We start from the raw sequence: 56330 nt of genomic DNA, 5'->3' as shown, positions 1-56330 counted from the left end.
TCGTCGCGACCCGCGCTTGACCGCATGCGTCGCACGCGCCTTCGCGGTATTGCGTCAACCAACCTGGCGGCTCGAGCGCGACGACGTGCTCGATGAATTGTTGCAACGGTTGCTGCCCCACTTGGCTGGCCGCAGGGGAAACTCCGGTCGACGTGGCCGGCCAGTTCGGTTTCGCCGACCAGAGCCATCTGGGTCGCTGGTTCCGACGCGCCTACGGGATGACGCCGGCCGACTATCGACGCCAGTGCCAACGACCGGCCTGAGCCCACATTCATGCTCCCGGAAAACGGGATTCGGCACGCTCGAGCAGCGCCGCCAGCGCGGGATTGGTATTACGCGGGTGCCAATAGATGCCTTGCTCGATCACCGGCGACTCGTCGAGTGGAAGAAAGACCGCCCCCGGCAGTCGAATCCGCCGCATCGAGCCTGGCACCAGCGCCACGCCGAGCCCCTCCGCGACCAGATTGACGATGGTCTGCTGCAGATGCGTCTGCAGCCGGATCCGAGGCTCGAAACGCGCGCGGCGACAGCAGCTCATGACAGCTTCGTACAGCGCCGGGGCTGTCGCCTCGGGAAACGTCACGAAGGCCTCTTCCGCCAGCGAGGCCACGGCGATCCTGGCATCCCGGCCCCTGGGATGGTCGCATGGCAGCACCGCGCACAGCGGTTCGCGATAAAGTGGACGGTATTGCAACGAACTGCCCACCAGCAGGGGGAAACTCACGCCGACATCGGCTTCGCCGTTCATCAGCGCCTGCTGCAGATCACGCGGTAGCGTCTCGTCCAGCATCAAGGTGTCGTCCGGATAGGCATCGCTGTAGGCCCGTACCAGCCCCGGCAGCAGGTTCCAGGCGGCGTACATGGTGAAGCCGATGCGCAGTTCGCGCCGTCGGGTGTTGGCGGCGCTGCGCGTGGCGTGGACCGCCAGTTCCAGGTCCGAAAGCAGCCGCCTGGCGTGTGCCAGAAAATGTTCCCCGGCGGGCGTCAACGTGACCGCGCGCGAGTGGCGCTCGAACAACGGCGTGCCGAGCGTCGCTTCCAATGCCGCTATCTGGCGGCTCAGTGGCGGCTGGGTGATGTGCAAACGCTCGGCGGCACGTCCGAAGTGCAGCGTCTCCGCCAGCGTCACGAAGTAGCGCAGTTGCCTGATATCCAAGATCGATACTTTTTAAGCATTGAATCCAAGATTAAACAGCATTAGACGGTATCGATAAACCCGCTTAGGCTGGCGTCTCTTTTTTTTACTCGCTCGGGAGCCGCCAATCCATGTCGTCGGTCATCAGTGTCGTATTGCCCATCTTCGGTCTGATTCTGGTGGGTTATCTATGCCGACGAACGGGGAGATTGGGCGAAACGGCCGCCTCCGAGCTCAATCGCTTCGTGGTCTGGCTCTGCCTGCCCGCGCTGCTGTTTCGTACGACGGCGACCGCCAGTTGGGTAGAGATATGGCATCCCGGTTTTATCGCCGCCATGACGATTCCCACCCTACTGATCTTCACGATCACGCTAGGTTATCGGCTGCGCGGTCAGCGCCACTTGGTCGATGCCAGTATCGACGGGCTCGGTGCCGCCTACGCCAATACCGGTTACGTGGGCATTCCATTGAGCCTGCTGGTGCTGGGCGAGGCCGGCCTGGAACCGGCCCTGATCGCCACCTTGATCGTGGTCTGCGTGCTGTTCGCCATCGCCGTGGTGTGCATCGAGATCGGCCTGCAGGCCGAGCAGTCTCATCTCCACGCTATCGCCAAGGTCGTGAAGGCGCTGGCGAAGAATCCGCTGGTGGTATCGCCGATCCTCGGTGCCTGCTGGGCCTCGAGCGGCGCCACGCTGCCTGGCCCGCTGGATGAATTCCTCGAACTGCTGGGCGATGCCACCACCCCCTGCGCGCTGGTCTCGCTGGGGCTCTTTCTGGCTCAGAAGCAGAGCGGCTCGGCCCAGGGCGCCTGGGGACTGGTCGGGATCAAGCTGCTGCTTCATCCGCTGATCACCTGGTACCTGGCGTTTCATCTCTTCGCGCTGCCGCCGCTATGGGCGAAGTCCGCGCTGCTGATGAGCGCGCTGCCGACCGGCACCGGCCCATTCATGCTGGCGGAGTTCTATCGCCGGGAAGCCGCGGTGGTTTCGCGCACGGTGCTGCTGTCGACGATCGGCTCGGTGTTGACGCTCTCCGCTTGCCTTTATTGGCTCTAGCGGTGGGCTGCACCACGAAATCTGAATCAGATGAGTGCTCAAACCTTCCAGACCCGGACAGTGACCAGCGCCATAGTGGTTCTCCAAGCCTTTCTCGGAGTTGCTCATGTCTTCCTGGCTGCCGTTCACTCTTTTTGCCTTCGTCGCCTCGATCACCCCTGGGTCGACCAATCTATTGATTCTGGCGCAGGGGACGCGCCATGGCTGGAAAAGCGCGCTAGCTGCGGTATTCGGCGCCAGCTCGGCAGCGGCGGCGATCGTTTTGGCGGTTGGCTGGGGGCTGACGAACACACTACTGGCTGACCCCATCATTCGCCGACTGATGGCGGCGACCGGTGTCGTCTGGCTGAGCTGGCTGGTGTGGCGGCTTTACCATAGCCCGCCACCACCGATGGAAGGCAGCACCGAACGATCAGCGAACTTCAGCGCCCGCCAGTCTGCCGGACTGCAACTGGTGAACCCCAAGACCTGGATGATGGCACTGTCGGTCGTCGGCGTATTCACCGGCGCGGAATCGAGCGCAACAGAAATAGCCGTCCTGGCACTGACATTCGGAGTCGTAGCGATACCTTGCCTCACTCTCTGGGGGCTGATGGGAAGCGGCGTCGCCCAGTGGTTCCGTACGCCGCGACAGTGGCAATGGTTCAACCGCACACTGGCACTATTGCTGTTGCTGGTGGCCTGGTGGAGCGTGCTGGCACCGTAATAAGCCGGAGCATGCCGCTTCAATCGCGCAGTTTCCATGGTAGCGGAAGCGGCATGAGTCGCTCGCTCGGCCAGGCGGGAATCTCGCCGAAACGCTCACTTCCAGCCTCCCAATCCGCTTGCGCCTCGGCGATCTCGGCCTTGCTTATCGCCCACGAAGTTCCACCACATCAGAATCTCGCCTTCCAGCGGCTCGCCGCCGATCAGAATCGCCCGCGCGCCGGCGGCCAACGAAAGCGTCAACGACTCGCGACCACGACCGCCTCTTTCACCGCCAGATCGACGTCCACCAACGGCGTGAACGCCAGCGTCGGCGCACGGCGGCCGCCGAACTCTCCAGTCAGCAGGGTCAGTTCGACATTTCCCTGACGCCAACGCGGCAAGTCCGGATAGTGATCGAAACGTGGTGTCGTGTGACGCTCGGCCTTGGGTAGCGCGATCCATAGCTGGGCGGCGTGCAGATAGTCACTGCCCTCGACGCTCTGTTCGGTGTGGCTGATGCCGTAACCGGCGGTCATCAGGTTGACCTGCCCCGGCCGGACCACCGGTTCGCTGCCGAGGCTGTCGCGGTGCAGCACTTCGCCCTCGATCATCCAGGTGAAAGTCTGCAGGCAGGTGTGTGGATGCGGGCCGACCTGCATGCCGCGCGAGTCGCCCCGGAAGATCGACGGCCCGGCATGATCGAGAAAGCACCAGGCGCCGATCAAGCGGCGCTGGCGCGACGGCAACACGCGGTGAATCGGAATGCCGCCGACCTCGGCGCCACGCGGCGAGACGTGCTGGATGGCGCGCTTGCCATCGACGATCGGGCAATCGCGCGAGGAGGAGAGTTCGCGCGGTGGCAGTTGGCTACTCATGTCTCGGCGCTCCCGGCAGCAAGGATGCTGGCTCCAAGGTGGGTACCCAACGAAGATAGCCCCCCGGCAACGGATTGTCCCGCTTGCGGGCCCGTCAGATGCCCAGCCGTTGGCAGCACTGCTCGGCTGTTGCCCGCAGATCCCGGCAACGCGCCTCGATAGCGTCGCGTTCGCGCGGGTCCGGGCAGGAGTCGAGATTGGCCTCGACGCCGATCAGTAACGCCTTCAGCGCCGCCCTGGCCATCGCCGCGCCGGATAGCGTGTCGCTCTTCAACGCCGGCGCGGTCGGGCCGATCGCTTCGAGCGCCAAGGTCAGAACGTCGTGGCAGCGCTCGGCCGCGTCCAGAGGAATCCGCACGGCAGCCGCCCTCGCCCGTGCCAGTGCGCCGGCCCGATGGCGATGCTCCGCGTCGGTCGTTTCCGGCAAGCGTCCCGCCTCGAGCCAGGCCGCAAACGCCTCGGCATCATCATCGACAGCGGCGGCCAGCGTCCGATGCAGTTCGTCGCCGCGAACGAGTAGATCGCGCTTTTCCGGGTCGTTGTCGCTGCCGGACAGTCGCACTCCCTTGAGAATCAGCGACAGGCCCAGGCAAGCGCTGAGCGCGGCAGCGGCTCCGCATCCCGGCGTCGAGCGCGTCTCGACAGCGTGTTGAAAATCGGCGAGCGAGCATCGCCACAGCGAGGATGAGGTAGACATGGGAGCTTCCTGACGTGATTACGACTCAGCATAGACGTCATCGAAACGGCGGGGAGCGGCATTCAGCAATGCCGTGAATACATGTCTTGGCGAGCGTATCGGGCGGGAAGGCACCATGGCGAAGCAGTCAGGGCGAAACGCTCCTCAGGCCGCTTGGCGATAGTGCCTCCCCTGGGGAGCACGTCCCTTGCGCGTATAGCTACCTTTACCTTTCTTGGGTTTTTGCTGCTGCTGACGAAACTGAGGCGAGCGCAACGCGGCCTTGAGCGCGTTGTCCCGAATGGGATGCGATTTCATATTGGCTCCTGAATATCTGCATGTCGAAGAATCAAACACGAAACGACCGCATGGTGCACGGTCGCGGCAGGAAAGGTATGGGTCGGGAGGCGGCGGTTCAACCCATATGAGCAAACAGGTGCTCGTAGAGCACCATGGTGCCAATGGCGATCAGTACCAGGCCACCGGCGATTTCGGCACGCTTGCCGATCAGCGAGCCGATCACGCGGCCCAGCATGATGCCGGCGGTAACCATGAGCATGGTCACCAAACCGATCGCCAACGCGGCAATCATGATATTGATGTCGGCGAACGCCAACGTCACGCCCACGGCCATGGCGTCGATACTGGTAGCCAGCGCCATGGCCGCCAGCAGCCAGACCGACTTACGCTGGGCTGGCGTCTGGTTACCGTCCGAGTGCTTGGCGACGGGCTTGAGCCCCTCCCAGATCATATGCGCCCCGAGACCGCCCAGGAGAGCGAAGGCGATCCAATGATCCCATTCGGAAACGAAACGTGTCGCGGCCAACCCGATCGTCCAGCCGATCACTGGCGTGATCGCCTCGACCGTACCGAATATGACACCGATACGTAGCGCTTCGGGAAAGCGTGTGCGTTTGAGAGCAGCGCCTTTGCCGATGGACGCGGCGAAGGCGTCGGTCGACATGGCGAAAGCCAACAACATGAGGGATGCGGGATTCATGGCACTATCCAGCCGGTTCGTAAGCCACGACACCACCGGACCGCCCGACCTTGCGTCGATGGTGTCCATGGTCTCGCCAACCGCTATCGGTGTCCGTGCCACGGCTGCTGCCGAGTGTGTTGACACGGACATCGCCATTCACAATGGCGACCGGCTACTCCCCAAGGAGAGTGAGACTATACCCCCTCATCCGAAGACCGGCAATAAATTATTGAATTTAAAGGGAAAAATTCACCAAGGTTAATTCATGTCGTCGATGTTAATCAAGTTGACGAAGGTTGAGTTTTACTATCGAGGTTGGAAAGTGGATACCCGTTCCAATAATGACTGGCTAATCAATGGCAACCAACGTTCGTGCAATCCATTCACTCAACCGTGCGGACGTTGCCGTTTCGCGATCGTAGAGCAGCCGATAGGTCATCGGGGCTATGATGCCATCGACCAGGGCATCGACCGATGGCGCCGGTTCACCACGCGCGTGGGCACGGGCACACAGCGTGGCCATGATCGACTCACTGTAACGGTAGCAACACTCGCGCCGTTCACTGTCGGCGCTCGCCATGACGTCATTGAGGCCACGCAGCCCCGGCGCAGACGTCATTTCCTCGAGATACTGCTCGCCCCATGCCTGCAGGTCGCCGGCGAGCGAGCCGGTATCCGGAGGCTCTCCGTCCGGCCGTAGTCGCTCGAGCGAAACGTCCGCCAGCAACTCGGCCAGATTGCCCCAGCGACGATAGATGGTCGACGGCGTCACACCCGCCCGCGACGCGACCTGCGGCACGGTCAGTTCCTCGCGTGTCTTGAGTTGTTCCAGTTCCTTGACCGCCTGATGCACGGCCTCCTGGACTCGGGCGCTGCGCCCGCCGGAACGAACGCCTTCTCTCATCGCCATGACCATTTCATCCCAAACGACTCATCCCAAACGACCAAACGCAAAATGTTTGCTTTATGAATCTACCCAGTTCAGACTCTGCTAACGCTAAATTTTAGCATTAACAGGTTGTCTCATGTCACCGCCCTCGACTTCCCAATCGACCAATGTCTACCCCTCTCCACGGCTTGGCTCGCTGGTCTATTACGCCGTTCTCATGGTGACCTTCCTGGCGGCGTCGAGCGCGCCAACGCCGCTATATCGTCTCTATCAGGCACACTGGCATTTTTCGACCACGTGGCTGACGCTGGTCTTCGCCAGTTATGTGTTCGCACTGCTCGTCACCCTGTTGGTTACCGGTTCGCTGTCGGATCATGTCGGACGACGTCCGGTCGTGGCTGGCGCGATCGTGGGAGAGTTGCTCTCGCTGGGACTGTTCTGGGCGGCCGATGGACTCGAATGGCTGCTGGCGGCGCGCATCCTCCAGGGCATCGCGACGGGAGTGGTGACCAGCGCCCTGGCTGCGGCAATGCTCGACAGCGATCATACGCGAGGCCCGGTGATGGCCAGTATCGCACCGCTGTCGGGCATGGGTATCGGCGCGCTCTTCGCCGGGGCGCTGGTGACCTATGCACCGGCGCCGATGCGCTTGGTTTACATCGTATTGATCGTGCTATTGGTGGTACTCGGCCTATGGCTCAAGCGCATCCCGGAAAGCGTGACGCCCCGACCGGGCGCGCTGGCGTCACTGCGGCCACGCGCGCACATTCCCCCCTCCGTGCGCGGCCCATTGTTTCGTGTCATTCCGGCCGTCGTTTCTTCCTGGGCATTGGGCGGCTTTGCGCTATCGTTGGGTCCCATTCTGGTGGAAAGCATCAGCGGAGTTCACAATCCGCTGATCGGTTGCCTGATCACCTTCCTGCTGCCGTTCATCGGGGGTATCAGCGTGTTGATCCTGCGCACCGGACCGCCGCGAAGGACCGTGCTGATCGGTACCACCTGCCTGATGGTCGGCATGCTCGGGCTATTGCTCGGCGTCTATCAGACGGCGGTCAGCGTGCTGCTGGCGGGAACCGCCATCGCCGGTGTCGGATTCGGCGCCGCCTTCATGGGTGCCATGCGAATCGTCATGCCGTTGGCACCGCCCACCGAACGCTCGGCATTGATGGCAGCCTTCTATGTCATCTGCTACTTGTCCGCCAGTACCCTGGCACTGTGTGGTGGCATCGCGACGCAGTACCTGGGATTGATACCGACCACTTATGTTTACGGCAGCCTGGTGGCCCTGCTGTCGCTGGCCGCCTTCCTGGGAACCCTGACTCAACGTCCGAGCAGGGACAAGTTCCAGGCTCGGTGTCAGAACCCTACTTGATATGCGTAACGGAACCGGACAACAACACCTTTGACAGACGTTCCTAAGCCGGCGTTTGCAGTGCCTGGCGCTCCAGCTCCCGGCGCGGGCCATCCTCCAATTCGAGGGCACTGGCCAATTGGTCGAGCCAGGCGCGTTCCATCGGATTCCGATCATCGATGATCGCTACGCTGGCCAGATAGACTTCCCGCGCGGCCTGGGGCGAATCGACGTCGTGCGCGATCGCCTCGGCATCCAGCGGCGCCGACATCTGCTGCTCGACCCAGACATGCAGTTCGTCATCGGCACCGAGCGCATCGATCTGCTCGGCCAGCGCCGCACGCTCCTCGGCGTCGATGTGGCCATCGGCACGCGCGGCAGCGATCATTGCCCATAAAATGACTCGGCTACGGGCTTCCTGATCACCGGTGTCGAGCGTTTCCAGTGGTTTTCCTTCCTCGACCTCCGATGTGGTTGCTTGGCCCTTGTGGGCCTGCCAGGCCTTCCACGCCAAGGCGCCGATCTCCGCCAGCGCGCCATACTTGATCGCCTTGCCGCCCAGGCTGCGGCCACGCTTGCTGCCGATCAGCATACCCAGGGCACCACCGCCAAGCAGGGACTTGACGTCGAATCCGCCGCCACCGGGCATCCATTTTCGATCACTGCCAGCTTGTTTCATGAGTTGCGAGAGTATCTTGTGTGCGTTCACGATGCCTGCTCCCTTCCGCTTCGATTGATCGATGCCACCCCTCTGACCGCATCCTCGAACTCTCCGTTCTGTGACCACAGAAGGTGCGGCAGGTTGCCTCACCATGCCGGATTTCGTTCAAGCCCAGCGTTTTATTGCCGATAGTCTCGACTCGGCGCCCACGCAAAGGCGTCACTTTGGCCTAGCACAGGCGCCGCCTGCGTTCCGATCCCAAGGGTAGGTGATCCAAGCATGAAACGAATCGACGACTTGACCGTAAAAACCAGCTGGTTGCTCGTACTGATCACTTTCACGGCATTGGTGCTGGGTATGGCTGGCCTGGCCACCTATGCGGTGAATGGCGGCGGACAATCCTTGTCCGGCGAGGGCGCGACGCGCGTCGACTGGCTCAACACCGGAATCCTGGCGGGGGTCGTCGTCACGCTCGTGCTCGCCGGCATCGTGCTGTGGGGCGTCACTGTCAACGTCATCCGCCCCCTGAAGCGGCTGGTGATTCACTGCGAGCGGCTGGCCGAGGGCGATCTCTCGCACGCCGTCGAGCGCCGCGGCAACAACGAGATCGGCCGCCTGTTCGCGGCATTGGGGCAGACGCAGTCGCATCTTTCCAACACTGTCGGCAACGTCCGCCGCGCCTGCAATAACGTTCACGACGGCGCCGCCGACATCGCCCGCGGCAATACTGACCTCTCTTCGCGCACCGAGCAGCAGGCCGCTTCGCTCGAACAGACGGCCGCCAGCATGGAGGAGTTGACCTCGACGGTACGCCAGAATGCCGACAACGCCACTCGGGCCAGCCATCTCGCCGACGACGCCACCGGCGTCGCTCACCGAGGCGGGGAAGTGGTGGGCAGCGTCGTGAAGACGATGCATGAGATCAGTCAGCAGTCCCGACAAGCGGTCGAATTGCTCGACGCCATCGATTCGGTGGCGTTCCAGACCAACATCCTCGCCCTCAACGCCTCGGTCGAGGCCGCTCGCGCGGGGGAGCAGGGTCGCGGTTTCGCCGTGGTCGCCAACGAGGTGCAGACATTGGCGAAGCGCTCGGCGGATGCCGCCAAGGCGATCCGCGAGCTGATTCAAAGCGCTGCCGAACACGTCGACAGCGGCGCCGAGCTGGCCGACAAGGCCGGCGCGACCATGGGCGACGTGGTCAATGCGATCACACGGGTCAACGAGATCATGCGCGAGATCGCCGCCGCCTCCGAGGAACAGAGCCACGGTATCAGTCAGGTCGATCAGGCGGTCACGCAGATGGATGAGGTCACCCAGCAGAATGCCACGCTGGTTCAGCAGGCGGCCAGCGCCTCGCGGGCTCTGGAACAGGAAGCAGAGGCACTGCAATCGGCGGTCGCGGTGTTTCGTCTGGCATCGATCGACGAACGCACCCCGGCACGAACGCCCACGCCCGCGACGAATCGGTTGCCCATGCCAGGTAAACCGACCGCCGAGACCGTGCGCGAACCGGTCGAGGAGTGGGAATCTTTCTAGGCGCCGTCGAAGGCGCGGCCCTCAGTCGATCAGCGCCGCCCGAGCGGGATCGGCATGGAAGGCGAAGGCATCGGCAATGTCCCGCGCAATGACGCGCGGCTCGGAGAGGGGCGGCAAGTCGTCGGCAGGAAAATAGGCGGCATCGTGGACCTCATGCCCCGGCTCGAGCGGAGCATCGTCCAGCCTCTCGCACAGAAAGAACAGTTTATAGAAGTCGAGCACGTCCGGCGGATAGGCGTGCCGCGCCTTGTGGCGAAGCGCGTAGAGCCGCGAAACCGCGACCTTGATCCCGGCCTCTTCCCACACTTCCTTGACCGTGTTGTCGGCTGCCGATACGCCAACTTCGGCATAACCGCCGGGCATTGTCCAACGGCCATCCATCTTCTCCTTCACCAACAGAATCCTGCCATCGTCGATGATCGCCGCGCGCACATCGATCTTGGGCGTGACGTGCCCGTCGCGTTCCCCCAATGCCGCAGCGATCCGCTCGAGCGGCACCGTTCCCAGCGCCGCCATCATCGACCGCGACAGTTCGGCTATCTCTTCATAGCGCTCGCGATCGAACTTGTCGCGGCAGTAGTGCAGGCCGGTATCGGCCAAGGCCGAGAGCCGCTTGGCCCAGGTCAGCCATTGATCTTCCATGAGGCATTCCGATCGGGGATTCGCCTAAAGACTAACAAGCCGATACCGATACGTCAGGCGTCCTGATTCAGAAAACGCGAAAACCCCGTTCCATGTCGCCTTTCCTCAAAGAGCTGCCGAGTGGGCCGATCGGCACCGATGTTATACTTCTGGCTTCTCGCAAATCCGGCACAGGAAATCCGCCCATGCAGGAGGCGTCTCCGTCACATCCTCCCCTCAGTCGTTGGTTGGTCTTGTTGATGGCGATCACGACCGGCCTCGCGGTGGCGAGTAACTATTATGCCCAACCGCTATTACATACCATTGCCGAAAGCCTCGATCTATCGTCCTTCGCGCAGGCGGGGATCATCGTCACGGTCGCGCAGATGGGGTTCGCGTTAGGCCTGCTGTTTCTGGTGCCGTTGGGCGATCTGTTCGAGCAGCGGCGGATGATCTTGATCATGATGCTGCTGACGGCGATAGGTCTGCTGATCAGCGCCAATGCTGTCGGTTTGCCGATGCTGCTGGTGGGCACGGCGATCACCGGCACGTTCTCGGTGGTGGCACAGGTGCTGGTCCCGTTCGCGGCGACGATGGCCACGCCGGAGGAGCGGGGCAAGGTCGTGGGCACGGTGATGAGCGGTCTGTTGCTGGGCATCCTGCTGGCCCGGGCAGTGGCCGGCGCGCTGTCGACGCTGGGCAACTGGCGCACGGTTTATTGGGTCGCGGCGATGCTGATGCTGGTCAATGCCATCGTCCTGTACCGAGCGTTGCCGTCCCATCGACGTTCGGCGGGCCTCTCCTATGCACGCCTGCTGATCTCCATCGCTGAACTCTTCGTACGTTATCCACTATATCGCTTGCGCACCGCGCTGGGATTCTTGTCCTTCGGCATGTTCAGCGCCTTCTGGACATCGATCGCCTTCCTGCTTTCGGCGCCACCTTTCGGCTTCTCCGATGCCACGATCGGTCTGTTCAGCCTGGCCGGGGCCGTGGGCGCGTTGGCCACGCGCCAGGCCGGCAAGCTGGCCGATCTTGGCCAGTCACGTCTGACCACGTGGCTCGGACTGACGATCCTGGTGGTGGCCTGGGGACTACTGGGGGCCGCGCCGTATCAAGTCGTCGTGCTGCTCGTCGGTATCGTGCTGCTCGATCTGGCGTCACAGGCCGTGCATGTCACCAATATGCATCTGATTTATAGCCTCGACAGCGGAGCGCGCAATCGCTTGAACGCCGGCTACATGACCAGCTACTTCCTGGGCGGAGCTCTTGGTTCCGTATCCTCGGCGGCACTGTTCGACCGTTTTGGCTGGTCGGGGGTGGTCGGGCTCGGCCTCGCCATGGCGCTGACGGCCTGTGTGCTGTGGAGTGCGTATGGGCGACGAGTGCCCCACGACGCATAGAACGGGGCCTGGGAGCTGTCTCCATGCCCGGTCGATGATACCGCGATGTGATGGTGATAAACGGCGAGCGCCCCGCAGGGCGCTCTGACTACTGAGGCCCTTGCGGAGAAGGGTCCGTCAGTCTGGCACAATTAGCCAGCTTTGGGCGACTGCAACTCGTAACGCGGACCGTGATGAGGACCACGTGGCGGCTTGGTCAGCGCTTCGTAGGCGGAGAGCTGTTCGTCGTCGAGCGCTTCGGAGAGCGCGGCATGCCGCTGTTCCAGCAGTTGCTTGAACTGCGCGCCGCGGGCATCCGGGGCCGCGACATCCGGGCGCTTGAGCTGATGCAGGCCGTCGAAGAAAGTGCGCTCGGCGTTTCTGACCTCGGCGCTCTGCTGCTCGCTCAGGTTCCAACTGGCGAACAGCGGCTCGAAACGCTGCGCCCAGCGCTCGGCCATCTGTTCAGGATCAGGACGCGGCCCATGCTCGTGGTGGCGCATCATCAACGCGCGGGGACGCTCCATCATCTGATAGGCATGTAGCTGTTCGTCGCTGAGAACGCCGCTCAACTGATCGCGCTGTTTTTCGAGTAACGACTCCAGGGCGGCACGCCGCTGATCCGGCGATGCCTTGACATCATCGCCATGCAGTTGCCGCAGCCCGGCATGGAAGTCACTGTCTGCCTGCGCGAGACTTGCCAGTTGGTCATCGCTGAGGTTCCAGCTGGCAACGACGGCCTCCTTGAGCGGATTGCCGCGATGATGCCGCGTGTCCTCGGAGACGGACGGCTGCGATTGTTCGGGGGTCGCGGCGGCCATCGCGAGCGGTGACAAAGTGGAAGCGGCAACGGCCAGCGCCAGTAGACTTTTCTTGAATACCTTCATGATTTTCACGCTCCAGGTTGCGCACCGAGACGCGGTGCACGATCACTATCGTCCTGTTTCTTGCACGCAGTGTGCAGCGAGCGTGGAAGCTCGAATCACGAAATCGGCAAAAGATGGGAAATGGAACCGCCTGCGCGGACAGTGAAAGAGCGGCTGTTCGCCAAAGCAACGAATTCACGCTGCATCAGCTTACCACTGACCGAGTCTTAACTATCCTCTTGCTCGTAAATGCGAGGGGCAAGCCCCTCGCGCTCCCCTTTTTGACGCCACAGACGGCGAAACCCTGAACGCCAATCGCCCGCGCTCGGGTCGGCGCGAAAGGGCATCCCTGCCCAACGCGCCTCTTGCGTCCTGCTGCGCTAAAACATCCTGTCCCGCTTGCAGGGCCGGGGTTGGCCATTCATGGCCAATCCGTTCGGCGATTCTGGCATCACTCAGATGCCAGAATCGCCTCACCCATGACGCAAGACCCGGCACGGACGATCGTCGTCCAGCGCCGCCTGGAAGACGTCATTAGGGTGGCAAAACCAGCCTGGTCGACCTTGCCAGCATTTCCGGTTCGGCAAGGTGTCTTAGAACGCCCAGTCTTCGTCCTCGGTACTGACGGTCTTGCCGATGACGTAGGAGGAGCCGGAGCCGGAGAAGAAGTCGTGGTTCTCGTCGGAGCCGGGCGAGAGCGCGGCAAGGATCGCCGGGCTGACGTCGGTGACGCTGGACGGGAACAGCGCTTCGAAGCCCAGATTCATCAACGCCTTGTTGGCGTTGTAGTGGAGGAACTTCTTGACGTCTTCGGTCAGGCCAACGTCGTCGTAGAGCGCTTCGGTGTACTTGACCTCATTGTCGTAGAGCTCGTGGAGCAGCTCGTAGGCGTAGATCTTGATCTCTTCCTGACGCTCCGCCGGCAGCTTGGCCAGCTGACGCTGGAACTTGTAGCCGATGTAGTAACCGTGGATCGCCTCGTCGCGAATGATCAGACGGATCAGGTCTGCGGTGTTGGTCAGCTTGGCGCGGCTCGACCAGTACATCGGCAGGTAGAAGCCGGAGTAGAACAAGAACGACTCGAGGAACACGCTGGCGACCTTGCGCATCAGCGGGTCTTCACTGCGGTAGCGTTCGAGGATCAGCTCCGCCTTGTTCTGCAAGAACGGGTTTTCCTCGCTCCAGCGATAGGCGTCGTCGACGTCACGGGTGTGGCAGAGCGTGGAGAAGATCGAGCTGTAGGAGCGGGCATGGACCGACTCCATGAAGCTGATGTTGGTGAACACCGCTTCTTCGTGCGGCGTGACGGAGTCTTCGATCAGCGTCGGCGCACCGACCGTCCCCTGAATGGTGTCGAGCAGGGTCAGGCCGGTGAAGACACGGATGGTCAACTGCTGCTCAAGCTCGGTCAGCGTATTCCAGGCCGGGATGTCGTTGGAGAGCGGAATCTTCTCCGGCAGCCAGAAGTTGCCGGTCAGACGATTCCAGACCTCCAGGTCCTTGTCGTCTTGCAGACGATTCCAGTTGATTGCATCGACCCGGCTCAGGCGGCGGGCGGCAGAGGTTGCGGGCATATCCATGAGAGTGTTCTCGTTCGGTTGGCGCCGAGCCTTACTCGGCGCGTCGCTCGATTTGTATCAAAACTACGCGGCAATCGACTATGACATCACCACTCGCCAAATCGGCGAGCGATGGTCAGGCAAGGCGAAAGTCGGCGAGAACGCGGAGTTTACGGGTGTAAATGAGCATTTCGACCGGGCTGGCGTACCAGCCGACTTTCAACACAGCATGGCCGAGCGCAGCCATTTGGCGCCATCACAACGTGCAGGAGACGCAACCTTCTACCTCGGTCCCTTCCAACGCGGCCTGACGCAGACGGATGTAGTAGATCGTCTTGATGCCCTTGCGCCAGGCATAGATCTGCGCCTTATTGACATCGCGGGTCGTCGCCGTATCGCGGAAGAACAACGTCAGCGACAGGCCCTGGTCGACGTGCTGGGTCGCCTCGGCGTAGGTATCGATGATCTTCTCCGGGCCGAGTTCGTAGGCGTCCTGATAGTACTCCTGGTTCTCGTCGGTCAGGTACGGCGCCGGGTAATAGACCCGACCCAGCTTGCCCTCCTTGCGGATCTCGACCTTCGCCGTGACCGGGTGGATGCTCGAGGTGGAGTTGTTGATGTAGGAAATCGAGCCGGTCGGCGGGATCGCCTGCAAGTTACGGTTGAACAGGCCATGTTCCATCACCGAGGCCTTCAACTCGCGCCAGTCGTCCTGCGTCGGGATCTGGATCCCGCTCTTCTCGAACAGCTCGCGTACCTTCTCGGTCTTTGGCAGCCACTCGCGCTCGGTGTACTTGTCGAAGTACTCACCGCTGGCGTAGGTGGATTTCTCGAAGCCGGCGAAGCGCTGATTGCGTTCGATCGCAATACGATTGGAGGCGCGGATGGCATGAAATGCCACGGTATAGAAGTAGATGTTGGTGAAATCCAGCCCTTCCTCACTACCGTAATGAATATGCTCACGCGCCAGATAACCATGCAGGTTCATCTGCCCCAGGCCGATGGCGTGGGACTTGGCGTTGCCTTCGGCGATCGACGGCACCGAGGTGATGTTGCTCATTTCGGAGACTGCGGTCAGGCCACGAATGGCGGTCTCGACCGTGGCGCCGAAATCCGGCGAATCCATGGTCTTGGCGATGTTGAGCGAGCCCAGGTTGCAGGAGATGTCCTCGCCGATGCGACGGTAGCCGAGATCGTCGTCGTACTCGGTCGGCGTATTGACCTGCAGGATCTCCGAGCAGAGGTTCGACATGTTGATCCGGCCGTGGATCGGGTTGGCGCGATTGACCGTGTCCTCGAACATCAGGTACGGATAGCCAGACTCGAACTGCAGCTCGGCAATGGTCTGGAACAGTTCGCGGGCGTTGATCTTCTTCTTGCGAATACGCCCGTCGGCGACCATCTCCTCGTACTTCTCGGTGACGCTGATATCACCGAACGGCACGCCGTAGATGCGCTCCACGTCGTAGGGCGAGAACAGGTACATGTCCTCGTTGCGCTTGGCCAGTTCGAAGGTGATATCCGGCATCACGATGCCCAGCGATAGCGTCTTGATGCGGATCTTCTCGTCGGCGTTCTCGCGCTTGGTGTCGAGGAAGCGCAGGATGTCCGGATGGTGGGCGTTGAGATAGACCGCCCCGGCGCCCTGTCGCGCACCCAGCTGATTGGCGTAGGAGAAGGCGTCCTCGAGCATCTTCATGATCGGAATGATGCCGGAGGACTGGTTCTCGATGCGCTTGATCGGGGCGCCGGCTTCACGCACGTTGGACAGCGAGAACGCCACCCCGCCGCCGCGCTTGGAGAGCTGCAGCGCCGAGTTGATGGAGCGGCCGATCGACTCCATGTTGTCCTCGATGCGCAGCAGGAAGCACGATACCAACTCACCGCGCTGCTTCTTGCCGCAGTTGAGGAAGGTCGGGGTCGCCGGCTGGAAACGGCCATGAATGATCTCGTCGACCAGTTGCCTGGCGAGCGTTTCGTCGCCCCGCGCCAGGCTCAGCGCGACCATGCACACGCGATCCTCGAAACGCTCAAGGTAACGCTTGCCGTCGAAGGTCTTCAGCGTGTAGCTGGTGTAGTACTTGAACGCGCCCAGAAAGCTCTGGAAGCGGAATTTCACCGCATAAGCCTGATCGAACAGCGCGGTGACGAAGGCAAAGTCGTACTGGTCGAGCACTTCCTGCTCGTAGTAGCCCTCTTCCACCAGGTAGTCGAGCTTTTCCTTCAGCGAGTGGAAGAACACGGTGTTCTGATTCACGTGCTGCAGGAAATACTGACGCGCCGCTTCGCGGTCCTTGTCGAGCTGCAGACGGCCATTGGCGTCGTACAGATTCAACATGGCATTGAGGGCGTGATAGTCGAGCGCCTTGGCGTTATGGCCGGCGCCAGCGGCGGGCCGCGCTGTCGGCTCTTTTTCTAGGCTGAGCGTTTCCAAAATTCGTTCACCCCTGCTAGGACACGATGGACATCCTCTGCGGTGCCCATCAGTTCGAAACGGTAGAGAAGCGGTACCTGACATTTCCGCGCGACGACTCGCCCGGCCAGGCCGAAGGCCGAACCGAAGTTGGTGTTGCCACCGGCGATCACGCCACGGATCAGGGACCGATTATGTTCATCATTCAGAAAACGAATGACGGGCGCCGGCACCGAAGTGCGCGGGTCACCGTCTCCATAAGTCGGTACGACGAGAATGTAGGGCTCGTCGACCCGCAGGGGCTGATCGTCACGGCTCAGCGGAATGCGCTTGGCCGGTAGACCCAGTTTCTCCACGAAGCGCCGCGTATTGCCTGATTTGGTCGAAAAATAGACCAGCCCAGCCATGACGAATCTCCTGCGCCCCCGCGCGGTTTTAGAACCTGCCTACGATCTGCTGCGCGTCGGCCAAACTTTGTTGAGCCGGAGCGCAGCGGAGACAACAGCCGAAGGCTGGCCCGTAGGGCGAGCGAAGTGAGTCAAACACTTTCGGAATGCTCATTTAACCCCATGTAAATTCCGCTTCCTTAAGTGCTTTCGCCTCGTTTGGCTCTAGCTCGCGAGATCGTAAACAGATTCTTAACAACAGCGAAATCGTATGAAGCGCCAGATCAGGCAACCAGCGTGCTGATCTTGTCCGGACGGAATCCGGCCCAATGGTCATCGCCCGCGACCACCACCGGTACCTGGCGATAACCCAAATCCTGAACGCGCTGCATCGCGTCAGCGTCTTGTGTCAAATCGACCACGGTATAGTCGATCCCTTGTTTGTCCAAGGCACGATAAGTGGCGTTGCACTGGACGCAGGCGGGTTTGCTATAGATCGTGATGCTCATGATAATCACTACCATCCGTGACATGGAAAGACGTCCATCGACAGCCGATGGCGCGGGCTCTGACGGCACGAGAAACACGGTTTTTCACCGGCCCCACCGTCCCTGAAAAAACACTATATATGGTAGGCAGCGCATTTTCCAAGCATAGATGTGGTCTTTTTCTGTGATATTCCTGTGGACAAAATAGCGTCTTCCTGTAGCCCGCATCGTTGCGGGCCTCCCGCCCTGTCAAGGAAAGAAATCCTCATCTCATCCAACGCAAAACGCCGAGCGACTTGTGTCACTCGGCGCGCTTTCACACTACATATAGTATCGGCGATCCACGACTAGTATCGGCGATCCACGACACCTTGCCGAAGGATCCCGCCGAACCGGCCGATCCGCTAGACCGGACAGCCCAATGATCTCAGCAGGTCATCGATGCGATTTTCGTCACCGCCTCGCTCGGCGTTGACCTGCCGGATTCGATCCTCGTTGGCGGCATGAGCCTTGACCAGCGGCAACAACGACTCGAGCTGATCTCTTCCGACGCTCACGACACCATCGGCGTCCCCGATGACGAGATCCCCTGGCGCCACGACCATACCCGCACACACCACCGGTACATTGATCTCTCCCGGGCCATTTTTCGTGGGTCCACGATGCGTGTGGCCCAGGGCGTAGATCGGCATGCCGCCTTCGGCCCACTCCGCGACGTCTCTCACCGCACCGTTGATGACGAGGCCTCCCAACTTTCTGGCGATCGCGGACGTGCGCATCAGCCCGCCGACGACGGCCTGTGTCAGGTCACCCGCGCCGTCGACGACAATCACATCGCCGGGCTCGGCCATCAACAGCGCCTTGTGGATCATCAGGTTGTCACCGGGGCGCACGCGCACGGTGAACGCCGTACCGCACATCGTTGCACCGATGTCGCCGTGATAGGCGTGCAGCCCAATACCGCCGATGAGCCTACCCAGGCAATCACTCACGTGTGCCGCAGGCACGGTTCTGAAGGCATCGATCAGCGCCCGATCGATGGACGTCTGACGTGGATGGATGGCAAACCCCTTGGGCCATTGCGGATCTATCATGGGCGGTGGTCCTGTGTGGATAAGACTGTATTGATTAGACGGTGTTGGTAAGACAACCTTGGCCGGGCAAGCCAATTCGCTACCGACACGCGGATGCAAAGCGGTGTCCCCGATTGATCTCAGACAAAAGCTATCCGGCAAAGCGACGCATGACGTCGTTGATACATAGCGACGCCAGCCGCTCGATATTCATGGGCTCGCCATTGTCAGCGCGGTCATCTGCCTTGAGCCCTGCCCGCCAGTCCAGATAAGCCAGTGCGCACTCGACGGCGCCGCTCGCCATGTTCGCGAGTGCTTGAGGCGTCGACCCGGCCACGTGGGGCGTCAGGATCACGTTGTCCAGCCCCATCAATGGGCTGTCGACGGGCAAGGGCTCGCGCACAAAGGTGTCCAGCGCGGCGCCACCCAGCCGCCCTTCGGCCAACGCCACGGCCAGCGCCGGTTCATCGATCAGCTCGCCACGTGCGGTGTTCACGACCAGCGCCCCCTCAGGCAGTAGTGCCAGCGCCGCGGCGTCGAGCATGGGTGGTGCACCCAGGCGCGCCGGACAGTGCAGGCTCAGAATCTGACTCTGAGCCAGCAGTGATTCCAGCGACGGCATGGGAACAAAGCCCTGCCCTTGGATCACGCTGGCCTCTACCATGGGGTCGTAGACCATGACCTCCATGCCCAGGGCCGTGGCCAGCGTTGCCACGCCCCGACCGATCTGACCGAACCCGACGATCCCGACCCTTCGCCCTTCGAGCTGCAGCCCATCCCCAGCACGAGACCACTGTCCCCCTCGCACCGAACGGTCGAAACGCGGCAGGCGCCTCGCACTGGCGAACATCAGCCCCACCGTGAACTCGATCACCGCGCGGGTATTGGCGCCGGGCGTGGAAAAAACCGCAATACCGCGCTTCGTCGCCGCCTCCACATCGATGTTGCTCACGCCGACACCATGCTTGGCGATCACGCCCAGGGTCGGGCAGGCGTCCATCATCTCGGCCGTCAGCATCATGGTGCGAGAGATCACGGCGTCAATGGGATGCTCCTGCAACAGGCACCGGACACTCTCGCTATTGCCGATGTCATCCACGAAATGGACCTGGCACTGCCGATCCAGCAGCCGCTTGAGACCCGCGTCCGCGAGAGAGGGAGCCGTAACCAGTACGTGATAGTTCATGAGTCACCTGAGGGATTGCCGAGGCGCCGACGCCGATTTCCGCCCATTATTGAACGGCAAAAACATATCTTCTATTCTCTTTTATTACCCATCTGATAACTTTTAGTTTTCATGAACGAACGAGATCTTCGCTACTTTTCCGCCATCGTCCAACTCGGCAGTTTGCGTCGCGCGTCGGAACGCCTGCATATTTCCCAGCCCGCTCTGACCAAGTGCATAGACCGTCTGGAGTCGCAGCTGGAGACCCAGCTCTTCGAGCGCAGAGGGCGGCAGGTCATCGTGACGCCGGCCGGCCAGATTCTGGCCAGGCGCGCCAGGCACATCATGCAGTCCATCGACGAAACCCAACGCGAGATCACCGACTACGCCAAGGGCCTCGTCGGCCATATGCGCCTGGGCGCGGCCGCCACCATCACCGAGTTCCTGTTGCCGGAAGCGCTGAGCCGGTTGATCGAGTCGACCCCCGGCGTCAGCCTGTCGCTGAGCATCGGCATGAGTGATGTGCTGCTGGAAGGATTACGCCGAGACGACCTGGATATGGTCATTGGGCCCGCGACGGAGAGTGCCGATCTGGACTGCGTCCCCATCGTCGAAGATCAGGTCGTGGTGGTTGCCAGCCGACACCATGCGCTCGCCAATCAGGTCACGAAAATCGATCAGCTTCGTCATTTCCAGTGGGCGCTTCCCGCTAAAAGCGTCGCGACCCGGAAATGGCTCGAGCACACTTTCGAGGAGCTGGGCCTCCCCGCCCCCGCCATTCAGATCGAGACCAACTCCTTGGCTCTGCTGCCGCGTCTGCTTGCTCGCACCCAGCTTCTGAGCTTCGTCTCTCGCCGCAATCTATCGGCGTACAAGGAAGCGTCGCCTCTCGTCGAAATTCCGTTCAAGGAGACGACCCTGCATCGACACTTTGGCTTACTGACACGCAAGAATGGCTACCTTCCCCCTGCCTGCGAAGAACTCATCTCGCTGCTCAAGGAGAAAGGATCCGAGATTTTCAGGGAAACCAAGAGTTATTGATTCATAAAAAAATATACCCGCCATTATCGATTAACGTCCTATAGCTGACGACTATCGCGCTCCCTACGCTGACAGGCACCCCTCGCTAGCGCCGACCATGGCATGGCCCTGGTCTAGGCGAAGCGACCATAACAAGCCTTCATAGGGAAGCGTCCATGAATCAGCCGTCTCATCCCCAGCGCCGTTCGAAAGTCGTTCCCAAGCTCTGTCTGATGGCAGCCTGCGCCTGGCTGGCCACCACCCAGGCCTCTGCCTTCGATCCCGGCCGCAACGTCGAATGCCTGGCACCCAGCACGCCCGGTGGCGGGTGGGACTTCACCTGCCGCCAGGTAGCCAACGAACTGGTGGCGCTCGACCTGGTGCCCGCCGGTGTGCAAACGGTGAACATGCCGGGCGCATCGGGCGCCGTCGCTTTCTCCCATGTGCTCAGCAAACGCAATAGCGATGACAATCTACTGGTCGCCAGTTCGACGGCGATGGCCAGTCAACTGGCCCAGGGGCGCTACCCCGCCGATCAGGATAGCGTGAAGTGGATTGGGACACTGGGCAGCGATTACGGCGTCATCGCGGTCAAGAAGGACTCTCCCATTCAAGACCTGCCAGCGCTGATGAAGGCAATTCAGGACGATCCCAAGGCGATCAAGTTCACCGGTGGCAGCGGGGCGGGAGGTTGGGATCATCTCAAGGTTCTGATGCTGGCGAAATCCGCCGGCATCAAGGACCTGTCAGCCATTCCCTGGTTGGCCAGCAACGGGGGAAGCACCTCGATCACCCAAGTCATCGGCGGTCATGTCGAGGCCTACTCGGGGGATATTTCAGAAGCCAAAGGGTTCATCGAATCGGGGGATCTGCGCGTACTGGCGGTGCTGTCGCCCGAAAGACTCGACGGTGACTATGCCGAGATCCCCACCGCCAAGGAGCAGGGCTTCGATGTCATCGGCCCCAATTGGCGCGGATTCTACATACCGAAAGGGGCATCGAAAGAGGCTCAGGCCTATTGGGAGGACGCGCTGAACACCATCTACGACAGCGACTCGTGGAAGGCGATCATGGAGGCCAACGGACTGATGCCGTTCCATCTTTCCGGTGACGAGTTCAAGACGTTCCTGGATGAGCAAATCGCCGAGATTCGCGATCTGTCGCAGCAGATTGGCCTGATGTAACGACCCTGGCGTTCGTGGTGCGAAGACGGATCGCACCACGAGCGTCAGTGGCTCATCCTTTCTTGATCGCGTGGCCCCCGAACTCGTTACGCATGGCCGAGAGCAGCTTGTCACCATACGAGTCCTTTTCGCGCGAGCGCAAGCGTTCGAGCAGCGACAGGGTAATGACCGGCGCGCTGACATCGAGTTCGATCGCCTCGGCTACGGTCCAGCGCCCCTCGCCGGAGTCGGAGACGAACGGCGCAATCCCGGCCAGCGACGGGTTCTTGTCCAGCGCGTTGGCGGTCAGATCGAGCAGCCAGGAACGCACCACGCTGCCGTGGCGCCAGATCTCGGCGACCTGATGCAGATCGAGATCGAAATCCTTGCGCTCCATGATCGCGAAGCCCTCGGCGAAGGCCTGCATCATGCCGTACTCGATACCGTTGTGAACCATCTTGGTGAAGTGACCGGCACCATTGGGCCCGACATGCCCCCAGCCCTTGTCGGCGGCCGGCGCCAGGCTCTCGAACAACGGCCTGAGCGAATCGACGATGGACGCTTCGCCGCCGACCATCATGCTGTAGCCTTCCTGTAGCCCCCACACGCCGCCGCTGGTGCCCACGTCGATGCTGTGGATGTGTCGCTCGCGCAGGTATTCGGCGCGACGCACGGTGTCCTTGTACATGGAGTTGCCGCCGTCGATGAGGATGTCATCGGTCGTCAACAGCGGTTCCAGTTCGGCAATCAACTTGTCCACCGGCGGGCCGGCCGGGACCATCAACCAAACGATTTTGGGCGACGGCAACGCCTCGACGGCGGCCGCCAGCGATGCCGCCGACTCGATGCCCTTTTCCGCCGCCTTGGCGACCGCTTCCTTGCTCGGGTCGTAACCCACCACACGGTGCCCGTCGCGCACCAACCGCTCGGCCATGTTGGCGCCCATGCGCCCCAGACCTACCATTGCGAGATCCATGTGAATTCCTCTGAAGAGAATGGCGTCGCCTTCGATTCTTGATCCTGTCGTTCTCGATACCGACCGCGATGACCGGGACGACAAAGCCTGAATGATACCGGAAAACCGGGCGCCAGGCCGACAGCGACCGATCGGAGCCCATGGTAGCGCCCACGATGCCAGGCACAAGGGCCAGCCGCGCATCGGCGGCCGCCCGCCGCCCGGCTCAACCAGCGGAGCGCATCAGGTGGCCGGCGATCAGGCGGCGCACCGGCCAGGCCGCGTCTCCTGCCCGCAGCACCGCCTTGCGTAGCCAGCGCGCCGGCTTGCGATCATCGGTATAGAGGCCGACGATTGCCAGCGTCGCGGCGAACAGCGGCCCGGTGGCAAGCCGCTGTTCCCGCTGATAGCGCGCCAGCAGCGGGCGCGAAGCGATATCACGTCCTTCGCTTCGCGCGTCGCCGATCAGCGTCGCCAGCCGCCACAATCCTTCCAGCCCCAGGTTGAAGCCATGGGCGGTCACCGGATGCATGCCGACGGCCGCATCGCCGATCAGTGCCTGCCGCCGATCCACGAAACGCTCGGCATAGACGCTCGCCAAAGGATAGCGATGCGCTTCGCCGGCCTGGTGCATCTCACCGAGGCGACCGTCGAAACGGCGGGTGATATCGGCCTCGAACGCCGCCTGCGGCATTGCCAGCTGCGCCTCCATTTCCGCCGGCGGCAGCGTCAGCACCACCGAGGAGCAGTGCGTATCGACCGGCAACAGCGCCAGTGTCTGACCGTGACCGAACCATTCCCAGGCGGTTTGATCATGAGCCTGTTCGTGCCGCATGCGACAGACCAGCATATGCTGGCCGTGCTGGTAGATATGAGCGGGAACGCCGATGGCGCGGCGGGTTGCGGAAAACCGCCCATCCGCGGCCACGAGCAGCGCGGCGTGCAGCCTCTCGCCACCGCGCAGCCGGATCTCGACTTGCGCGTCGTCGGCCTGAAAAGCCTCGATTTCGCTCTCATTCCGCCACAGCACCTCGGCCCGCCCCGGTCCGGAAGCGCTTACTGCCGCATAGGCCGCGCGCCGGATCACCTGGTTGGGCACCAGGCAGCCCAGCGGCTCGTCGCGGGAAGCGGCGGGCGCAATCTGCATGGCGAAGAGCGACTGCCCATCGAAAACCTTGGCGGCGCGCATCCGCGCCCGTTCGACGGGATCGACCCGCGGCCACACGTCGAGCTTGTCGAGAATCTGCTGCGACGCCCGGGTCAGCGCGATCTCGCGACCGTCATTGCCCGGGGTCTCGAGGCTGGAACGCGACTGCCGATCGATCAGCACCGAACTCACGCCCCGGCGCGACAGCGCGTTGGCGAAGCAGAGTCCGATCGGCCCCGCTCCAACGATGGCCACATCAATCTGAATGATGGGGACCTGAGTGATGGGATTTGGATCCTGCATGTCTGCCGTCCCTGCCAAATGGACCACAACGGTAACGGAAAAGCGCCGGTCGGCGAAATGCCAGCGACCGGCCAGACGACGACGGCGCCCCGGTTGGCGCCGCCTTCATTACCGCGCACGCATAGCGCCATGAGCCAGGAAGAGAAAAGCTTCAGTGCTTCTCGGAGTGCACCTGGATATGCCCGGTCTTGTCCTTGAAAACCTTCTCTTCGAACTCGACCTGCACGAGCTTGTCGCCGGTTTGCGAGATCCGATGATACTCGAGACCGCTGAAACTCAACTCGAGTTGGTCGTCGAATTCGTCGAGCATACGCTTGAAATCGCCTACGGTGATGATCATAACGTCTCCTTTATACGCTTACGGACCGTAATCTCCGATTCAGCCTAGACCATACTGGGCGCCAGCGGGTTCGCTGGAGACGATTCCTTGGACAACATTCGCACTTTTGATTAGGGTCTGTTGCCGTTTCAGCGCACCGTTTTGCATGCTGCATCGGAAGCTCCGCTTCCCTTCATCCAGCCAAGGAATGCCCATGAAACTTCGACTTCTCTCCGCCACCCTCGTCGCGGCCTCCATCGTCATCTCGCCCCTGGCCGTGGCGTTGAGCTTCGACAGCGTCAAGAAAAGCGCCGGCGACATGCTCTCCGGGCAATCCGCGCAAGGTACCAGCTCGGCCAGCGGCACCTCTTTGCTCAGTTCGCTAGGCTCGGGCTCGTTCGATCTCGGCAGCCTGCAGAACGTGGCCGGCGTGCTGGGCTATTGCCAGGAGCAGGGCTACACCGCCAGCGCCACCGACCAGGTCAAGGAACAGCTGATGGAAAAGCTCGGTGGCGAGAGCCAGGCCGAACAGAGTCAGGGCTATCAACAGGGTCTTAGCGGTCTGCTCCAGGGCGATGACGGCCAGACCTTCAACCTGAGCAATCTCAAGGATCAAGTGGGCGAGCGCGTCTGCGGTGCGATCGCCGATCGTGCCGCGTCCTCGTTCCTCGGCGGCTAGGTCTGCGCGGCCCGGAGATTGCGGCGCCCCACGGCCATGAACGCCGGGCCGACACCAGATCATCCCGCCAGCAACTTCGACGCCCGCTCGGCTCCCATCATCGTCGCCAGGTCTCCGGCGGTCATGCCGCGACTGTCTCTGAGCGTGGGATCGGCCCCCTGGGCCAGCAGGTATTCGACGATCTCGACGTTGTCGAACATCGCCGCGAACATCAATCCCGTCTTGCCGTCCGGCGAGGCGGCGTTGATGCCCGCGCCGTTCTCCAACAGCAGCTTGACCATTGCCAGATTGCCCTTGAAGGCGGCGCCGGCCAACGGACTCTGACCGCGATCGTTGTGGAGTTCGGGGTCGGCACCGTACTCGAGCAGCACCCGCGCGGTCTCCAGATGTTCGTGATAACTGGCCAGCATCACCAGACTGTCGCCGTTGTGATTGCGCAGGTTGGGCGTCAGCCCGTGGGCCAGCAGTTGGCGCAGGCGCTCGCTGTCGCCGTGGCGCGCGGCATTGAAGACCTCCGTGGCCAGGCGGATGGTCTCCTCGTCCGGCTCGGGGCGCTGGGGCTTGTCCGTCATGCTCGGCTCCTGTCGGATGCAGATACTATCCAGCATAGGGCGGTCGTCAGGCCATTGCCCACCACTCCCTCAGGCCGCGCCGATCGGCCGGGCGTCGTCGTACTGCCGGCAGAACTCGAGAAAGCGCTCGATCAGCGGGCTGCGATACTTGTCACGGTGCAGCACCAGGCTGAACTCGCGCGTCATCTCCCAACCCAGGCCGATCTCGACCAGGCGGCCGTCGCGCAAGGCATGGCGCGCTTCGAGCTCGGACAAGCAGGTCAACCCCAACCCCACCGCCGCGGCATTGATGATCGCCTCGGCGGAATTGATCTCCAGTCCCAGTCGCCACTGCGGCAGTCGCGGCGCGATGAAGCGCATGAACTGCTCGCGTGTGCCCGAGCCCGGCTCGCGCAGCAACCATTCGTGCTCGGCCAGTTCGTCGATCTCGACGGCCTGGCGGCCCGCCAGTGGGTGATCCGCCGAAGCGGCCACCAGCATGCGGTCGTGACGCCAGGGAATGACGTGAAACCGCTCGTCGGCGACACGCCCTTCGATCATTCCCAGGTCGAGATCGAACGATTCCAGCGCATGGCAGATAGCCGCGCTGTTGGCAATGGTGACCTGTTGCTGGCGGTGTCCGGTCTGCTCGCGAAAGGCCCGTAGCAGCCAGGGCAGTAGTTGATGACCAATGGTGTAACTGGCGCCGATATGCAGATGGCCGCCCAGTGCCGCATCGTCGAACAGTTGCGAGATGACGTCGCCCCGCGCCAGCAGTTCATCCGCCAGCGGCAACAGGCGCCGGCCGTGGTCGTTGAGATAGAGACGGTTGCGGTGGCGATCGAACAGGGCATGGCCGCACTGCTTCTCCAGCTCGCCCAGGGCGATGCTCACCGCGGGTTTGCTCAGGAACAGGCGCTGCGCCGCCGTGGTCAAGGTGCGTTCGCGGGCGACGGCGACGAAAACTTCGAGTTGGCGGAACGTCACGGATCTCGGCATCGGCTTCCGGCACCTCATCAATGAATCGTTAAATATAATAAAACTAAATGTGAAAAAAGTTAAAATATAACGATAGCGCAAAATGCCATAAGGTAAAGCCACTCCGTCAGAGGGCATATCCATGGCCACCACCTTGTTCCAGCGATTGCAGCACGCTCCGACACCCATGGCCGGGTTGGCGCTGGGCATTTCCAGCCTGGGCTGGTGTTGGGAAAGCTTCGCCCCGCTCGGCGGTCTTGCCCAGCTCACCGGAGCCGCCCTGGGTGGCGCACTGCTGCTGATTCTGTGCGCCAAGTTCCTGCTTCACCCGCGTCTGCTGTGGGCCGACCTGGCGCACCCGGTGGTCGGCAGCGTGGTGCCGACCTTCGCCATGGCCAGCATGGTGGTCTCCAAGGCAGTGGGCGAATGGCTCTCGATGAACTTCGGCATTGCGCTGTGGCTGGCGGCGGTGGCGCTGCACCTGGTCTTTCTCACCGCGTTCGTCATCCACCGCATTCGCAAGTTCGAGCTTCACCACATGGTGCCGGCATGGTTCGTGCCACCCGTGGGCATCATCGTCGCCGACGTCGCCTTCCCGGGCGTGGCTTCCCTGCATTCGCTGGCCATCGGCCTGCTCTACTTCGGCATGCTGCTCTACGCCGTGCTGCTGCCGGTGATGATCTACCGGCTGATCTTCGCACCCGAGATCCCCGATCCGGCCAAGCCGACCATCGCCATCATGGCGGCCCCGGCCAGCCTGTCGCTCGCCGGCTATCTCAGCGTGGTGGCCGAGCCGTCACCGCTGCTGGTGGCCCTGCTGGGCGGCATCGCGGTGCTGATGACGCTGATCATCTACCTGGCCTTCTTCAAGCTGCTGCGGCTGCCCTACAGTCCGGGCTACGCCGCCTTCACCTTCCCGATGGTGATCGGCGCCACGGCACTGGCGAAGACCGCCGTCTGGATGCAGACCCAAGGCTTCCGGCCGCACGACATCGCCATCGTCCACGGCCTGGCAACGTTCGAAGTGATCGTCGCCAGCGTCATCGTCGGCTACGTCGCCTTGCGCTACCTCGGCTTCTACCTTCATGCCTGGCGCGGGATGGAACCGATGCGCGCGGCCTGACGTCGAGCCCTCGGCACGGCTTGGAAGAATCCCGCGGCATGGCTCACACTGAAGCCCATGCCAATTTCCTCCAGCACTTCCCTCTCGACATTCGCCGCCGGCTCCGTCTGGCGGCGAGTCTGTGCCGGACTGCTATTGGCGATACCGCTGGTCGCGCCGGCCGCTTCGCTTCCGGATGCGACGCGCGACGAGGTCATCGAACGCGCCCGCGAACTGACCCGCAGCCACACGCTGATGGTCGCGATCGATGGCGAAACGGTGATCGACGAAGGATTTCGCGGACATTCGACGGACGCCACGGCCAACATCAAGTCGCTCTCCAAGACCCTGATTTCGGCGCTGGTTGGTGCCGCGATCGACCGCGGCATCATCGCGAGCGCCGATCAGCCGGTGGTCGAGCTACTCGGCGATCGCGTCCCCAGCGATATCGATCCCCGCGTGAACCGGATCACCGTCGGCAACCTGCTGTCGATGCAGGCCGGGCTGGAACGCACCTCCGGCGCCAACTATGGCGCCTGGGTCGCCAGCAACGACTGGGTCCGTGACGCCCTGGAGCGCCCATTCGTCGCCGAGCCGGGCGGTCGCATGCTCTACTCCACCGGCAACAGCCACCTGCTCTCGGCTGCGCTGACCGAGGCCACCGGGCGCACTACGCTGGCGCTGGCGCGCGACTGGCTGGGCGATCCACTCGGCATCGCCATTCCGCCCTGGACCCGGGACCCGCAAGGCATCTACTTCGGCGGCAACGAGATGGGACTGACGCCACGAGCGTTGCTGCGCTTCGGCGAACTCTACCGTCAGCGCGGGCGCCTCGATGGCCGGGAGATACTCTCTTCCGCGTGGATCGAGACCTCCTGGCAGCCGCGCACACGCTCGTTCTTCAATGGCAACGACTACGCTTACGGCTGGTTCGTCACGGAGCTGGCCGGCGAGCCGGTCTACTACGGCTGGGGATACGGAGGACAATTACTCTACGTGGTGCCATCCCGCGCGATGACGGTGGTGATGACCTCGGACCCGACACCACCTTCCCATGGCAGCCGCTATCTTGACGATGTCGAGGCGCTGGTCGTCGAATTGATCGAGGCCACATCGACGAACCACGCAGACAGCGGGACGCAGACCCATGACACACCCCAATCGTGATATCGAGCAATGGACCCTGACCACGCCGGCCGCCCGCTCGACGCGGGGCGTGGTCGCCGCCCAGCACCGCCTGGCCGCCCGGGCCGGCGCGGCGCAACTGGACGCTGGCGGTAATGCCATCGATGCCATCGTCGCCACCGCCTATGCGCTCAACGCCGTCGAGCCGTGGATGAGCGGACTCGGCGGCGCCGGCTTCATGGTGATCTGGCTGGCCAGGGAACGGCGTGCCGTGGCGCTCGACTTCCAGGGCGTGCTGGCCGGCGATACCCGGCTCGCGGACTATCCTGCCGATCCGAAGCTGCCCATGACGCCGATGGGCTTTCCCGGCGTCATCGACAATGCCAACACCGAAGGCTACCCCTCGATTGCCGTGCCCGGCAGCGTCGCCGGGCTGGAACACGCGTTGTCGCGCTTCGGTTCGAAACCGCGCGCCGAAGTGATGGCACCGGCGATCGCCCTGGCCGAACGCGGCCTGTTCGTCGACTGGTTCACCAGCCTGCAGATCGGTGTCTGCGCCCGCGTGCTGGCGCGCGATCCGGTCTCGAGTTCGATCTATCTGCCCGGTGGCTATCCCGCCACGCCGGAAAGCCGGCTGCGCATCCCGCAACAGGCCGCCACCCTGCGCGAGATCGCCGCAGGCGGCGCCGAGACCTTTTACCGCGGAGAACTGGCCGAGAAGATCGTCGCCGATCTCCAGGCCGGCGGTTCGCGGATTTCCCGCGGCGATCTCGCCGCCTATGAGGTGTTCGAAACCACGCCGATGGCTGCCGGACATCGTGGCTTCACGCTGTACACTCCAGGCGAGACCTCGGGCGGCCTGCGCCAGCGCGAGATGCTCGAGCACACCCGGGAGACGATGCCGATTCCCCCGCAACGACCGACGCCGGAAACCTGGCTGGCCTACGCCGAAGCGCTGGAGCACTGCTGGAAACGCCACAAGATGCGCAACGGCGTGATCCCCGGGGCGGAACAGGGCGCCTGCACCTCGTCGATGTCCGCCGTCGACGCCGAGGGCAACATGGTCGCGCTCACCCATACGCTGCTCAACCGCTTCGGCTCCGGGGTCACGCTGCCTTCCACCGGGATGCTGATGAACGACAGCGTCAGCTACTTCGACCCGCGCCCCGGCTACCCCACCACCATGGCCGGCGGCAAGCGCATCAACTCGTCCAACATGTGCCCCACCGTGGGCGTCAAGGATGGTGAGGCGCGTTTCTCGGTCGGCGCTTCCGGCGGCAACCTGATCATGCCGGCGGTGACCCAGGTAGCGGCGTTGATGATGGATTTCGGCATGAGCATCGAGGAAGCCGTGCACCATCCCCGCATCGATGCCAGTTACCGGGGCTCGGTGCGGGTCGACCCGCGACTCGGCGAGACAGTGATCGCCAAGCTGGGAGAGCGATTCGAACTCGAGATCGCCCAGCAGATGGTGTTTCCCAAACTCTACGCCTGCGTGTCGGCAGTCTCGCGAAATCCCGAAACGGGTGAGTGTGTCGGCCTCAACGACCCGACCCAGCCGATCGGCGGTGGCGCCGCGCCAGCACCGTTCCAGGCGAGCCGGCTCGGCGGCGACACAGCGATCGTTCGCCCTTGACCAGAGGCGAGAAAATGGCCTCAGGAGGGCATTCATGACCATCGTCGTTTCCATTCCCGATGCCCGCAAGACCCAGTGGTGGATCGAGCAGCTCCAACCGCTGTTGCCCGGCTGGACGATCCGCTCCATCGACGATCCCGGCGATCCGCTGGAAGTCGCCTATGCCGTGGTCTGGCGGCCGGCCACGGGCGCCTTTCTGCCGTTTCCCAACCTCAAGGCAATCGTCTCGCTCGGCGCCGGCATCGATCACGTTCTCGCCGACCGCCGGCTGCCCAGGCAAGTGCCGATCATTCGCACCGTGGGTACGGATCTGACCCAGCGCATGCGCGAGTACGTGGCGCTGCACGTGCTGCGCCACCATCGCGACATGCCGACCATCGCCGCCAACCAGCGCGAACGCATGTGGAAGCCGTTGGTGCAGCCGCCGGCGACCCAACGCCGCGTCGGCGTGATGGGGCTGGGCAATCTCGGCGGCATGGCGGCGGCGACGCTCGCCGCGCTCGGCTTCGAGACGCTCGGCTGGTCGCGCACGAAACATCGGATCGAAGGCGTTGCCACCTACGCCGGCGATGACGAACTCGACGCCTTCCTCGGCCGCTGCGAGATCCTGGTCTGTCTGTTGCCGCTGACTCCGGCCACCACGGGCATCCTCGACGCCGGGCTGTTCGCCAGGCTGCCGCGTGGCGCCAGTCTGATCAACGCCGGTCGCGGCCCGCATCTGAATGACGACGACCTGCTCGCCGCGCTGGAAAGCGGTCAATTGAGTCATGCCACGCTGGACGTGTTCCACATCGAGCCGCTGCCGGCCGAGCATCCGTTCTGGTCGCATCCACGCATCACGGTGACACCGCACATCGCCTCGCTGATCGATCCCGCCACCGGCAGCCGCATCGTCGCCGCCAACATCGAGCGCTTCGAGGCCACCGGCACGGTCGACGACCTGGCCGACACCGAGCGGGGCTACTAGCCTATCGTCCGCTGCGATGACGCCTTCAGCTCGGCGTGCCAATTAGTCGTACGTTTTCAATCGTCCCATGGCACTATGCGAGGCATCATCAGGCCAATGACCATCGACTCACCGGACACCTCATGCATGACAACAAGCCCGCCACGATCTCGGAAGTCGCGAAAATACTTGGTTTGTCACCCAGCACGCTGCGTCGTATGGAAGTGGAAGGGGGGCTCACCCGCTACGGCCTGACGGTAATCTACACACCTGGGGGACAGCGTCGATATCTGTTCAATCCCACGCGCCGCCTATATTCCCAGCAGGGCTTCTCGGCACCGCTCGCTTTTGGCCGGAGGCCAGCGCTGCTGATTCGCGACTTGACCATAGGCTTCTGCGCCGCCGAAAGCCAGCTATGCGTCCAACTCGACGATCAACTTGCCGCGACCCGCACCCTGATCGAAACCTTCGCCGCCCACGGCCATCCGGTGATATTCAGCCGCACGATCTACGACCCCGCCCACGCCTTTTCGGCACTCTGGGGCGAGAAATTTCCGGCCATGCGCATCCTTGAGGCGGAGTCACACTGGACCCGGAAGCATGACGCCCTCGCGAACTACGCCTACGACCTGGAACTCAGTACTTACTACGTCTCGGATCTGAAGGCATCCAAGCTGGAAGCATTTCTGGACCGAAATCGGATCGACACCGTGGTCCTGGCGGGAGTTACCACCAGCGGCAGCATACGCACCAATGCCATCGACCTGTTCCAGAGCGGCCGCCGGACGGTAATTCCCAGCGAGGCCGTCGCCGACCGCACACGGCCGCTGCAGGACTTCACCTTGCTTGACCTCAATTCTCGTTACGCCGAAGTCACCACGCTCTCTCGCACGCTGGCCGAATTAGCGTAAAGCGGTTGACAGCCGCCTGAGGAAAGGCGTAATGATAATAACGCTTGGTAAGTTTGGTAGGTTTTACCAGACGCGCATCGAACCGCGACAATCTCACGATCGCTCCCACAGGACGGTCACATAAGATCGCGGCCATGAGCCTACGCCAGCCAGAACTCCGACAAGACGAACAAACACAAACCGTCAGGAGCCATGGCAATGACCCTCTCCACGCCACTGCGCGAAACCGCGGCGATACCCAGCGTCGGCGCTGACGTCGCGATCGCCCTGGATCATGTCGAAAAGCACTTCGAGGACAAGCAGGGCAATCCGATCCCGGTGATCCGTGACATTACCCTGGATATTCGGGAGCACGAGTTCATCAGCATCGTCGGGCCCAGCGGCTGCGGCAAGAGCACGATGTTCAACATCATCGCCAACCTGCTCGAACCCAGCGCCGGCAGCATCACCCTGCGCGGCAGCCACCCGATCCGTGGCGCCCACATCGGCTACATGCTGCAGCGCGATCTGCTGTTCCCCTGGAGGACCATACTGGAGAACGTCGCTCTCGGACTCGAGGTGGCCGGTGTTCCCCGCGCCAGACGTCTGGCGATGTCCCGCGAGCATCTGGAGCGCTACAACCTGGCGGATTTCGCCGACGCCTACCCACATACGCTGTCCGGCGGCATGCGCCAACGGGTGGCGCTGATTCGCACCCTGATCACCGATCCCGATGTGATCCTGCTCGACGAACCGTTCTCGGCGCTCGACTACCAGACCCGACTGGTGCTGGAAGAGGAGATCCTGTCAATCCTCAAGTCGTTCGACAAGACGGTGGTGCTGATCACCCACGACATTGGCGAGGCAATCGCAATGTCGGATCGCGTCGCGGTCATGACCCAGCGTCCGACCTCAGTCAAGCGACTCTACGAGGTCGGCCTGTCGCGCCGACTGGGCTCCTGTCTCAAGGCCCGCAGCGATCCCCGATACCAGACTCTGTTCGACCAGATCTGGGCCGATCTCGACATTCAGATGGGAGGGCCGGCATCGTGAGCACGGCATCGCTCTATACCAGGCGTATCGAAGTTTCGGCCGACGAGACCAAACCCAGGAAGCACCAGGATCATCATCTATGGAAGGAGAACCTATGGCGGCTGGCCATCGTCGCGGTACTGATCGTCGCCTGGCAGTTCGCGGTCGACTTCGGCTGGGTCAACGCCTTCCTGATGGGCTCGCCCGGAGGCATTGCCATCGAAGCTTGGCGCCAGTTGCAAAGCGGGCAATTACTCAGCGACACCTGGACCACGCTCTACGCCACCATCGTCGGTTTCCTGCTGGGTAGTATCGGCGGCTCGATGGCCGGCCTGCTGCTGTGGTATTCGCGCCATGTCGCCCGCATCATCGATCCCTTCGTGGTCGCCCTCAACGGGCTGCCCAAGATCTCGCTGGCACCGATGATCATTATCTGGTTCGGCTCGGGCATGCTGTCCAAGGTGGCACTGGCGTTCATCGCCACCTTCATCGTCGCGTTGCTGAGCGCCTACCAAGGTACTCACCAGATCGATGCCAACCTGGTCAACCTGATGCGCTCATTGGGCGCCACCAAGCGTCAGATCTTCCTCAAGGTAGTTGTCCCCGCGACCCTGCCGTGGATCATCTCCGCCTTCCGCCTCAACATCGGCTTTGCCCTGATCGCCGAGATCGGCGGCGAGTTCATCGCCTCGGACAAGGGGCTCGGCCGCTCGATATTCGTTGCCGGCAACCTGTTCAACCTGAACGCGGTATGGGTTGGCGTGCTGACCCTGATGCTCGTCGCCATTGCACTCTATCTCGTGGTATCCAGGATCGAAAGACACCTGCTGCCTTGGGAGAGTCGCTGATCCGTTATCGACTTCACCGTGTATCCCGCGCCGAACAATCTCCTCCACAAGTCCAACAAAGGAAGTGAACTATGAAAGCGTCTCGTCTCCTCGCCCTACCCCTGCTGCTCTGCAGCTTGAGCTGGCTGCCTGCCACCCAAGCCGCTGATGGCGATCCGGATACCATCCTGGTCACCGAGGCCTTCCACAGTCTGCTCTACTTGCCGGTCTATGTGGCCCGTCACGAAGGTATTTTCGCCGCCCACGGCATCGATGTACCAGTAGTGCGCTCGGCGGGATCGGGTCCCACCGCACTGGCCTCGGTGTTGGCCGGCGAGGCGCAGTTCTCGGTTCATGGCCCAGAGCATGTCGGCTTCGCTCAGGAAAAAGGCGGTCATGCCAAGGCCGTCAGCGCCGTCGCCAACAGCGCTCCGGTGTGGGCGCTGGCCAAGCCCGAATTCGAGTACGACGGCCCAGCCGATCTGAAAGGCAAGACGGTGGCCGTCGGTCTGGCCCCGGGGACCTCCAACACGCTGCTGAAGCGCCTGCTGGCCGACAACGACCTGACCTATCAAGGTGATGTACATGTCTCCGAAGTGCAGAACGGTTCGGAGCTCGGGCCGGTGCTGGCGGGGCGTGCCGATGTCGCCGTGGTCTATCAGCCACAGGCCGAGCAGGGCATCTCCCAGGGCCTGAAGATCATTCATGACTACACCCAGGATTATCCCGAGTATGCCTTCTCGACCATCAACACCTCGCAGTCGCTGATCGATGATGATCCTGGTCTGGTCCAACGCTTTGTCAGTTCGATCAACGAATCCCTGCACTTGATCCACGACGATCCGGAAACAGCCATGGCGGTCGCCCGAGAAGAGTTCGCCAGTCTGGACGGGGATACTGTCGATGACGCCGTGCAACGCATGATCGATCGCAATGTCTACCCCCCCAACGTCACGATCACTCAGCAAGCCTTCGATAATGCCATCGACATGCAGAAGTTCGTCGGCAATATCACCGGCGACATGGTCTATGACGACATCGTCGATCCCAGTTTCGCCGAGACCGCTCTTGAGGAGAACGCCCAGTGACCCTTGCAGAGGCCATTGCCCAAGTCCGGGCCGCGTCCATCGACGCGGCCACCGTACCGCTGTTCGGTCCCAAGGGAGCCTGCCCCACCGACCAGGAAGCCCAACATCATGAATGATCATGTGCCTGAACCACGTTCCATCGTCGAGGCCCACCGCCTGCTGTGTCGGCGCGAGATCAGTCCCAGCGAACTGCTCGAGGAGTCTCTCACCCGACTGACACGTCTGGAGCCTCATGTTCACGCCTGGGTAACTTACGATATCGAGAGCGCCCGCCGCCAGGCGCTGGCGCTGGACGCACGCCTGTCGCGTACACAGGAATTGCCGCCCCTGTTCGCGATTCCTTATGGAGCCAAGGACATTTTCCATACCCGGGACTTTCCGACCGAAGCCGGCTCCCGGGTACTGCAGGGCTTTCGCAGCGAAGACGACGCCACCGCGGTGGAGCGCCTGGCGGCCCAGGATGCAATCCTAATCGGCAAGACGACGACCACCGAATTCGCCAACTGGGGCACGCCCCCGCCCACCGTCAACCCCTGGCGTGACGGCCATACACCGGGCGGCTCCAGTAGCGGTTCGGCAGCCGCGGTCGCCGCCGGCATGGTCATGACCGCGCTCGGCACGCAGACTGCTGGGTCGCTATCGCGCCCCGCCGCCTACAATGGACTGACCGTGCTAAAGGCCAGTTATGGGCGAATCAGCAAGGCCGGAGTGATCCCCGCCAGTTGGAGCCTGGACCACGTCGGCGCCTTTACCCGCAGCGTCGAGGACAGCCTGCTGGTTTATCAGGCGCTAGCAGGGCCGGATCCGCGTGACGAGACCACCTGGACGCTGCCCGCTCAATCGTTGTCGCTGCAGGGCGAGATCGCGGGTCAAACCATCGGCTGGCTGCAGCATCCGCACTTCGCCACCGAGGACGGCGATGTCGTTGCGGCGCTCGATGACGCCCGGCGAACGCTGGAAACGCTGGGCGTACGCTGTATCGATATTGCGCCGCCGCCAGGGTTCGAGGACGCTGTTGCAGCACAGCAGATCGTCATGCAGGCCGAAACGACCAATTTCCATGCAGATCGCTACCATCAGCACCCGCAGCGCTACGGCGAATACCTGCAGGCATTCATCTCCGAGGGGCTCACTATATCCGCCAACGACTACCTGCGGGCCCAGCGCGTCCGCCAGCAGTATCGCCAGGTCTTCGCCAGCTTATACGACGAAATCGATCTGCTGATGACCCCAGCCGCACCCACGACGGCGCCTCTGGGACTGCATGCGACCGGGTCACCAGCCTTCAATCTGCCGTTCACCAATCTGGGCGTGCCGACACTCGTCCTCCCGGTAGGTCTGAGCACCGACACGCAGCTTCCGGTCGGGATGCAGTTGATCGCTCCCAGCCTGGAGGAACAACGTCTGATTCATGTCGGCCACCGTTATCAGCAGGAGACCGATTGGCATCGACGTTGGGCTCCGAACGTGATTTGAGACGCGACGAGAAGCTGCTCCATTAACCATCGTCTCCGAGAGTCGGCGACCACAACTTGCTACACTGGCCATGCGACCCGGCGCGTTGAGTCATTACGCCCAAGCGCCGCAAGACTTCAAGGGATTCCATGGCTAGGAGACGCAGGCGCGTGAGCAAACGCAACATCAAATCTTGGCTGACCGACATGGACGGCGTGCTGGTCCATGAAGACAAGGCACTGCCCGGCGCGGCGGAGCTGATCCAGCAGTGGCGGGAGCGGGAGATTCCGTTTCTGGTGCTGACCAACAACTCGATCTTCACACCTCGAGATCTGAGCGCTCGCCTGCACCACAGCGGCCTGGAAGTTCCCGAGGACAAGATCTGGACCTCGGCGCTGGCCACCGCCGCTTTTCTGCGCGACCAGGCGCCGGGGGGTTCGGCGTTCGTCATCGGCGAGGCGGGGCTGACCACCGCGATTCACGAAGCCGGTTTCATCATGACCGATACCGCCCCTGACTACGTGGTGCTGGGCGAGACCCGTTCCTACTCGTTCGAGGCGATCACCAAGGCGATCCGGCTGATCAACAAGGGCGCGCGCTTCATCGCCACCAACCCGGATGCCACCGGCCCCAGCGCCGAGGGCGCACTACCCGCGACGGGGGCGGTAGCCGCGCTGATCACCCGTGCCACCGGGCGCACGCCCTACGTGGTCGGCAAGCCCAATCCGATGATGTTCCGCTCGGCGCTGAACAAGCTCGGCGTGCATTCCGACGGCACCGGCATGATCGGCGACCGCATGGATACCGATATCGTCGCCGGCATCGAGGCGGGCATGCATACGGTGCTGGTGCTGAGCGGCATCGCCGATCAGACCGAGATCGAGCGCTACCCGTTCCGGCCCAAGGAAGTGTTGAAGTCGGTTGCCGAGCTGGTCGAGAAGTAAAATGCCGGTAGTCGGTCGGGGCTTGGAACTTGCATGAATTCATCAAAATGATGCTAAGATTACATCAAATAGAAGTTGTCACTCTGCGTCCCGGGAGCAACCATGGAAGTGCAAGAAAGCCCCGCAGCCTTCGACCGACCTTTTTTCGAAGGCATCGCCGAGGAACCAGCGGCGGTGATCCGAACGGCCCGGCGTGGCGTTCCGGGCCACCTGGTTCGCGATGCCATCACCATCCTGGGCGATCATCCCGACTTCCGCCTGCTCTTCGTGAACCTGCTGGAGACGACGTCGGGCAACCTTCACAGGGCCTATCAACGGCCGGCACTTTCGCGCACGCAATCCGAGGAAGTGCTTGATCTGCTTGGCCTAATCAATTATGCCCAGCGAGTATTCGGAGATCGCGAAATGGCGCTCGAGTGGCTGCGAACCCCGGTCACGGCGCTTGCCGGTGAAACTCCGGTGGCGCTTTGCGATACGTTTCATGGTCGTCAGCTGGTTCGTGGTGCCCTTCGCGCGATCGAGTGTGGCGAGTTCAGTTGATGCGGCTTTACCGGATTGGTCCCGCGCGGTGGTTGCCGGTGCTCAATGGACGCGGCGGGAGCTTTGAGAATGGCGGCCGCTGGAATGAGCCGGGAGATCCGGTCCTATACCTGGGTACATCGGTGAGCGTTGCCATGCTCGAGATGGGGAATTACCTACCTTCGCCTCGGCTGGTGCCCGCCAGCTATCGAGTCGGCATCTTCGATGTTCCCGACGATGCAGTGGATACCTGGACTTTGGACGACCTGGCGGATGATTGGAACCTGTATCCGCATCCTGGATCCACGCGGGCGATGGGCAGCGAATGGTTACGCAGCAATCGCAACCTTGTACTGCTGGTGCCCAGCTGCGCTGTACCCGGTGGGCTGGAAAATATCGCTGTCATCAATCCCAGGCACCCCCGCATGAGCGAAGTCGGTTTGGTCGATGCCACTCAGCAGGCGATCTACAATCCGAGAGTCTTCCAGGGCGTCTAGGGCCCGTTCACGATCTCGCGAGCTAGGATCAAACTAGGCGAAAACGACTGAGGAAAGGACCGGGCTCGCGTACGAGTTTACATTAGGGGTAAATGAGTATTCCGAAGTCGTTTGAACTCGCTCCGCTCGCCCTACGGGCCAGCCTTCGGCTGTTGTCTCCGCTGCGCTCCGGCTCAACAACGTTTGGCCGACGCGCAGCAGATTGTGAACAGGCTCCTAGGGAAACGCCAGGCTCTCGCCCACCAATCGCCCATTCTCCAGACAGTCCCCCACCGCGATGCCGCCGCGCCAGTTGCCTGCCAGTGTAAGACCGGGATGGCGCTCCAGGGCGGCATCCAGCGCCTCGATGCGTGCCAGATGTCCCAGCTCATATTGCGGTATCGCCCGTGGCCAACGGCTGACCCTGCGCCACACCGGCTCGCCGCGAATGTCCAGCAGATCGCTCAGATCGGCGAGGACTCGCGCGACCTGGGTATCGTCGTCGCCTTCCGCCGCGGCCGGGTCCCGCTGCCCGCCGATGAAGGCGTTGATCAGCTTGTGGCCCGCCGGCGCGCGCCCGGGAAACAGCGTCGAGGCGAACAACGCCCCCAGCGTGCGCCGGCCTTCGCTGCGCGGAATCAGTACGCCGAAGCCATCCAGCGGATGACCGATGTCCCCCTCGCGAAAGCCCAGCGCGATGGCGTTGACCGGCGGATAGTCGATCGCCTCGAGCGGCTGCGCCAGGGCCGCGTCCAGCGGCGCCAGCAGCCGGGCCGCCGCCAGCGCCGGCACCGCCAGAACCAGATGCCTGGCGCGCCATTCCCGTCCTTCACGCGCCCAGGCCACCCAATTTTCCCCCTCGCGGCGCACGCCGACGATCTCCCGTTCGCAGGCGATGGTCGACGTCGGCTGGGCGGCAATCCGTTCCGCCAGACGCCCGGCCAGCCGCTGCAGACCCTGGGGGAAGCTGACCAGCTTGCCGCGCCATTCGGCGGGAACGCCGGGCGGTTCGCGACGCCGCTGCCGCAGGTGCGCCAGGCCGCCCCGCAGCAACGAGCCGTGATCGCATTCCAGCGCCGCCAGGCGCGGCATCGCCGCCCGCACCGAGAGCCTCGACGGGTCGCCGGCATAGACGCCGGAAACGAAGGGATCGACCATGCGCTCGAGAATGCGTGGGCCGAGCCGACGCTGGACGAAGCTCGCCAGGCTCTCTTCATTATTGGTGTCGGCTTCGCCGGTATCGGCGGGTTTGACGAAGGGTTCCCGCAGCAGACGGGCCCAACCATGCCAACCGATCAGCGGCGAGCGCAACGCATCCAGCGGTCCCATCGGCAACGCCTGCGGCCGGCCGTCGAGCGCCACGTAGCGTTTGCGACTGGTGGTGTTGGCCGGCTGCGCTTCGGCGAGCAGCTCGAGTTCCTCGAGCAGGGCATAGAGCGGCGGCTTCATGATCACGGTGTTGGGGCCATGTTCGATCTGCCACTCGCCGTCGCGCTCGCTGCGAATGTTGCCGCCGGTGCGGGGCTCACGTTCGAGCAGCGTCACCCGCTGCCCGCGCTTGGCCAGCGCCCAGGCCGCCGCCAGTCCCGTCGCCCCGCCTCCCACGATCAGCACATCGAGCGGGGCATCGAGCGGGGCATCGCACCGGGGGTTCTGGGCTGTCGGGGAGCATGGGGCTTCACTAGGCATGAGATGAAAATTCGCGCGGGAAAGGGTCACGGCAGTGTACGCAGAGACCGCGCCGCCTGCATCCCGCCGGCGTGCGACAGGGTGTCGTCACGCCGGCGGGGCAGGTCTCACTCGCCCGGATGGCAACCGGGCGCTGCCACGTAATGGTCGCAATCCGGCTTGACCGCCGTCTCTTCGTGCGGCATGCCGTCCGGCGCCCAGGCGTAGTCGACCAGTTGCGCGCGGTAGACCTGGTTGGTGACGTAGTCGTCCTCCGGCATCGATTTGCCGAAGTAGGGACTGACGTACTCCCACACGATCTCGCCATCCGGCGTCACCTGGAACAGGCGCCCGTTCTGGCCTTCGTCGATCAGCGTATTGCCGTTGGGCAAACGTCGCGCACTGCTGATGAACGAGCTGTAGAAGGTGTACGGCGAGCGGCCGGACTGATTGCCGGTGTACTGCCAGACGATCTTCTGGCTGCTCGGGTCGACCTCGATCACCCGGGACGACGAGAAGAAGCCCTGCTTGGCGGGCGGGAAGCCGGCGTTGCCCTGATTGTCGAAAATCAGCAGATTGCCGGCGCCGGGCAGTCCCTCGGGAATGATATGCACGTCGTGGGAACCCACCGTCTGGTCTATCGGCCGGCCGAGCTTGCCAGTGAGCTGCAGCGCGGGGAAGTCGGGCCCGACGCGCCAGACGATGTCGCCACTGTTCTTGTCGACGATGAACGTCACGTTGGCGTTGCGCGAATTGACCAGGATATTGTCCGGCGCGAAGCGCGCGTCGCCTTCGTCGAACCAGTGGTTCGGTCCCACCGGCACGGCGGTGTTGAGGTGCAGGAAATCGGGATCCTCGGAGTCCTTGAGCGCGCGCATCCGCCTGTCGGAGAAGCCCATCTCGTCGAGATGATCGCCGGCTTTCCATTCCCACACGACCTTGCCGTCGGCATTGACCTCTTCGACCCCGTTATCGATGATCGGATAGTCGAAACCGTTGAGCTCGCGTATCTCGGCGGTCATCACCAGATTGTTGCCGTTGGCAAGGCGGCGCATGTCGTGGTGCTGATAGACCGGATTCTGCTGGCCGCCCCACTGCCACTGCACCTTGCCGTCCCAGTCGACTTCGGCGACGGAGGCGTTGGTCAGGCCGTTACCGGGGCTGGCGTGGTCGGGCAGTTTCTCGGCGCGTGCCAGTTGCACCAGCAGATGGCCTTTCTCGCCATTCGCCTGGTCGGCGGTCAGCGGCACCGGCGGGAAGCTCTCGTAATCCCAGCGATGCACCTCGTTGCCGTTCATGTCGATCAGGTGGGTCTTGCGATCGCCGCCGGGAAACAGCACGAAGCCGTTGTAGGCACGCTCGGGATCGTAATAGGTGGTGCCAGTGGCGAAGCTGGAGGGCAGCGCCTTGGCGGTAGACGCTATTGCCGCCAGCGCGGCGCCCAGCAATAGGGAGGCAAATCGCATCCGTGATGTCATCTCTCGTCGCTCCTTCGTCGAGTCCCCTGATGCGGGAAAGGCCGGCGCGTCAGTGTGCCGATCGACATTCAAGCATACCCCAAAATCCTGCGGGCGAGGTCGAGACTCTCCGATTAGTGGGTCAGCAACTGCTCCGTATAGCGCAGGAAGTCATGCAGATGCCTTTCGACGATTGCCACGGTGATGGCCGACTGAAGCTTCTGATAGTCGTGCACGGCGATATTGCGAAACCCCACCATCCGACGCATCACGTCCGCCGTTTCAGCGTCGATCCAGGCCGCCCGCGCCAGCAGCGTGAACACATCGCGGGAACTCTGCGGCACGCCCAGGCGTTCGCGCCGAATTAGGTAATGCCCCATGTCCAACGCCGCCTCGCAGGCCCGCTGGATATTGAGGATGGCAGCATCCTGGCGGGTGAAATCGGCAACGAAGGTGGCGGGATCCTTGGCGTACTCTTCGCGGGCGCGAGCGATACAGCGCTCGATCGTCGCCGCCTTGTTGATCAAAACATCATCGGCCATGCACGTGACCCTCCCGCTCGATGTCCGCCAGTAGCGGCGCCCGCGCTTCGTCCAGTGCCATCTTGTCGTTGAGCACGAACGCTTCGAACAGGTCGGCTTGCGTATCGCGCGTCCACCAGCGCTCCCCGCTGGTGATGACGCGATACTGCATGACGGTAGAGGCATCGCGCAGATCGATGAGGTCGACATCGAGGTCAAGCGTTACCGCCAGCGCCTGAGCGAGGTTCCACAGCGCGACCGGATCGGCCTTGCCGGCGAGCAGCACGGCGAGGTCCAGATCGCTATCCTGCCGCGCCTGGCCCGCTATCCGGCTACCGAAGGCATAGATCGCCAGCAACCGCTCATCCAGCTCATGGCGTAAAGTTCGCACGACTGCCGCTCGATCGATCTCTGTTTGCATAGGTCAGCACCTAGGGCCAGCTCGGATATTTCTGACCATCCTAGCCGTAAACACCCTGGCTGCGCAGGTAGTCGTCGTAGTTGCCGCTGAAGTCGACGATGCCATCCTCTTTCATCTCGATGATGCGGGTGGCCAGCGAGCCGACGAATTCACGGTCATGGCTGACGAAGATCAGCGTGCCCGGATAGTTGTCCAGCGCCAGATTGAGTGCCTCGATCGATTCCATGTCGAGGTGATTGGTGGGTTCGTCCATCACCAGCACGTTGGGCTTCTGCAGGGTCAGCTTGCCGAACAGCATGCGGCCCTGCTCGCCGCCGGAGATCACCTTGACCGACTTGCCGATGTCGTCGTTGGAGAACAGCATCCGCCCCAGCGCGCCACGCACCGTCTGCTCGCCCTCGGTGGTCCACTGGCGCATCCACTCGAACAGCGTCTCGCCGCCCTCGAAATCGGCGGCATGGTCCTGGGCGAAATAGCCCACCTCGGCGGCGTCGGTCCATTTCACCTCGCCGACATCCGGCGTCATCGCGCCGACCAGGCAGTTGAGCAGCGTGGTCTTGCCGATCCCGTTGGGGCCAATGATCGCCACCCGCTCGCCGGCCTCGATCTGCAGGCCGAAACGCTCGAACAGCACGTTGTCGCCCCACGCCTTGGAGAGCTTCTCCACCGTCAGCGCATGGCGGTGGATCTTCTTGGTCTGCTCGAAGCGAATGAACGGGCTGACCCGCGACGACGGCTTGACCTCCTCGAGCTGGATCTTGTCGATCTTGCGCTGGCGCGAGGTTGCCTGCTTGGCCTTGGAGGCGTTGGCCGAGAAACGGCTGACGAACTGCTGGAGTTCGGCGATCTCGGCCTTCTTCTTGGCATTCTCGGCGTGCAGGCGTTCGCGGGCCTGGGTGGCGGCGATCATGTACTCGTCGTAATTACCCGGGAACAGCCGCAGCTCGCCGTAGTCGAGATCCGCCATATGGGTGCAGACGCTGTTCAGGAAGTGACGATCGTGGGAGATGACGATCATCGTCGAACTGCGCGTCCGCAACACGCCTTCCAGCCAGCGGATGGTGTTGATGTCCAGGTGGTTGGTGGGCTCGTCGAGCAGCAGCACGTCCGGATCGCTGAACAGCGCCTGGGCCAGCAGTACGCGCAGCTTCCAGCCCGGCGCGACCACGCTCATCGGCTCGGTGTGCTGTTCGAGCGGAATTCCCAGCCCCAGCAGCAGCTCGCCGGCGCGGGCCTCGGCGGTGTAACCGTCGAGTTCGGCGAAACGCACCTCGAGATCGGCCACCTTCATGCCGTCCTCTTCGCTCATTTCCGCCTGGGCGTAGATGCGCTCGCGCTCGGCCGCCACCTGCCACAACTCCTCGTGGCCCATGATCACGGTGTCGATCACGCGCTCGTTCTCGAACGCGAACTGATCCTGGCGCAGCTTGCCCAGCCGTGTGGTGGAATCCTTCACAACCTGACCGCCGGAGGGCTCGAGATCGCCGCCCAGAATCTTCATGAAGGTGGATTTGCCGCAGCCGTTGGCGCCGATCAGGCCATAGCGATGGCCCTCGCCGAATTTGACGGAAACGTTCTCGAACAGCGGCTTGGGGCCAAACTGCATGGTGATGTTGGCAGTAGAGAGCACAGCGGTGGGTCTCGCGGGAAACGGCGTGGATGGAGCGACGATCGACCAAAGTCGAAACCCCATTGTACGCGGTCGACGCACACCTCGTCATGAGGGTGTTCCACGTCGTTTCCCATGAAGCCGCTACCCCGTGATCTACTCCCCGCGCGGGAAGCGCTGGGACTCTTCCAATATGTTGAGGTCCATGTGATTGCGCATGTAGCGCTCGGAGGCCACGCGTAGCGGCTGGTGATCCCACGGATAGTAGGCGCCGTTGCGCAATGCCTCGTAGACGATCAGCCGCCGCGCCTGGCTCTCGCGTACCTCGGCGTCGAATTGGGTCATGTCCCAGCGCTCGCGGCATTGGCGCTGCAGGTCGGCGAAGATGCCGGCATGCTCCGGATCGTCGGCCAGGTTGCGCTGCTCCAGCGGATCGGCCTCGAGGTCGAACAGTTGCGGCGGATCGAGCTCGCAGTGGTTGAACTTGTAGCGGCCCTGGCGAATCGTCACCAGCGGTGCGTTGGTGCCCTCGGCGGCATACTCCATGTAGACCGGGGTTTCGCGTTTCGCGCCATGCATCAGCGGCAGCAGCGACTCGCCGTCGGTCCAGGGCTCGATGTCGGAAAGGTCGATGCCGACCAGATCGGCCAGGGTGGCGTTGACGTCGAGCGACGAGACCGGATCGTCCACTCCGCGAGGCTCGACGCCGGGCGCGGCGATCATCAGCGGTACCCGCGACGAGCCTTCGAACGGGCTCATCTTGAACCATAGCCCGCGCTCGCCGAGCATGTCGCCATGGTCGGAGACGAACAGCACGATGGTGTCGTCGAGCATCCGCGTGCGTTCGAGCACGTCGAGAATGCCGCCGACCTTGTCGTCGACGTAGGAGAGATTGGCGAAGTAGCCGCGCCGGGCGCGCCGCACATGCTCGGGCTGGATATCGAACTTCGTATAGTCGTTGGCGACATAGAGCCGCTGGGAATGCGGGTCCTGTTCCTCGTAGGGCACCGTGCCCAGTGTCGGCTCGAGATGCTCGCAGTCTTCGTAGAGCTCCCAGAACTGGCGCCGCGCCACGTAGGGGTCGTGGGGATGGGTGAAACTCACGCACATCGCCCAGGGCCGGAGGTCATGACCGCGCGCCAGATCGTAGAGCTTCTGTTCGGCGAGGAAGGCGACTTCGTCGTCGTACTCCATCTGGTTGGAGATCTCGGCCACCCCGGCGCCGGTGACCGAACCCAGGTTGTGATACCACCAGTCGATGCGCTCGCCCGGCTTGCGATAGTCCGGCGTCCAGCCGAAGTCGGCCGGATAGACGTCGGTGGTCAGGCGCTGTTCGAAACCATGCAGCTGATCCGGACCGACGAAGTGCATCTTGCCCGACAGGCAGGTGTGGTAGCCGCTGCGCCGCAGATGGTGCGCCCAGGTCGGGATGCTGGAAGGGAATTCGGCGGCGTTGTCGTAGACGCCGGTGCGCGAAGGCAACTGGCCCGACATGAAGGCCGCCCGGCCCGGCGCGCACAGCGGACTCGGGGTGTAGGCATTACGAAAACGCACCGAGCGCTCCGCCAGCGCCTTCAGATGCGGCATGTGCAGGAAGTCGGCCGGACCATCGTCGAATAGCGTACCGTTGACCTGATCGGCCATCAGTATCAAAACATTGGGGCGTTTCATGGTTCTCTCCCGCGTCGTTGAATTGTTGCCTGTGCGGATCGAGGCCCAGCTTGCGCGCGAAGGATGGATTAGCGCAAACGATCTATTTTGCGCCTAAGGCCAAGTTCATCTAAGCCTGCTGCCGGCCCCGAGAGTCAAGGCGCCCCGGTCACGGGCGGCAACAGGAAATTGCCGGTTCGCCCATCGCCCAGTCGTGAATCGACCTCGCTGTCATCCTTGAGCACCACGCCGGAGGCGCCCAGTGCCTGGGCCTGGCGCATCAGGTAGGCGAGCAGCCTGGCGGCATTGGCATAACTCAAGCCGCGCGGGCGGATGTTGGAGATACAGTTGCGCTCGCTGTCGCGGCGCCCGGCTCTCGGCGCCCAGGTGAAGTAGAGCCCCAGGCTGTCCGGCGAGCTGAGCCCGGGGCGCTCGCCGATCAGCACCACGCTCATGCGCGCACCGAGCGCCTCGCCGATCGGGTCGCCGATCGCCACCCGCCCCTGCTCGACCAGTGCCACCGGCCCCGGCGACAGCCCCAGCCGTTCGATCTCCGGCAGCGCGGCATCCAGGAACGGGATCGCCTGCTCGTGGATCGCCCGCGCGGAAAGCCCATCGACCACGCAGATCGAGACGTCGCAACTCCCGGCCGGCAGGCGCGCCAGTTCCTGCCGCGAGGCTTCGCTCAAGCGCCGCCCGAGGTCCGGCCGGCGCAGGTACTCGCTGCGGTCGGCGGCCTGGCTGTGCAACCGCAGCGCCAGCGCGAAGCGCTCATCCAGCTCCGGCATCAGGCGTTCGGTATCCAGCGCCATGTGCACCGCGTCGCGGGCACGGGCGTGATCCATCTGGAACGCCAGTTGCGCCGCCGTGGGCAGGCTGCCGCCGACGCGCCCCAGGCCGATCCGCGCGTCGGTTAACTCGCGCAGCCGCTGCCAGGGGTTGTCGACGGTGATTTCGCGCTGCCCATCATCCCCGCTCATGGCGCCGCCTCCTCGCCGGTGGCGTCCGCTTGCGCCTGCCCCAGCACCGCCTGGAAGCGCGCCGGCAGCTCGCGCTCGAAGGCGATGCCGTGGCCGTGGCGATAGATGCCGCTGGTCTCGAGCCACTCTTCGAACTCCGGTGCCGGACGCAGGCCGAGCACCTGACGCAGGTAGAGCGCGTCGTGGAACGAGGTGGTCTGGTAGTTGAGCATGATGTCGTCGGAGCCGGGAATGCCCATGATGTAATGGCAGCCGGCGGCGCCGAGCAGCGTCAGCAGCATGTCCATGTCGTCCTGGTCGGCTTCGGCGTGGTTGGTGTAGCAGATGTCGCAACCCATCGGCACCCCGAGCAGCTTGCCGCAGAAGTGATCCTCCAGCCCGGCGCGGATGATCTGCTTGCCGTCGAACAGGTATTCGGGGCCGATGAAGCCGACCACGGTATTGACCAGCAGCGGCTCGAACTCGCGGGCCACGGCGTAGGCGCGCGCCTCCAGCGTCTGCTGGTCGAGGCCGTGATGGGCGTCGGCGGAGAGCGCGCTGCCCTGGCCGGTCTCGAAGTACATCACGTTGTTGCCCAGCGTGCCCCGATGCAGCGACAACGCCGCCTCGCGGCCTTCCCGCAGCAGCGCCAGATCGATGCCGAAACCGCGATTGGCCGCCTCGGTGCCGGCGATCGACTGGAATACCAGATCGGTGGGCGCGCCACGTTCGATCGCTTCGATCGCGGTGGTGACATGGGTCAGCACGCAGCTCTGGGTGGGGATCTCGTAGCGAGCGATGATCTCGTCGAGCATCTTCAACAGTGTCACCACCGTGCCGGTGTTGTCGCCGGCCGGATTGATGCCGATCACCGCGTCGCCGCTGGCGTAGAGCAGGCCATCGAGAATGCTGGCGGCGATGCCGCTGGCATCGTCGGTGGGATGGTTGGGCTGCAGCCGGGTCGACAGCCGTCCGGGCAGGCCGATGGTATTGCGAAAGCGCGTCACCACCCGGCACTTGCGCGCCGCCAGCACCAGATCCTGAACCCGCATCAGCTTGGATACCGCCGCCACCATCTCCGGCGTCAGCCCGGGCGCCAGCCGGGCCAGCGATTCGCCATCGGCGCGCTCGGAGAGCAGCCAGTTGCGGAACTCGCCGACGCTCAGGCCGGCGACCGGGGCGAAGGCGCCGCGGTCATGGCGGTCGAGGATCAGCCGGGTGATTTCGTCTTCCTCGTAGGGGATCAGCGGCTCTTCCAGAAACCGCCTCAATGGCAGTTCGGCCAGCGCCATCTGGGCAGCGGCGCGCTCCTCGGCGCTGGCGGCGGCGATGCCCGCCAATTCGTCGCCGGAACGCCGGGGCGTGGCGGCGGCCATCAGCGCCCCGAGGCTGTCGAAGCGATAGCGCCGGCTTCCGATGTCGATCGTATGTTCGGCCATTGGCAACCTACCCGTGATTCGTTGTCTTTGTACGGTTATCGATTGCTCATGTTATGCCATATCCCGCACCTCGCCAGCGACCTATGCCCACGTTCTGTCTGAAAAGCCGGCGAGGCTTCACGATGGCCGGAAGGCCGGCGAAATAGCGGATGATTCGCCGGCCAGCACGCCAGCCATTCATGAAAAAGGCCACCCCGTGAGGAGTGGCCTTCGCTAGATCAGCCTACGACGCGACGATGTCGCCGCGATGATTGGGCGAATCAGCCCTCGCGCTTGCCGTCGACCAGCCGCCGCAGCTTGAGCGGATTGTCGTGCTTGAGCGCCGCCGGCAACAGCGCGTCCGGCAGGTCCTGGTAGCAGACCGGACGCAGGAAGCGGAAGATCGCCGCGGTGCCCACGGAGGTGGTACGCGAATCTGAGGTCGCCGGGAACGGCCCGCCGTGGACCATGGCGTCGCACACCTCGACCCCGGTCGGCCAGCCATTGACCAGAATACGGCCTGCCTTGCGTTCCAGCGTCGGCAGCAGCGCCTTGGCGGCGTCGATGTCGGCATCGTCCATCTGCAGCGTGGCGGTCAGCTGGCCTTCCAGATGCTCGGCGACCTGCTTGAGTTCGGCCGCGTCGGCGCACTCGACCACCAGCGAGGTGGAGCCGAAGATTTCCGCCTGCAGCGCTTCGTTACCGAGGAAATCCTGCGCCGAGGTCACGAACAGGCCGGTCTGGCACTGGTTCGGCCCCTCGCCCTTCTGGCCACGCGCGACTTCGCGCGCCTTGCCGCTGCCGGCCAGGCCTTTGACGCCACTTTCGTAGGCTTCGAAGATTCCCGGCGTGAGCATGGTCTGGGCAGCGCTGGCCTTGACCGCGTCACCGGCGGCGGCGACGAAGGCATCCAGTTCCGGCCCTTTGATCGCGATCACCAGCCCCGGATTGGTGCAGAACTGGCCGGCACCCATGTTGAGCGAGCCGACGAACGCCTTGCCCATCTCCTGGCCACGCGCCTTGAGCGCCGCCGGCAGCGGGAACACCGGGTTGATCGAACTCATCTCGGCATAGAACGGGATCGGCTCGGGGCGCGACTGCGCGGCTTTCCACAGCGCCAGGCCGCCGCTGCGCGAACCGGTGAAGCCGGCGGCCTTGATGCGCGGATCGGTGACCAGCGCCTGGCCGACTTCGCGCCCGGAACCGAACATCAGCGAGAACACGCCTTCCGGCAGCCCACACTTCTTGACCGCCGCCTGGATCGCGCGGCCGACCAGTTCGCTGGTGCCGGGATGCGCGGAGTGCGCCTTGACGATCACCGGACAGCCGGCGGCCAGCGCGGAGGCGGTGTCGCCGCCGGCGACGGAGAACGCCAGCGGGAAGTTGCTGGCGCCGAATACCACCACCGGACCGAGGGCGATCTGGCGCTGACGCAGGTCGTTGCGCGGCAGCGGCTGGCGATCCGGCAGCGCCGGGTCGACGCGCACGTCGAGCCATTCGCCGTCGCGCACCACCCGCGCGAACAGCCGCAACTGACCGCAGGTACGACCCCGCTCGCCCTGGATACGACCCTGCGGCAGACCGGACTCGGCCACGGCACGCTCGATCAGGTCATCACCGATCGCTTCGATCTCGTCGGCAACGGTTTCCAGAAACGTGGCGCGCTCCTCCAGCGAGGTTTCGCGATAGCTGTCGAAGGCACTCCACGCCAGTTCGCAGGCGCGATCGACTTCGGTCTGAGTGCCACCGGGATAGCTCGGATCCAAGCGCTCGTTGGTCGCCGGATTGATCGCCTGGATCGGATCGCGACTACCCTTGACGGCCTGCTGACCGATCAGCATTTCACCTGTCAGATTCATGTTGCCTCCTGCAGTGATGGTGGATACTCATTCATCTTCCGGCATTAGGCCGGATGCAACTTGTCTTTCACCCGCCTTGGCATCGTGTCTCGACATCGTGACCGAGCGGGGTCGTTCCCGCCGGGCAATCCTGACTACATGCGTCCACCGCACGGCCATTTCAACGTACCAGCGCCGGACGCTTGGGATCGAACTGCCAGCCATCGATCAGATATTGCATCGCCATGGCGTCGTTGCGCCCGCCGGCAGGCAGGCTGCGATAGAGCGCGTTGGCCTGCTCGATCTGTTCCATGTCGACCTCGATACCCAGCCCGGGAGCGTCGGTGACGGCAACCTTGCCATCGACGATCTGCGGCGACTCACGGGTCAGCCGGGCATCGCCCTCCTGCCAGATCCAGTGGGTATCCAGTGCGGTGGTGCGGCCGACGGCCGCCGCCCCGACCTGGGCGAACATCGCCAGCGAGATATCGAAGTGATTGTTGGAGTGCGAGCCCCAGGTCATGCCATGGTCCTGGCACAGCTGGGAGACACGCACCGCGCCGGAAAGCGTCCAGAAGTGCGGATCGGCCAGCGGAATGTCGACCGAACGCAGCATCAGTGCATGAGCCATCTCGCGCCAGTTGGTAGCCACCATGTTGGTGGCGACCGGCAATCCGGTGGCATGGCGGAACTCGGCCAGGATCTCGCGACCGGAGAAGCCCTGCTCCGCCCCGCAAGGATCCTCGGCATAGGCGATGACGCCGTGCAGGTTCTTGCAAAGGCGGATCGCCTCCTGCAACGACCACGCGCCGTTGGGATCGATCGTCACTCGCGCCTCGGGAAACGCATTGTGCAACGCCGTGACCGCTTCGATTTCCTGCTCGCCCGGCAGCGCGCCGCCCTTGAGCTTGAAATCCCTGAAACCGTAGCGATCGTGGGCCGCCTCGGCCAGCTCGACAATACGCTGCGGCGTCATTGCCGCTTCGTCGCGCAGGCGGTACCAGTCGTGGCTGGCGTCCTCGGTTCCGCGACGCTCAGTACCACGACGATAGCCCAGCGGGGTGGCGTGACCATCGCCGATGAAGAACAGATAGCCCAGCACCTCGACGCTATCGCGCTGCTTGCCGTCGCCCAGCAACTCGGCCACCGGCACGTCGAGGAACTTGCCGAACAGATCGAGCAGAGCGGCTTCGAGCGCCGCCACCGCATTGACACGCAGCTCGAAGGTCCAGGAACCCTTGCCGAAATCCTCGAAATCGGCGCCACGACCGGCGGAGTGCAGCGATGCCACCATCGAGCGCAGCTTGCCGATGGGCTGACCGATTACCAGTGGGCGCGCCTGCTCCAGAGAGCGCTGGATCGTCTCGCCACCCGGCGCTTCGCCCACGCCGACATTACCGGCACTGTCTTCGAGGAGGATCAGGTTGCGGGTGAAGTAAGGCGAATGTGCACCACCGATATTGAGCAACATGCTGTCGCGACCGGCGACCGGAATGACCTGCATATCGGTGATGGTAGGCGTGCCATGACTCGGCATTGAACTCCTCCGTCGGCAATACGGGCGCGCGCTGCACAGTCGAGGCCCAGCGCCCAGAGATAACCAGGGCGGTCTCGAGACCGCCCCGTCTTGTCAATCAGCGCATCAATCGGCTCAGAGCGCGTTGGCTTTTTCGATCAACTGCTTGAGCGTGGCCCGCTCTTTCTCGTTGGGCATGGTCAGCGGCGCACGCACGTCGCCACCCGGATAACCGACCAGGTCGGCACCGGCCTTGATCAGACTGACGGCATAGCCTTTCTGGGTATCGCGCATAGTGACGAACGGAATGAAGAACTCGCGAGTCGCCTGACGCACGAACTCGCTATTGCCCTTGCGCAGCTCCTTGTAGAACTTCACGGCCATGTCCGGCACGAAGTTGAACACCGCGGAAGAATAGGTGCTGACGCCAATGGCCAGATAGGCTTCGGCAATGATCTCGGCCGTCGGCACGCCACCAACGTAGGCGAGGCGATCGCCCAGCGTCTTGATGATGATGTTGAGCGCCTGCATGTCGCCCTTGCCGTCTTTCAGGCCGACCAGGTTCGGGCAGCGATCGGCCAATGCCTGAACGGCATTGACGGTGAGATAGCCGTTGGCACGGTTGTAGTAGATCACGTTGAGGTCGGTGGAATCGCAGACGCTGGCGGCGTACTCGACGATGCCGGATTCCGGGCACTCGGTCAGGTACGGCGGCATCAGCAGAATGCCATCGGCGCCCGCTTCCTGGGCGGCCTTGGCGTGCGCCTTGGCGAGTTCGGCACTCTGGCCGGCGCTGGCGATGACCGGCACGTGCCCACCGATGGTTTCCACGGCGACTTTGACGATTTCACGATATTCATCGATGGTGATGTTGAAGAATTCGCCAGTGCCGCCAGCCACGAAAAGGGCGGAAACTTCATACTCCTTCAGCCACAGCAGACGGCGACGGTAGCTTTCGACATCGAACTTGCCGTTGGCATCGAAATCGGTCACCGGGAACGACAGCAAACCGTCGGTGATAGAGGTAACGACCGCTTCTTTGGAAAAATTCACCTGATTCCCCTTATCATGGGTTAACGTATGCAGACATTCGGCCGACTGCCGCCGCGCTAAAATGGCGCAAGCGGAAGCAGGATTCTATCGATATGTTGTCATACATCATACCAGAATGCCATTAGACCTTCGATGGATTCTGCTGGGTGCATGTCTCGTCTTTGCTGAACCTGGCGTCACCCAGGGCTGCATGGCCGAATCCGAGCGCCCAGACGAACGGTTGCATCAAGATCGGATCGGAGAGAAGACTGCCTGACGTGCCGTAGCGGCATGACAGTCACCTGACTGCGGTATGCTGATCGACACCCTCTTTTGCCGGGATCTTTGCCGATGTCTAACGCTTCCGACCGCACGCCTGTCCGACCGCCGCTGAACGAGATCGTCACCTGGGAGGCGACCAGGCTGTCGCAGCGCATCCATGACCGATCGGTCTCCTGTCGCGAGGTCATGATCGCCTACCTCGATCATATCGACGCCGTGAACCCTATCGTCAACGCCATCATCTCCCGCCGCGAGCGCGCCCCGTTGCTCGCCGAGGCCGAGCTCGCCGATCGCGAACTCGCTGCGGGGCAGTCGCGCGGCTGGATGCATGGCTTCCCGCAGGCGATCAAGGATCTCTCCGACGCCCAAGGCTTCCCGACGACCCAGGGTTCTCCGCTGTTCTCCGGCCAGATCGCCCAGCAGGACAGCCTGATGAGCGAGCGCATGCGTGCAGCCGGCGCGATCTTCATCGGCAAGACCAATACGCCGGAATTCGGCCTGGGCTCGCAATCCTACAACCCGGTATTCGGCGCCACTCGCAACGCCTTCGATTTTTCGCGTACCGCCGGCGGCTCCAGCGGTGGCGCGGCGGCAGCGCTAGCCATGCGGATGCTGCCGGTCGCCGACGGCAGCGACATGATGGGCTCGTTGCGAAACCCCGCCGCCTTCAATCACGTGATCGGCTTTCGCCCCTCGTTTGGCCGCGTGCCCGGTCTCGTCGCCGACCCGTTCGGTCAACAGCTCGCCACCAACGGCCCGATGGGGCGAACCGTCGAAGACGTGGCCCGCCTGCTCGACACGCAGTCCGGCTTCGATCCACGCGTCCCGCTCTCGCTGGGGGAGCCGCTGATTCCCGACGGCAGCAGCGTTTCCGGCGCGCTCGACCGCGACGTTCACGGGTTGCGGATCGGCTGGCTCGGCGACTGGCGGGGGCATCTGGCGATGGAAGCGGGCGTGCTCTCGCAATGCAGAGCGGCGCTGGACCGCTTCGCCCCGCTGGGCTGCGAGGTGGAAGCGATCGATCTGCCCTTCGACGCCGAGATGCTGTGGGAAAGCTGGACGACGCTGCGCCACTGGGCCGTCGCCGGCAACCTGGGGGCGCTCTACGTCGCCCCCGCCACCCGAGAGCACTTGAAGCCGGAAGCGCAGTGGGAGGTCGAACGCGGTCTGGCGCTCTCGGCGCAGGATATCCACGTGGCCAACGTCCAGCGTGGCGATGCCTACCGAGCCTGGAGCGCGCTGTTCGAGCGCTTCGACTACCTGGCCATGCCCAGCGCCCAGGTCTTTCCGTTCGACGTGGAGACGCACTGGCCGCGCGAGATCGCCGGGCGCACGATGGATACCTATCACCGCTGGATGGAAGTCGTGATTCCCGCCTCGATGCTCGGCGCTCCGACGATCAGCCTGCCGGCCGGACTCAACGACGCCGGCCTGCCGATGGGCTTTCAACTGATCGGCCGGCCCCGGGACGACTGGGGCGTGCTGCAACTGGCGCGCGCCTTCGAGGCGGCCAGTGGCGATCTGGCGAGATTGCCGCCGACGCTGGGCGAATAGCCGGTCACGCGCAAAAAAAGAGGCGACGGGATTTGAACTGCACCCCTAAAGTTGGACACCCATCCAACCTTCGGGGTGTTTTTGATGGCGAGATACGACGAGAGCTTCAAACTGCGGGTTGTTCAGCAGTGTTTACGTGAGGACGTCAGTCCGGGGGAGATAGCTCGCCAGCATGGCCTGGATAAGTCCACCGTACACCAATGGCTGGAAACCTACCGACAGCATGGCATGTCGGGATTGCGCAAAAAATACAGTCACCGCAGTGCGACCTTCAAGCAGGAGGTGCTTGAGCGGATGTGGCGGGATGGCCTGTCCCAACGACAGACGGCGGCCCTGTTCGATATCCGCGAACGCAGCGCTATTGGCAGATGGGAACGTCAATACCATAGTGGAGGTCTGACTGCCCTGGAACCCAAGCGTAAGGGACGCCGCCCAATGTCGAAGAAGCCGCCTTCACCACCCTCTCCCGATGAAGAGCGCTCTCAGAAGGAGTTGCTCGAAGAGCTCGCTTACCTGCGTGCCGAGAACGCCTACCTAAAAAAGCTCGATGCCTTGATCCGGGAAGAGCAGGCGGCGGCGCGAGGCAAAAAGCGCAAACCGTCCAGGGATTAAGGCATGAGCAACCCCTCGCCTTGCTGCTGCGGGCGGCTGGTCTTTCGCGCAGCACGTTCTACTATCAGCGTAAGGCTCAGAGCACAGGTGACAAATACGCGGCCCTGAAAACGCGGATACGCCAAATCTACGACCACCACCGGGGACGTTACGGTTACCGTCGCATCACGGCCGTCTTGAAGCAGGCGGGCGAAACGGTCAATCACAAGACCGTGCAGCGACTGATGAACAGACTGGGCCTGATGTCCCTGGTACGTCGAAAGCGATACCGCTCCTATCGAGGAACCGTAGGGCGAATCGCGCCCAATCTGCTCGACCGCCAGTTCCAGGCACAATGGCCTAACCAGAAGTGGGTCACCGATATCACGGAGTTCAGCGTCAACGGCCAGAAACTGTATCTGTCGCCGGTCATGGACCTCTATAACGGTGAGATCGTGGCCTACCAGACAGGCAAGCGGCCGGCCCTATCACTGGTGAGTGGCATGCTGCACAAGGCGTTGGCTCGACTGAATCCAGCGGACAAGCCGCAGCTGCACTCCGATCAAGGATGGCATTATCAACATCCCGCTTACCGGCGTTTGCTGGCGGAGAGATCCCTGGTCCAGAGCATGTCGCGGAAAGGCAACTGTCTGGACAACGCGGCGATGGAGAGTTTCTTCGGCACCCTCAAGGCCGAGTACTTCCACCTGAATCGGTTCGAGACGCTCGAGCAGCTGCAGCGAGGGATCGATCACTATATCCACTACTACAATCACGAACGCATCAAACTGACACTAAAAGGCCTGAGCCCTGTGCAGTACAGGACCCAGGCCTTGAGAGCCGACTACGCTCTGTCTGA

At 63.2% G+C, this 56330-nt stretch carries 56 protein-coding genes, 1 pseudogene and 1 riboswitch (1 of these 58 running past the window's edge); of the genes and pseudogenes, 25 read left to right on the top strand and 32 right to left on the bottom strand.

The annotated features are described in order from the left end of the window. Positions 1 to 20: the 3' end of an AraC family ligand binding domain-containing protein gene (locus DOM57_RS22085; RefSeq protein WP_204353007.1), read on the top strand. The gene continues 349 nt to the left of window position 1, outside the view; 20 of the gene's 369 nt are visible here — the last part of the coding sequence; its start codon lies off the left edge, out of view; it ends in the stop codon at positions 18 to 20. 72 nt (positions 21 to 92) lie between these two features. After that, a complete protein-coding gene (locus tag DOM57_RS22080; RefSeq protein ID WP_204353006.1) occupies positions 93 to 263 on the top strand; it encodes a helix-turn-helix domain-containing protein in 171 nt (56 codons plus the stop codon). A gap of 8 nt (positions 264 to 271) precedes the next feature. Here DOM57_RS22080 and DOM57_RS16340 read toward each other — a convergent pair whose 3' ends face one another. Next, entirely contained in the window at positions 272 to 1156 is an 885-nt protein-coding gene (locus DOM57_RS16340) for a LysR family transcriptional regulator (RefSeq protein ID WP_204353005.1), read from the bottom strand. A 110-nt stretch (positions 1157 to 1266) separates the two neighbouring features. On the opposite strand from DOM57_RS16340, the gene DOM57_RS16335 reads away from it, so the two are divergent. Further along, on the top strand, positions 1267 to 2190 hold the full coding sequence (locus tag DOM57_RS16335; protein ID WP_110650251.1) for an AEC family transporter: 924 nt from the start codon (positions 1267 to 1269) through the stop codon (positions 2188 to 2190). 106 nt (positions 2191 to 2296) lie between these two features. After that, positions 2297 to 2896, top strand: coding sequence for a LysE family translocator (locus tag DOM57_RS16330; RefSeq protein WP_110650250.1), 600 nt, complete (start codon positions 2297 to 2299; stop codon positions 2894 to 2896). Between the two features lie 95 nt (positions 2897 to 2991). Here DOM57_RS16330 and DOM57_RS22390 read toward each other — a convergent pair whose 3' ends face one another. The 6 genes from DOM57_RS22390 to DOM57_RS16300 form a co-directional block, all read right to left on the bottom strand. Continuing rightward, a complete protein-coding gene (locus DOM57_RS22390; RefSeq protein WP_239496279.1) occupies positions 2992 to 3138 on the bottom strand; it encodes a pirin-like C-terminal cupin domain-containing protein in 147 nt (48 codons plus the stop codon). Next, positions 3135 to 3752 carry a pirin family protein gene (locus DOM57_RS16325; protein ID WP_239496278.1) on the bottom strand — a complete coding sequence of 206 codons (618 nt, stop codon included), beginning with the start codon at positions 3750 to 3752 and terminating at the stop codon, positions 3135 to 3137. Before DOM57_RS16325 ends, DOM57_RS22390 begins: the two co-directional genes overlap by 4 nt. A 94-nt stretch (positions 3753 to 3846) precedes the next feature. Next, positions 3847 to 4449 carry a cyclodeaminase/cyclohydrolase family protein gene (locus tag DOM57_RS16320; protein WP_110650249.1) on the bottom strand — a complete coding sequence of 201 codons (603 nt, stop codon included), beginning with the start codon at positions 4447 to 4449 and terminating at the stop codon, positions 3847 to 3849. A 144-nt stretch (positions 4450 to 4593) separates the two neighbouring features. Beyond that, positions 4594 to 4746, bottom strand: coding sequence for an alternative ribosome rescue factor ArfA (arfA, locus tag DOM57_RS16315; RefSeq protein ID WP_110650248.1), 153 nt, complete (start codon positions 4744 to 4746; stop codon positions 4594 to 4596). A gap of 97 nt (positions 4747 to 4843) precedes the next feature. Then, positions 4844 to 5428 (bottom strand): manganese efflux pump MntP, encoded by a 585-nt coding sequence (mntP, locus tag DOM57_RS16310; protein ID WP_110650247.1) that lies wholly within the window; start codon positions 5426 to 5428, stop codon positions 4844 to 4846. A gap of 1 nt (position 5429) precedes the next feature. Beyond that, positions 5430 to 5603: riboswitch (yybP-ykoY riboswitch) on the bottom strand. 156 nt (positions 5604 to 5759) lie between these two features. Next, positions 5760 to 6320: a TetR/AcrR family transcriptional regulator gene (locus tag DOM57_RS16300; protein ID WP_110650245.1), complete on the bottom strand. Its 561-nt coding sequence runs from the start codon at positions 6318 to 6320 to the stop codon at positions 5760 to 5762. 115 nt (positions 6321 to 6435) lie between these two features. Here DOM57_RS16300 and DOM57_RS16295 point away from each other — a divergent pair, with 115 nt between their 5' ends. Beyond that, positions 6436 to 7671 carry an MFS transporter gene (locus DOM57_RS16295; RefSeq protein ID WP_110650244.1) on the top strand — a complete coding sequence of 412 codons (1236 nt, stop codon included), beginning with the start codon at positions 6436 to 6438 and terminating at the stop codon, positions 7669 to 7671. Between the two features lie 43 nt (positions 7672 to 7714). On the opposite strand, the gene DOM57_RS16290 is transcribed toward DOM57_RS16295, so the two are convergent. Further along, positions 7715 to 8359 carry a tellurite resistance TerB family protein gene (locus DOM57_RS16290; protein ID WP_204353004.1) on the bottom strand — a complete coding sequence of 215 codons (645 nt, stop codon included), beginning with the start codon at positions 8357 to 8359 and terminating at the stop codon, positions 7715 to 7717. Between the two features lie 231 nt (positions 8360 to 8590). Here DOM57_RS16290 and DOM57_RS16285 point away from each other — a divergent pair, with 231 nt between their 5' ends. Then, positions 8591 to 9847, top strand: coding sequence for a methyl-accepting chemotaxis protein (locus DOM57_RS16285; protein WP_110650243.1), 1257 nt, complete (start codon positions 8591 to 8593; stop codon positions 9845 to 9847). A gap of 21 nt (positions 9848 to 9868) precedes the next feature. Here DOM57_RS16285 and DOM57_RS16280 read toward each other — a convergent pair whose 3' ends face one another. Beyond that, positions 9869 to 10489: an NUDIX hydrolase gene (locus DOM57_RS16280; RefSeq protein ID WP_110650242.1), complete on the bottom strand. Its 621-nt coding sequence runs from the start codon at positions 10487 to 10489 to the stop codon at positions 9869 to 9871. A 239-nt stretch (positions 10490 to 10728) separates the two neighbouring features. Between DOM57_RS16280 and DOM57_RS16275 the strand changes: the two genes are divergently transcribed. Next, positions 10729 to 11871, top strand: coding sequence for an MFS transporter (locus tag DOM57_RS16275; protein WP_110650271.1), 1143 nt, complete (start codon positions 10729 to 10731; stop codon positions 11869 to 11871). Positions 11872 to 12002: 131 nt separating this feature from the next. Here the strand turns inward: DOM57_RS16275 and DOM57_RS16270 are convergent, their stop codons facing one another. The 7 genes from DOM57_RS16270 to DOM57_RS16240 form a co-directional block, all read right to left on the bottom strand. Further along, on the bottom strand, positions 12003 to 12737 hold the full coding sequence (locus tag DOM57_RS16270; RefSeq protein ID WP_110650241.1) for a hypothetical protein: 735 nt from the start codon (positions 12735 to 12737) through the stop codon (positions 12003 to 12005). 572 nt (positions 12738 to 13309) lie between these two features. Then, on the bottom strand, positions 13310 to 14290 hold the full coding sequence (nrdF, locus tag DOM57_RS16265; RefSeq protein WP_110650270.1) for a class 1b ribonucleoside-diphosphate reductase subunit beta: 981 nt from the start codon (positions 14288 to 14290) through the stop codon (positions 13310 to 13312). Positions 14291 to 14531: 241 nt separating this feature from the next. Then, positions 14532 to 16709 (bottom strand): class 1b ribonucleoside-diphosphate reductase subunit alpha, encoded by a 2178-nt coding sequence (gene nrdE / locus DOM57_RS16260; RefSeq protein WP_239496277.1) that lies wholly within the window; start codon positions 16707 to 16709, stop codon positions 14532 to 14534. After that, positions 16691 to 17095: a class Ib ribonucleoside-diphosphate reductase assembly flavoprotein NrdI gene (nrdI, locus tag DOM57_RS16255; protein WP_110650269.1), complete on the bottom strand. Its 405-nt coding sequence runs from the start codon at positions 17093 to 17095 to the stop codon at positions 16691 to 16693. Before nrdI ends, nrdE begins: the two co-directional genes overlap by 19 nt. A gap of 263 nt (positions 17096 to 17358) precedes the next feature. After that, positions 17359 to 17583 carry a glutaredoxin-like protein NrdH gene (nrdH, locus tag DOM57_RS16250; RefSeq protein ID WP_110650268.1) on the bottom strand — a complete coding sequence of 75 codons (225 nt, stop codon included), beginning with the start codon at positions 17581 to 17583 and terminating at the stop codon, positions 17359 to 17361. Positions 17584 to 17966: 383 nt separating this feature from the next. After that, a complete protein-coding gene (locus tag DOM57_RS16245; protein ID WP_110650239.1) occupies positions 17967 to 18656 on the bottom strand; it encodes an RraA family protein in 690 nt (229 codons plus the stop codon). 130 nt (positions 18657 to 18786) lie between these two features. After that, positions 18787 to 19821 carry an NAD(P)-dependent oxidoreductase gene (locus tag DOM57_RS16240; RefSeq protein ID WP_110650238.1) on the bottom strand — a complete coding sequence of 345 codons (1035 nt, stop codon included), beginning with the start codon at positions 19819 to 19821 and terminating at the stop codon, positions 18787 to 18789. A gap of 111 nt (positions 19822 to 19932) precedes the next feature. Between DOM57_RS16240 and DOM57_RS22770 the strand changes: the two are divergent. The 3 genes and pseudogenes from DOM57_RS22770 to DOM57_RS16230 form a co-directional block, all read left to right on the top strand. Next, positions 19933 to 20106 (top strand): annotated as a pseudogene (locus DOM57_RS22770) (LysR family transcriptional regulator); the annotation flags it as partial. 39 nt (positions 20107 to 20145) lie between these two features. After that, positions 20146 to 20841 carry a LysR substrate-binding domain-containing protein gene (locus DOM57_RS16235; protein WP_239496276.1) on the top strand — a complete coding sequence of 232 codons (696 nt, stop codon included), beginning with the start codon at positions 20146 to 20148 and terminating at the stop codon, positions 20839 to 20841. Between the two features lie 155 nt (positions 20842 to 20996). Further along, positions 20997 to 22004: a Bug family tripartite tricarboxylate transporter substrate binding protein gene (locus tag DOM57_RS16230; protein WP_239496275.1), complete on the top strand. Its 1008-nt coding sequence runs from the start codon at positions 20997 to 20999 to the stop codon at positions 22002 to 22004. A 52-nt stretch (positions 22005 to 22056) separates the two neighbouring features. Here DOM57_RS16230 and gnd read toward each other — a convergent pair whose 3' ends face one another. The 3 genes from gnd to DOM57_RS16215 all read right to left on the bottom strand — a co-directional run bounded on the left by gnd (position 22057) and on the right by DOM57_RS16215 (position 24728). Beyond that, a complete protein-coding gene (gene gnd / locus DOM57_RS16225; RefSeq protein ID WP_110650236.1) occupies positions 22057 to 22959 on the bottom strand; it encodes a phosphogluconate dehydrogenase (NAD(+)-dependent, decarboxylating) in 903 nt (300 codons plus the stop codon). Between the two features lie 205 nt (positions 22960 to 23164). Next, positions 23165 to 24388 (bottom strand): 5-demethoxyubiquinol-8 5-hydroxylase UbiM, encoded by a 1224-nt coding sequence (gene ubiM, locus DOM57_RS16220; protein WP_110650235.1) that lies wholly within the window; start codon positions 24386 to 24388, stop codon positions 23165 to 23167. 151 nt (positions 24389 to 24539) lie between these two features. Then, entirely contained in the window at positions 24540 to 24728 is a 189-nt protein-coding gene (locus DOM57_RS16215) for a hypothetical protein (RefSeq protein ID WP_110650234.1), read from the bottom strand. Between the two features lie 193 nt (positions 24729 to 24921). Here DOM57_RS16215 and DOM57_RS16210 point away from each other — a divergent pair, with 193 nt between their 5' ends. Further along, entirely contained in the window at positions 24922 to 25386 is a 465-nt protein-coding gene (locus DOM57_RS16210; protein WP_162619570.1) for a DUF2501 domain-containing protein, read from the top strand. A 59-nt stretch (positions 25387 to 25445) separates the two neighbouring features. On the opposite strand, the gene DOM57_RS16205 is transcribed toward DOM57_RS16210, so the two are convergent. After that, positions 25446 to 25958: an ankyrin repeat domain-containing protein gene (locus tag DOM57_RS16205; RefSeq protein ID WP_110650232.1), complete on the bottom strand. Its 513-nt coding sequence runs from the start codon at positions 25956 to 25958 to the stop codon at positions 25446 to 25448. 69 nt (positions 25959 to 26027) lie between these two features. Beyond that, positions 26028 to 26936, bottom strand: a complete 909-nt coding sequence (locus tag DOM57_RS16200) for a LysR family transcriptional regulator (RefSeq protein WP_110650231.1) — start codon at positions 26934 to 26936, stop codon at positions 26028 to 26030. A 121-nt stretch (positions 26937 to 27057) separates the two neighbouring features. Here DOM57_RS16200 and DOM57_RS16195 point away from each other — a divergent pair, with 121 nt between their 5' ends. From DOM57_RS16195 to DOM57_RS16140, 12 genes are all read left to right on the top strand, one after another. Further along, positions 27058 to 28038, top strand: a complete 981-nt coding sequence (locus DOM57_RS16195; protein ID WP_110650230.1) for a TDT family transporter — start codon at positions 27058 to 27060, stop codon at positions 28036 to 28038. A 57-nt stretch (positions 28039 to 28095) separates the two neighbouring features. Next, positions 28096 to 29184 carry a serine hydrolase domain-containing protein gene (locus tag DOM57_RS16190; protein WP_110650229.1) on the top strand — a complete coding sequence of 363 codons (1089 nt, stop codon included), beginning with the start codon at positions 28096 to 28098 and terminating at the stop codon, positions 29182 to 29184. Next, a complete protein-coding gene (locus DOM57_RS16185; RefSeq protein ID WP_110650228.1) occupies positions 29165 to 30778 on the top strand; it encodes a gamma-glutamyltransferase family protein in 1614 nt (537 codons plus the stop codon). The genes DOM57_RS16190 and DOM57_RS16185 overlap by 20 nt, the downstream gene beginning before the upstream one ends. A gap of 34 nt (positions 30779 to 30812) precedes the next feature. Then, positions 30813 to 31745 (top strand): 2-hydroxyacid dehydrogenase, encoded by a 933-nt coding sequence (locus DOM57_RS16180; protein ID WP_110650227.1) that lies wholly within the window; start codon positions 30813 to 30815, stop codon positions 31743 to 31745. Between the two features lie 122 nt (positions 31746 to 31867). Next, on the top strand, positions 31868 to 32635 hold the full coding sequence (locus tag DOM57_RS16175) for an isochorismatase family protein (protein WP_110650226.1): 768 nt from the start codon (positions 31868 to 31870) through the stop codon (positions 32633 to 32635). A 198-nt stretch (positions 32636 to 32833) separates the two neighbouring features. Continuing rightward, positions 32834 to 33667, top strand: a complete 834-nt coding sequence (locus DOM57_RS16170) for an ABC transporter ATP-binding protein (protein ID WP_110650225.1) — start codon at positions 32834 to 32836, stop codon at positions 33665 to 33667. Continuing rightward, positions 33664 to 34494, top strand: coding sequence for an ABC transporter permease (locus DOM57_RS16165; RefSeq protein WP_239496274.1), 831 nt, complete (start codon positions 33664 to 33666; stop codon positions 34492 to 34494). Before DOM57_RS16170 ends, DOM57_RS16165 begins: the two co-directional genes overlap by 4 nt. A gap of 71 nt (positions 34495 to 34565) precedes the next feature. After that, positions 34566 to 35561 (top strand): ABC transporter substrate-binding protein, encoded by a 996-nt coding sequence (locus DOM57_RS16160; protein ID WP_110650224.1) that lies wholly within the window; start codon positions 34566 to 34568, stop codon positions 35559 to 35561. A 108-nt stretch (positions 35562 to 35669) separates the two neighbouring features. Further along, a complete protein-coding gene (locus DOM57_RS16155; protein WP_110650223.1) occupies positions 35670 to 37037 on the top strand; it encodes an amidase in 1368 nt (455 codons plus the stop codon). A gap of 149 nt (positions 37038 to 37186) precedes the next feature. Continuing rightward, positions 37187 to 37960: an HAD-IIA family hydrolase gene (locus DOM57_RS16150; RefSeq protein WP_239496273.1), complete on the top strand. Its 774-nt coding sequence runs from the start codon at positions 37187 to 37189 to the stop codon at positions 37958 to 37960. Between the two features lie 102 nt (positions 37961 to 38062). Further along, the gene (locus DOM57_RS16145) at positions 38063 to 38500 is read left to right on the top strand and encodes an MbcA/ParS/Xre antitoxin family protein (RefSeq protein ID WP_110650221.1); all 438 of its coding nucleotides are present in this window, start codon (positions 38063 to 38065) and stop codon (positions 38498 to 38500) included. Next, positions 38500 to 38976, top strand: a complete 477-nt coding sequence (locus DOM57_RS16140; RefSeq protein WP_110650220.1) for an RES family NAD+ phosphorylase — start codon at positions 38500 to 38502, stop codon at positions 38974 to 38976. The genes DOM57_RS16145 and DOM57_RS16140 overlap by 1 nt, the downstream gene beginning before the upstream one ends. A gap of 216 nt (positions 38977 to 39192) precedes the next feature. Here DOM57_RS16140 and hemG read toward each other — a convergent pair whose 3' ends face one another. The 11 genes from hemG to kdgD form a co-directional block, all read right to left on the bottom strand. Then, the gene (gene hemG, locus DOM57_RS16135; protein WP_110650219.1) at positions 39193 to 40644 is read right to left on the bottom strand and encodes a protoporphyrinogen oxidase; all 1452 of its coding nucleotides are present in this window, start codon (positions 40642 to 40644) and stop codon (positions 39193 to 39195) included. 107 nt (positions 40645 to 40751) lie between these two features. Next, positions 40752 to 42101: an aryl-sulfate sulfotransferase gene (locus DOM57_RS16130; RefSeq protein ID WP_110650218.1), complete on the bottom strand. Its 1350-nt coding sequence runs from the start codon at positions 42099 to 42101 to the stop codon at positions 40752 to 40754. Positions 42102 to 42214: 113 nt separating this feature from the next. Continuing rightward, positions 42215 to 42622: a type VII toxin-antitoxin system HepT family RNase toxin gene (gene hepT, locus DOM57_RS16125; RefSeq protein ID WP_110650217.1), complete on the bottom strand. Its 408-nt coding sequence runs from the start codon at positions 42620 to 42622 to the stop codon at positions 42215 to 42217. Further along, complete coding sequence (gene mntA, locus DOM57_RS16120; protein ID WP_239496272.1) at positions 42612 to 42992, bottom strand: type VII toxin-antitoxin system MntA family adenylyltransferase antitoxin; 381 nt, start codon at positions 42990 to 42992, stop codon at positions 42612 to 42614. Before mntA ends, hepT begins: the two co-directional genes overlap by 11 nt. Positions 42993 to 43062: 70 nt before the next feature. Further along, on the bottom strand, positions 43063 to 44652 hold the full coding sequence (locus DOM57_RS16115; RefSeq protein WP_110650215.1) for an ABC-F family ATPase: 1590 nt from the start codon (positions 44650 to 44652) through the stop codon (positions 43063 to 43065). A gap of 135 nt (positions 44653 to 44787) precedes the next feature. Beyond that, on the bottom strand, positions 44788 to 46302 hold the full coding sequence (betC, locus tag DOM57_RS16110; protein WP_110650214.1) for a choline-sulfatase: 1515 nt from the start codon (positions 46300 to 46302) through the stop codon (positions 44788 to 44790). Between the two features lie 134 nt (positions 46303 to 46436). Continuing rightward, the gene (eutC, locus tag DOM57_RS16105; protein ID WP_110650213.1) at positions 46437 to 47261 is read right to left on the bottom strand and encodes an ethanolamine ammonia-lyase subunit EutC; all 825 of its coding nucleotides are present in this window, start codon (positions 47259 to 47261) and stop codon (positions 46437 to 46439) included. Continuing rightward, on the bottom strand, positions 47258 to 48679 hold the full coding sequence (locus DOM57_RS16100; protein ID WP_110650212.1) for an ethanolamine ammonia-lyase subunit EutB: 1422 nt from the start codon (positions 48677 to 48679) through the stop codon (positions 47258 to 47260). Before DOM57_RS16100 ends, eutC begins: the two co-directional genes overlap by 4 nt. A gap of 260 nt (positions 48680 to 48939) precedes the next feature. Further along, positions 48940 to 50517, bottom strand: a complete 1578-nt coding sequence (locus DOM57_RS16095) for an aldehyde dehydrogenase (NADP(+)) (RefSeq protein ID WP_110650211.1) — start codon at positions 50515 to 50517, stop codon at positions 48940 to 48942. A 160-nt stretch (positions 50518 to 50677) separates the two neighbouring features. Further along, positions 50678 to 52033, bottom strand: coding sequence for an enolase C-terminal domain-like protein (locus DOM57_RS16090; protein ID WP_087720452.1), 1356 nt, complete (start codon positions 52031 to 52033; stop codon positions 50678 to 50680). 114 nt (positions 52034 to 52147) lie between these two features. Further along, positions 52148 to 53065: a 5-dehydro-4-deoxyglucarate dehydratase gene (kdgD, locus tag DOM57_RS16085; RefSeq protein ID WP_087720451.1), complete on the bottom strand. Its 918-nt coding sequence runs from the start codon at positions 53063 to 53065 to the stop codon at positions 52148 to 52150. A 330-nt stretch (positions 53066 to 53395) separates the two neighbouring features. On the opposite strand from kdgD, the gene DOM57_RS16080 reads away from it, so the two are divergent. Next, a complete protein-coding gene (locus DOM57_RS16080; RefSeq protein ID WP_110650210.1) occupies positions 53396 to 54880 on the top strand; it encodes an amidase in 1485 nt (494 codons plus the stop codon). An 84-nt stretch (positions 54881 to 54964) separates the two neighbouring features. Then, a protein-coding gene (locus DOM57_RS16075; protein ID WP_110650265.1) for an IS3 family transposase occupies positions 54965 to 56330 on the top strand; the annotation gives its coding sequence in 2 pieces (ribosomal slippage) (positions 54965 to 55415 and positions 55415 to 56330; 1367 coding nt annotated over the 2 pieces). This gene is flagged as partial in the annotation.

This window comes from Salinicola peritrichatus (assembly GCF_003206715.1).
Lineage (GTDB): Bacteria > Pseudomonadota > Gammaproteobacteria > Pseudomonadales > Halomonadaceae > Salinicola > Salinicola peritrichatus.
This window is presented reverse-complemented; position numbering and strand designations above follow the sequence as displayed.

Excerpts from the sequence above, each read along its gene's own strand:
- DOM57_RS22080 (WP_204353006.1), top strand. The coding sequence starts at position 93 with ATGAATTGTTGCAACGGTTGCTGCCCCACTTGGCTGGCCGCAGGGGAA.
- DOM57_RS16335 (WP_110650251.1), top strand. The coding sequence starts at position 1,267 with ATGTCGTCGGTCATCAGTGTCGTATTGCCCATCTTCGGTCTGATTCTG.
- DOM57_RS16330 (WP_110650250.1), top strand. The coding sequence starts at position 2,297 with ATGTCTTCCTGGCTGCCGTTCACTCTTTTTGCCTTCGTCGCCTCGATC.
- DOM57_RS16325 (WP_239496278.1), bottom strand. The coding sequence starts at position 3,752 with ATGAGTAGCCAACTGCCACCGCGCGAACTCTCCTCCTCGCGCGATTGC.
- DOM57_RS16320 (WP_110650249.1), bottom strand. The coding sequence starts at position 4,449 with ATGTCTACCTCATCCTCGCTGTGGCGATGCTCGCTCGCCGATTTTCAA.
- arfA (WP_110650248.1), bottom strand. The coding sequence starts at position 4,746 with ATGAAATCGCATCCCATTCGGGACAACGCGCTCAAGGCCGCGTTGCGC.
- mntP (WP_110650247.1), bottom strand. The coding sequence starts at position 5,428 with ATGAATCCCGCATCCCTCATGTTGTTGGCTTTCGCCATGTCGACCGAC.
- DOM57_RS16300 (WP_110650245.1), bottom strand. The coding sequence starts at position 6,320 with ATGGCGATGAGAGAAGGCGTTCGTTCCGGCGGGCGCAGCGCCCGAGTC.
- DOM57_RS16295 (WP_110650244.1), top strand. The coding sequence starts at position 6,436 with ATGTCACCGCCCTCGACTTCCCAATCGACCAATGTCTACCCCTCTCCA.
- DOM57_RS16285 (WP_110650243.1), top strand. The coding sequence starts at position 8,591 with ATGAAACGAATCGACGACTTGACCGTAAAAACCAGCTGGTTGCTCGTA.
- DOM57_RS16280 (WP_110650242.1), bottom strand. The coding sequence starts at position 10,489 with ATGGAAGATCAATGGCTGACCTGGGCCAAGCGGCTCTCGGCCTTGGCC.
- DOM57_RS16275 (WP_110650271.1), top strand. The coding sequence starts at position 10,729 with ATGGCGATCACGACCGGCCTCGCGGTGGCGAGTAACTATTATGCCCAA.
- DOM57_RS16270 (WP_110650241.1), bottom strand. The coding sequence starts at position 12,737 with ATGAAGGTATTCAAGAAAAGTCTACTGGCGCTGGCCGTTGCCGCTTCC.
- nrdF (WP_110650270.1), bottom strand. The coding sequence starts at position 14,290 with ATGCCCGCAACCTCTGCCGCCCGCCGCCTGAGCCGGGTCGATGCAATC.
- nrdI (WP_110650269.1), bottom strand. The coding sequence starts at position 17,095 with ATGGCTGGGCTGGTCTATTTTTCGACCAAATCAGGCAATACGCGGCGC.
- nrdH (WP_110650268.1), bottom strand. The coding sequence starts at position 17,583 with ATGAGCATCACGATCTATAGCAAACCCGCCTGCGTCCAGTGCAACGCC.
- DOM57_RS16245 (WP_110650239.1), bottom strand. The coding sequence starts at position 18,656 with ATGATAGATCCGCAATGGCCCAAGGGGTTTGCCATCCATCCACGTCAG.
- DOM57_RS16240 (WP_110650238.1), bottom strand. The coding sequence starts at position 19,821 with ATGAACTATCACGTACTGGTTACGGCTCCCTCTCTCGCGGACGCGGGT.
- DOM57_RS16235 (WP_239496276.1), top strand. The coding sequence starts at position 20,146 with ATGCAGTCCATCGACGAAACCCAACGCGAGATCACCGACTACGCCAAG.
- DOM57_RS16230 (WP_239496275.1), top strand. The coding sequence starts at position 20,997 with ATGAATCAGCCGTCTCATCCCCAGCGCCGTTCGAAAGTCGTTCCCAAG.
- gnd (WP_110650236.1), bottom strand. The coding sequence starts at position 22,959 with ATGGATCTCGCAATGGTAGGTCTGGGGCGCATGGGCGCCAACATGGCC.
- ubiM (WP_110650235.1), bottom strand. The coding sequence starts at position 24,388 with ATGCAGGATCCAAATCCCATCACTCAGGTCCCCATCATTCAGATTGAT.
- DOM57_RS16215 (WP_110650234.1), bottom strand. The coding sequence starts at position 24,728 with ATGATCATCACCGTAGGCGATTTCAAGCGTATGCTCGACGAATTCGAC.
- DOM57_RS16210 (WP_162619570.1), top strand. The coding sequence starts at position 24,922 with ATGAAACTTCGACTTCTCTCCGCCACCCTCGTCGCGGCCTCCATCGTC.
- DOM57_RS16205 (WP_110650232.1), bottom strand. The coding sequence starts at position 25,958 with ATGACGGACAAGCCCCAGCGCCCCGAGCCGGACGAGGAGACCATCCGC.
- DOM57_RS16200 (WP_110650231.1), bottom strand. The coding sequence starts at position 26,936 with ATGCCGAGATCCGTGACGTTCCGCCAACTCGAAGTTTTCGTCGCCGTC.
- DOM57_RS16195 (WP_110650230.1), top strand. The coding sequence starts at position 27,058 with ATGGCCACCACCTTGTTCCAGCGATTGCAGCACGCTCCGACACCCATG.
- DOM57_RS16190 (WP_110650229.1), top strand. The coding sequence starts at position 28,096 with ATGCCAATTTCCTCCAGCACTTCCCTCTCGACATTCGCCGCCGGCTCC.
- DOM57_RS16185 (WP_110650228.1), top strand. The coding sequence starts at position 29,165 with ATGACACACCCCAATCGTGATATCGAGCAATGGACCCTGACCACGCCG.
- DOM57_RS16180 (WP_110650227.1), top strand. The coding sequence starts at position 30,813 with ATGACCATCGTCGTTTCCATTCCCGATGCCCGCAAGACCCAGTGGTGG.
- DOM57_RS16175 (WP_110650226.1), top strand. The coding sequence starts at position 31,868 with ATGCATGACAACAAGCCCGCCACGATCTCGGAAGTCGCGAAAATACTT.
- DOM57_RS16170 (WP_110650225.1), top strand. The coding sequence starts at position 32,834 with ATGACCCTCTCCACGCCACTGCGCGAAACCGCGGCGATACCCAGCGTC.
- DOM57_RS16160 (WP_110650224.1), top strand. The coding sequence starts at position 34,566 with ATGAAAGCGTCTCGTCTCCTCGCCCTACCCCTGCTGCTCTGCAGCTTG.
- DOM57_RS16155 (WP_110650223.1), top strand. The coding sequence starts at position 35,670 with ATGAATGATCATGTGCCTGAACCACGTTCCATCGTCGAGGCCCACCGC.
- DOM57_RS16145 (WP_110650221.1), top strand. The coding sequence starts at position 38,063 with ATGGAAGTGCAAGAAAGCCCCGCAGCCTTCGACCGACCTTTTTTCGAA.
- DOM57_RS16140 (WP_110650220.1), top strand. The coding sequence starts at position 38,500 with ATGCGGCTTTACCGGATTGGTCCCGCGCGGTGGTTGCCGGTGCTCAAT.
- hemG (WP_110650219.1), bottom strand. The coding sequence starts at position 40,644 with ATGCCTAGTGAAGCCCCATGCTCCCCGACAGCCCAGAACCCCCGGTGC.
- DOM57_RS16130 (WP_110650218.1), bottom strand. The coding sequence starts at position 42,101 with ATGACATCACGGATGCGATTTGCCTCCCTATTGCTGGGCGCCGCGCTG.
- hepT (WP_110650217.1), bottom strand. The coding sequence starts at position 42,622 with ATGGCCGATGATGTTTTGATCAACAAGGCGGCGACGATCGAGCGCTGT.
- betC (WP_110650214.1), bottom strand. The coding sequence starts at position 46,302 with ATGAAACGCCCCAATGTTTTGATACTGATGGCCGATCAGGTCAACGGT.
- eutC (WP_110650213.1), bottom strand. The coding sequence starts at position 47,261 with ATGAGCGGGGATGATGGGCAGCGCGAAATCACCGTCGACAACCCCTGG.
- DOM57_RS16100 (WP_110650212.1), bottom strand. The coding sequence starts at position 48,679 with ATGGCCGAACATACGATCGACATCGGAAGCCGGCGCTATCGCTTCGAC.
- DOM57_RS16095 (WP_110650211.1), bottom strand. The coding sequence starts at position 50,517 with ATGAATCTGACAGGTGAAATGCTGATCGGTCAGCAGGCCGTCAAGGGT.
- DOM57_RS16090 (WP_087720452.1), bottom strand. The coding sequence starts at position 52,033 with ATGCCGAGTCATGGCACGCCTACCATCACCGATATGCAGGTCATTCCG.
- DOM57_RS16080 (WP_110650210.1), top strand. The coding sequence starts at position 53,396 with ATGTCTAACGCTTCCGACCGCACGCCTGTCCGACCGCCGCTGAACGAG.